We start from the raw sequence: 57,671 nt of genomic DNA, 5'->3' as shown, positions 1-57,671 counted from the left end.
ATGATTTTGCTCCCCAAGCAGCGCGAATGAACCCAGAAATAGCAGCAGCAGAATGGGGCTTACAATCTTAATTTAATCATAATAGATTAACGAGATTTTACCCCACATGAATTTTGCCCTATAATACGAGCACCGCACCGCTCTGGATCAGTGGAGATGACGAGTGTAAGACTATCGTAGGAACGCCTAGCTTAAGGAGGTCTCATGTCTTTCCGTAAACCGGGTAAGCGTTCGATTGGCTGGCTTTTGCTGCTGGTATTGATGATACCGCTACTAGCTGCCTGTGGCGCAAGTGCCACCCCAACTGCCACCGTTGCTTCAACTCCTGCTACTGGTGGCGAACCCACCGCCGCCGCAACTACCGCTCCTACAGATGACACCGCCGCAGCCACGCCAACTGAAGCCGCTGCTGCAACCGAAGCTCCAACCGCTGGTAATGCTGATGATTATTTGGTCTTTGGTGGTTCGGGCGAGCCAGATTCGCTTGATTCAATGGATACGACGACTGGCACAGCCTTGATCGTAACCCGCCAAATCCAAGAATCGTTGCTGGGCTTTAAGCCTGGCACATTAGAAGTGCAACCAGAATTGGCCACCAAATGGGAACCAAACGCCGACTCGACCGAGTGGACGTTTACCCTGCGTGAAGGGGTCAAATTCTCAGACGGCACCGACTTCAATGCTGATGCAGTTGTTTTCAACTTCCAACGCTTGTTTGTGCCCGATTTTGAGTTTGGCTTCCGCGCCGAGGGCAAGCAATACAACATCGTGCCCGACATCTTTGGCGGCTATGCTGGCGATCCTAACAGCGCCTTCAAAGAAGTTGTGGCCGTTGATCCAACCACGGTTAAGTTTGTTTTGACCCGCCCTGTGCCATTGTTGCCAAGCTATTTGGCTGCATCATACTTTGGGATTTCATCGCCAGAAGCGGTGAAAGCTGCCAAAGAAAAATATGGCTCGCCAGAAGTTGGCGGCGTTGGCACTGGCCCATTCAAATTCGAGCGCTGGGATGCTGGCCAAAGCATTACCTTGGTGCGCAACGAAGCCTATTGGGGCGATAAGGCCAAAATGCCAGGTGTGGTTGTGCGCTTTATTGCTGAAGCTCCCCAACGCTTGGCCGAGTTGGAAGCTGGCACAATTGATTTCACGATCAACTTGAACGCCGATAGCCGCGATAAAATCTCATCCAGCGCCGATTTGCAAGTTGTCGATTTGACGCCGTTCAACATCGCCTACTTGTCGTTGAACCTCAACAATAAGCCATTTGATGATGTAAAAGTTCGTCAAGCAGTGGCCTATGCAATCAACAAGCAAGAAATTCTCGATGCCTCGTATGGTGGCGTTGGCTCGATTGCCGACGACTTCTTGCCCGATGGCTTGTCGGATTATCGCCCAAGCGATTTAGAGCCATATGCCTATGATCCAGACAAAGCCAAAGCCTTGTTGGCCGAAGCTGGTTATCCAGATGGCTTTAGCACCATGGTTTTGACCGATGGCACCGAATTGCCTTTGGAATTGTGGTATATGCCGGTTTCACGGCCTTACTACCCAGATGCCAAATCGGTGGCTGAACTCTACGCCGCCCAACTTTCCGACGTTGGGATCAAAGTCGAACTCAAAACCGAAGATTGGGGCGTTTACCTCGATAACTGGGATGCTGGCCTGAAAAACGGCATGGTGATGTTGGGTTGGACGGGCGACTATGGCGACCCAAATAACTTCTTGTTCACCCACTTTGGCCCAGGCAACGCCGACGAAGCTGGTTATAGCAACGAACAAGTGTGGAAGTTGCTGGCTGACGCTGGTGCGGCAACCACACCTGCAGAATCGATTAAATTGTTCCAAGAAGCTGGCAAGTTGATTAACACCGATTTGCCACGGATTCCGATTGTTCATGCTCCCCCAGTGTTGGCCGCCAAGAAAGCGCTGCAAGGTTGGGTGCCAAACCCAACTGGTGGCGAATCCTTCGCGCCAATTTCGATCACCAAATAACCAATAGCCGAGCCTACGCCGCTTGTTAGCCCTTAACAAGCGGCGTATAGTAAGGAAGAATCCATGCTTGGGTATATTTTTCGTCGACTGCTTGGCATTATTCCCGTCCTGCTTGGCATTTCACTGCTGGTTTTTACCCTGTTGCGCACCATCCCCGGCGATCCCGCGATTATTATCTTGGGCGAACGCTCAACCCCCGAGCAACGCGCAGCTTTGCGCACCAAACTCAAGCTTGATCGGCCCTTATACCTCAATTTTGAGGGCGGCAATGTTTTTGAAAGCCAATATGTAACCTATATCACCAATTTTGCCACTGGCGATTTTGGCGATTCGATCAAAACCCGCCAAGCAATTTCCAAAGAATTAAAGGAGCGTTTTCCAGCGACAATTGAATTGGCGCTGAGCGCCTTGTTGATTGCGGTTGTGGTTGGGGTAACCACAGGTGTGGTTTCAGCGACCAAACGTGGCTCGTTGCTTGATGCTGGCAGTATGATTGTGGCGCTGCTCGGCGTTTCAATTCCCATTTTCTGGCTTGGCTTGATGATGCAATATTTGTTCTCGGTCAAGCTCAAATGGCTCGATCCTAGTTTGCGGCTTGATACCAGCTTGCATGGCACGTTTAAGCCAATTACAGGCCTCTATTTGCTTGATGGCTTGTTGCTTGGTCGATTTGACATAACCGCGAATGCCTTTAAACATTTGATTATGCCGAGCCTTGCTTTGGCAACTGTGCCGCTGGCAAGCATTGCGCGCATGACCCGTTCGGCAATGCTCGAAGTGTTGTATCAAGATTATATTCGCACCGCGCGGGCCAAAGGTTTATCAGCCCGAATTACGATTTTGCGCCACGGCTTGCGCAATGCCCTGATTCCCGTGATTACGGTGATTGGGCTGCAACTGGGCTTTTTGCTTGGCGGAGCCGTTTTGACTGAAACGGTTTTTTCGTGGCCAGGCATTGGGCGCTGGTTACTCGATGGCATTTTGGCGCGTGATTATCCGGTGGTGCAAAGCGGCGTGATGTTTGTTTCGCTGGTGTTTGTGTTGATCAATACCTTGGTTGATATTTCCTACCGCTTCTTTGACCCACGGATTCAATTTAAATAACGCTGCTCGGCGTTTTGCACTGGGCTAGTAAAGGGTGACTATGGCGACAACTGAACCAACTATCACCAATAAACCGACGAGCGATCAAGCGTTACTGTTGCGCAAGCCGCGTTCGCTCTGGAGTGACGCTCGGCGGCGGCTATTGAGTAGCACGGTTGGCCTCATGGGCATGGCGATTTGTGCCTTTTTGTTTGCGATTGCGATTATCACGCCGATTGTGCAACCACTCGACCAAACCCTCAATCGTGATACAGCTAATAAATTGCAGCCGCCATCGTGGCTGATGAGCCAGGAAGAGCGGGCCGATGCTGCGAAGAAAAGTATCGATAAAGCGCGCAAAGATACGCCGTGGGGGCGCTTTGAACGGCCATTCGGCACCGACCAACTAGGCCGCGATATTTTTATTCGGGTCTTACATGGTGCACCAATTTCGCTGACCGTTGGCACGTTTGCCGTAGTCTTGGCGGTTATTTTTGGCTCGCTGCTGGGCCTGGTTTCGGGCTTTTTTGGCGGTATTATCGATACGATCACAACATGGCTGATGGATATTTTGCTGGCGTTTCCCTCAATTCTGCTGGCAATTGCTTTGACCGCAATCAGCAATAATCGTGAATCATTTTCGTATAAATTTAGCCAACAAATTACCGAATTACCAATTTTGCAAACGATCTTTGACCCGCCGTTGTTCAATGCGATGTTGGCGGTGGCTGTGATCGAGATTCCGATTTTCGGGCGGATTGCACGGGCTGCGGTGTTGAGTGTGCGTAATCAAGAGTATATTCATGCTGCCGAGGCAGTTGGGGTCAGCAGAATGCGCATGCTGATGCGCCATATTTTGCCCAACAGCTTAACTCCAATTTTGGTACAAATGACCTTGAGCGTGGCTTCATCGATTACCAGTGTTGCGGCCTTGGGCTTTTTGGGGCTTGGCGCCCAACCACCCCGGCCTGAATGGGGTTCGATGCTGTCAACCGCCCGCGAGTATGTTGGCACTGGCCAATGGTGGTATGCGCTGTTCCCTGGCATTGCGATTATGCTGACGGTATTGGGCTTTAATTTATTGGGCGATGGTTTGCGCGATGCACTTGATCCGCGGCTGAAGCATTAATTTCGGGTTTGATGTGGATTAATTATTTAACGCAGAGGCGTAGAGGAAAGAATGACTATAGGCTTTTGGCTAGCGGAAGATTTTTCGGGTAATGTGTGGAATTGGTGGCTAAAATGCGCTCCGTGTTCTTCGCGTCCTTCGCGGTTGCTCGGTTCCCGATCTATGACAACCAATATCCAAAGCCTGTTTCGCCACCCTTCCGTCCCGCCGCCGGCGGGAGACGCAGGGGGTTTTCAGCCCCCTGCCCCCCCAAATGTTTCTTCGTGGATTGTTCTTACGCTACTTACACGCCAAAATTTTGCCTTTACGCTGTTTAACGCAGAGGCGCAGAGCAACCGAAGGATGAGGGATGAATCCAATAGCCAAGATCCAAAAGCCTATAGCCCCAGCTTCGTGTCCTTCGCGATCTTCGCGGTTGCTCGGTTCCTGTTCCCTGATCCCTAGCCACTAATCTGGCTCTTTTGGGTTATTTCTATTGTTGCTATTGGCCTTTCGTGCAATTCGTGGCTAAAATGCTCTTCGTATCCTTCGCGATCTTCGCGGTTGCTCGGTTCCCGATCCCTGACCCCCAACAACCAATCCTCAAAGCCTGTTACATCGCAAGTTGTTTTGGCAATCCAGCTGCCCAAGCCTCAATTGCTGGCCAATTGCGATAATCGCCCTCGCGCCAGCGCCGCACGAGCATTGCGCCGCGAAACAATAGTCGATAACCCACGCTGATTCTGCTCAGATCAAGCACGCCAGCAAACATACCCTCGCTCTGGGGCTGCACCAAATTGCGCACAGGTTGCAGCCATTCGTCCACTTCGGCGCTGGTTTTGGCTGGTTGCTTGGTCATTGCCAGGGCCAAACAGGTCAAAAAAGCCGCAAAGGGTTTGGTTTGCAATACAGTTTGATGCTGCTTGACGAAGGCTAAGGCCTCTGGCAACCAACGATTTTTATGAATCGCACTGCCCGCCACGACCGCCTGATAGCGATTCAAATCGCGCACTTGGTGCATTGGTACAAGCTCGACGTTCAAACCTTGTGCAGTAAGCACATTGGCGATCGTTTCGGCTACACCAATCGTGGAGCCGCCGCGACTGGCATAGGTTACGAGGATTGTGGGATTCGTCATCGCAAACTCCTTCAAATGCCCCTCACTCATCTATTAAGCGAAGGGCTGAATTATCAACCTAGCGAGTTACACTGGAAAGCTGCCAAACGCCACGGGCTGCTGCTTCACGGGCATAATTGCTGAAATCGTTGGGCTGGCGACCCAAAGCGCGTTCAACTCCATCGCTGAGGTAGGCATTGCGGCCATCGAGCACTTCGCGAAACAAAAATTCGACGAACCAAATCATGTCGGCTGGCCATTGTTGCTCGTGCAACGCCCCAATATAGGCTTCGATTGGAATTGGCTGATAATCGATTGGGCTACCATTAGCTTGGGCAATTTCGCTAATTGCTTCAGCAAAGGTCATTAAGCGCGGCCCAGTCACTTCATAGAGTTGACCAGCATGAGTTTCAACATCGCTCAAGGCTGCAACGACAACATCGGCAATATCATCTGCATCAATAAATGGCTCTTTGACCTCGCTGGCTGGCAAGAAGATTTGGCCATTGAGCAATGGTTCATGAAAAAACGATTCGCTGAAATTTTGCATAAACCAGCTAGCCCGCACGATTGTCCAAGCGATTCCTGCTGCTTGAATGACTTGCTCGCAGGCTTGCGCAGCAGCTTCACCACGCCCTGATAACAGCACCAAATGTTTGACCCCACTAGCGACTGCCAACTGGCTGAATGCGCGAATCGTGTCGATGGCGCTGGGAACTGCCAGATCTGGTTGATAGCTGATGTAGACGCTTTGGGCATCGGCCAAGGCTGCGGGCCAGGTTTGCTGATCATCCCAATCGAAGCTTGGGCTGGCTGAACGTGAGCCAACCCGCACGTTATGGCCTTGCGCTTGCAAACGCTCAACAACTCGTTTGCCAGTTTTGCCAGTGCCGCCAGTTACCAAAATCAGATTATTCGCTGTCATGGGTTTTCCTCACTAGAAAATCAAATCCATGAGCAGTCTAAATCTTCACGTAACGTTAACTGCAAGCCCTATTTTGGCCCACTCATCAGCTATTCATTTTTGAATTGGCTCGATTGGAAATTGCACTTCGGTCAGCAAATCGCTGCCATCGGAATTTTCAGGCAAGCGCAGCGAAATTTCCCGGGGTAGGGCGGTTGGTCGATAGCCATTAAGTTCGGCCCAACGGCCAATCTGCTCATAACTGGTCAGAATTTTTTCAATTGGGCCTTGAACGACGCTGGCGGCCATGAGTTCGCTGGCTGGGTGCTGATCAAAACGTAGTTGAAGTTGCTGGGAAATCTTGACCGGAGCATGGCTTGTTTGCTCAATAAAACAGCCAATTTCAAGATCCATATCAAACAGCGAGTCATTGTGGGTTTGGCAAATGCAAAAACACATGCCATAGCGTTTGCTGGTTGGCAAATGCTGGCGAATCTGTTGAATTGCCTGCAAGCCAGATTCGAAATTTTCGGCGATGATGCGGGTGCTAAGCACTGATTGGCTAGGCATTGGCTTGAGCACAACATTTAAAGGCTTATCGAAATCGTTAAGCGCATTCAGCCGCGATTCTATACGCTGAATACGTTGCATTTCTTCGCGCAGATGGGCCTCGATTTCAGCTTTTTTTTGGCGCAAGAGACGTTGCATTTGGTCAGCAGAAATCTGATCGTGGCTTAAATCGCGAATTTGTTCAAGCGAAAAGCCCAAGTCTTTGAGCACCAAAATGCGATTTAATGCAGGCAATTGCTCAGCACTGTAATAACGCCGACCATTACTATGATCAATAGTTGCTGGTGGAAATAGGCCTAATTCATCGTAGTAGCGCAAAAAACGCTTCGAAACTTGGGCAATTCTGGCGAATTCACCAACCGTAAACATGCGCAACACCTCATTTGTGGCTGAGATCAACACTGGTAATCGCTTGCTATGCATCATTAGTCCATGCTTCATTATAGTGCTTGTTGGTGCTATGGGGGATAAATTGCTCGATAGGACGAATAGCCTATAGGCAGGCGTTGGTAATAGGCGTATTGTTGTCGCTATCTCAGCGCAACAGCTTTATTTAATTCGTTTTCTCGGCACAAGCGCGTAAGCCTGCTGGCTATTTGAGTGCGCCTTTTTTCAGGGCCTTGTTTGGGTTCAATTGTAGGCTTGGTGGTATTAATAAGGGAGCTTCTATGATTCGTGAAACCAGTCGGTTTGCCCGGGCGGTTCGCCTGAGCTTAATCCTATTGTTGGGCCTTCAATTGGTAGTCCATCCCCAAACATCGTCTGCAGCTCCCAACCCTGCTGCCGCCTCGCCCGCCCAAGCCCAAGCAACTGGCTTGATTCGTGGTCAAACTGAAGCTCTCGACCCGTACTTGCAACGCGTTGCCGCTACTGATCCTGATTTGTTTCAAGAAGCTGCCTTATTGGCTGTCCAAGATGTATTTAATGGTACGTTGCCCGAAGTCGCTGGCGATAAAGCGATCGAGGAGCAAATTAGCTATTATCTTAATCGGGTAGCGTTGGGCTTGCCAATGCAACCAAGCGTTAATGATCCAGCAGTCAGCTCGGCGCTGCAAGCTGATGCCTATTTGTGGGAAAATAATCAGGCGGCGATTGGCGCAACCTGGCAGATGACTGCCCGCCCTGATACTGACCCGCAGGCCTTTGCCCAAGAATTCGATGCTCTCGCTGCTGCGCAGATGCCAGCCGTCGCTGTAAACGCGGCCCGGATTGAAACTCCAGCACTTACAGTTGTCGATCCAGCACTTGATCCGGCGGAAACGGTACTGGTGCCAGCCTTGCCAAGTAGCCCAGCTCGACCGAAAGCCCGCTTAGTTGAGCCAAGCAGCCCAGCAATGACCCAATTTTTGGCCAGCTTGCCAAGCCAACAAGCAGAAGCCGATTTTAGCGGCTTGCGAATTCAACCCCAAGTGGCGCTCAATAATCCAGTTCAAACCCCATCCGCTAAATTGGCAATTACCGCGACTGCTCCTTTAGCAACCAGTTTTGATGAGTTGATCACTTACACCGTGACGATTAGCAATACTGGTGGTCAAGCTGCCTCAGCGGTCGAAATGACTCAGCGTTTGCCTGCAAATGGTATTTTTCAAGCGCCAGTCAGTGGTTGTCTGCTCAAAGATGTTGATCAGGTGATCTGTACGGTTGGCAATTTAAATGTTAATCAAACCAAAACCTATGAAATCCCGGTAAAAATGAAGGGCAATGGTATTTTAACCAGCACCCTGACGGTCAAAGATTCATTAATTGTTAACCCTGATACCAAACTAGCCTCGATTAAAGTAACTACTGCTGTTACCTCAACCAAGCGCACCCAACAAGAGGTTGGCAAGATTGTGATTGCAGCTGAAGAGTTTACCAGCTTCTTTGGCGAGACCGAAGCTTCAGGCGCAGTCGAAATTGGCTTTAAAAAGAATGGCAAATATACCTATCACCTGCGCCTTGGGCCAGACGATAAAATCAAATGGGATGCGGTTGGGACGCCAACGATCGTGACAACCTATGGCAGTGTCTCGCAAATTGAAGAAAATTTCCCCTTGTTCAAGGGCGATTTTGAAATTGATGTCAGCAAAGATAAGCCATTTATCACGCCAAGCCCCACAATTACGCCAACGATTAAGCATTTGGCAGGCTTCCAACTTTTAGGCAGTGCCGTAATTAGTGATGTGGCGATTTTGTCTGGTGAAGCGGGCTTTATGACTGAACTCAAGGTCTCGTTGCCTGGTATTACCACCACCTCGAATTTAACCCCTACCACCAAAATCACTACTACCACCTTGCTGCAACCAAGCAGCATTCTCACTGGCACCAACCCTGTTTCAGGCACGGCGAAGCAGAATACCTTGCGCGTGACTGGGGTGATTAAGCCAGGTGGTAAGGGCGAAGCCAAAATCAACGAGTTTGAAATGTTCTTTGCGGGCTTGAAGGTCAAAGTTAAAGATGCAACCTTTAGCGGCGATAAAATCAAAGTGAAGCAAGCGCTGTTGACCATGCCCAAGCAGCTTGGTGAGCTAACTGGGATTGTCGCGCAGATTGAAGTTACTTCAAAATCAATCACCTTTGGCGGGGTTGGGGTGAAAATTCCCTTGCCCAATATTTATCCCTTTGGCAAACCAACGACGAGCACCAATCCACTAAGTTCAACCAGCCTTTTGGCCCAAACAGCTGCCTTGAGCCAAACCGGAGCGTATACCCCAGCAATTGCCTTTATCAAAAACTCCGCCACGATCATGTACGATAGCAAGGAGGGCTTTAGCCTCCAGATTGATAGCACGCTTGATTTACATGTCGCAAGTAACGATCGCAAGATTCCGGTTGAACTCAAAATCGATTGGCAAGGCAATGTCAAAGGCACAATCAAAAAACTTGAGCTTAAAATTGCTGGCCATGATCTCGAAATGAAAGATGTGGTGATTAGTAATTCGGGCTTGAAGGTCGATGAAGCCAGTTTTACGATTACCTTCCCATCGGAGAAGAAGCAAGAGCCAAACGCCTCAGCTCGGGGCGCAGCGATAGAGAGCGATAAGAAAAAAGAAGATAAGAAATTAACCATCACGGTCAAGAAGGTTTCAATCACCAAAAATGGCTTTGCGATTGGCGAAGGCGCGATTGCCAGCGATTTGCCCGATTTTGGGCTTGGCGATAGCATTCGCTTTACTAAAAATAAAGTTAAGTTTGTTGTAACCAACCCCATTACCGACCCAGCCATGGAACTAGAGCTTGAAGGCACGCTCAAAGTGCTGATCAAGAGCAGCGAAATGGAAACCAAATTCAGCGCGAAATGGGATAAAAAGGGCAAGTTCTCTGGCAAACTCAAAGAATTAACCCTGACCGTGGCAAGTTCGAAGCTCGAATTGAAAAATGTTGAATTCAATACCCAACGCTTTTCAACCAATTCAGCCAGCCTGACCTTACCAGCGTTTCTTGGCAGCACCAAAATTATTCTCACCAAAGTGGTGATTGACGAGAATGGGCTTTCGTTTGGCGATGCGGCGGTCAAAATTCCGGTCAAATTTACGATCGGCAAAGAAAATGGCGAACCAAGCCCAACTAATTCAGTCACGATTTCAGGCACGCTTGGGCTTGATTTCAAGCAAGATAAATCATATAGCTTTGTGTTTGCTGGCAAAGTTTCAATTACCCTCGCCTCGCAAACTGCCGAAGCCGAAGGTATGGTTCAGATCGATAAAGATGGCAAAGTGACTGGTAGCGTCGATAGTTTCGAGTTGACGATTGCAGGCATGAAGCTGGCAATCAAAGAAGCGAACATCGAAAACGGCACGATTAAAGCCCGCGAAGCCACATTTGCAATACCCAAGGAATGGGGCGGCTTATCGGTCTCGGTCTACAATATTGAGATTTCCAAAGAAGGCTTTTCGATTGGCGGCGGCTCGTTCAAATTGCCAGAAATTAAAGTTGGCGATATGTCGCTGAGCCTCGAAGGCACGCTCAAAAAGGAAGGCAATGGCTGGATCATCGCTGCTGGCGGTGAGTTGAAATTGCCCAATGCAAGCGGTGCTGGTTGTAGCGGTCTCGGCGTGAGCGTCGAAATTTTTGCCGGCAGCAATCAAACAGTGGCAATGCGGATTGTGCCTGCTTCGGCAGAGGCGATTAATGCCTTCCAATTGCGCAAAGTTGGTGTCGTGCTCAAATGTACGATTCCTTTGGGGACAAGCGGTTTTGACCTGACGCGGATTGAGGGTACGGTAACCCTGACTAGCAATGTGACCAAAATCGAAATGAAGGCCACAATCGAAAGCAAAATGGGGATTGGCAGCTTCCGTGCAGTCACTGCCGATGGCAATATGTCGATGGAATATGTCAAAAACCCCTATAAATTCGAAATTGGCATCGGCGCATCGATGAAGATTTTCTCGATGTTTGAAGCTGCCCGTGCAAGTGCCAAAATGCGCTTTACCGATGGCGCAGTGCCCTTCTTGTTTACCGCCGAAATGAATATCAACGCCGTAATTGCCCGTGGCAATATGAAACTGACTGCCTGGACCAAAGATGGTGCCTTCAACTTAGTTGGGCGGATCTATGGTGAGGTTGGGGTTAAACGCGGGGCCTTGGTCGATAGTTGTTGGCGGGTTTGGCTGCCATTCCGCACCCGTGAAGTCTGTTTGCGCATTCCCAGCGACGATTTCTTTATTGGCGCAGGCATGGAGTTTGGCAAGTTCAAGCGGGGCAATGGCGATACTTGGGGTTTCAAAGCCAGCGTCAATATTGCCGGAGCTAATTATGGAATTTATGTTGATACCAATGGCCGATTTAGTGTTGGCAATGTTGATGATTATCGTTTGATCGATGCTCCATCGCTGCGGCGCGCGCAATATTTGCACGATTTGAACGCCAAACAGCAACTGAATCGCGCTAGCCTAAGTGCCGAAGATGCAGCCTTGTTCAACGATTACAGTTTCAACAATCAAGAAATTATTATCAGCACGGTTGAAATGACGCGGCCTGGCGACTTGATGTTGACTATGTTGCGCTCGGTCAGCGATAGCGATTTGCAAGTCAGCTTGGTGCGGCCTGATGGTTTGCGCATTACTGGCAGCAACCCTTCTGGCAACGTGACCTTCAACGAAGTGTTTGTTGATCCACGCGATATTCGCGACCCAATCACCCAAGCACCCGACCTGACGGCACCGCCAATGATCCAAACCAGCCTCAACGTGACCAATGCTGAGCTTGGTCAGTGGAAATTGGTCTTGCAACGTGCGCCAGCCTTCGATTTTATTATCAATGTTAGCGGCACCGTTTATGGCCCACCAATTGAAAAATTGGCAGTTAGCAACCAGAACGACAGCAATAATCTTGTTGATTTGGCATGGATGCAAAGCACGCCGTACACCGCAACCGCAACAATTTATGCTAGCCAAGATACGATTACCGATACGGCGAGCTACACCAAAACCAATAACTTCTTGCGCGCCGATGGCATTATGGCCACCGAGACGATTACGGTTGATGTTGGGACGGTAACCAAGTTTGGTGGCTATCCGTTGGCAAGCTTCGATTATGCAGAAGGTAGCCAAAACGCCAGCGAAACGCTTGATCTTTCCTCGCTCAAGAGTGGCGTTTACAACCTGTGGCTCGAAGTCAACGACGGCCAAAATCCACCAAGCCGTCAATACTTTCCCAATACAGTGAGCGTGTTGCACGAATTGCAGCCGACTTGGACAAGCACCACGGTGATTACTCCAGGTTATGGCAGCTTGGATATTGCTTGGGAACCGCATCCAAACCCTGATATTGATGGCTATGAGATTCATGTTCGCAGCCAAAACGATCAATTTGATGAGGATCTCGCGATTATTGATGTTGGCGATGCTGGCACGCAAATTGTGACGGGCTTAGCTGGTGGCGAAGCCTACGACGTGATGATCGTTGGCTACGATTCAGGCACGGGCCGCACCTCGGAATCGAGCTTTGTTGCGGCAACACCACTGGTTGCGCCATTCAGTATGAGTGCCAATCCAAGTGGATTAACCTTGGATGCTGGCGTGGCAGGCACAAGCAATTTGACAATTGCTTCGAGTGTCAATCCTTATCCAGAGCAAGTATTTTTGGAAATAGCCGAATTGCCTGAAGGCTTTGCGGCCCAAATTAACACACCAATTTTGACCCCAACCTTGGTTGGAGTTCAATCGAGCGTGGTGCTAACCCCAGCCGCCAGCTTGCTTGGTGGAACCTACACCGTGACCTTGGTAGCCTTGTCGAATGGCAGCGAGCGCTATCTCAGCATTCCAGTAACGGTGCGCGAACCAGACTTTAGCCTGCGCACCAGCGTCGATAATCTGACCCTGACGAACTTCAATAGCACTAGCGTTGAGATTGATGCAACCTATCAATTTAGCGAACGCGATGAGATTTTCGTTGATGTTGTAGATATGCCTGTTGGCGTTGATTGGTCATTCACGCGCTCAAGCTTTATGCCGGGCGAAAAAACCCGTTTGATTCTGACCGATACGCTTGATCTTGAGTATGGCGATTATCCAATTACCTTGTTGGCTTTTGATAATGAACATGCTTACACCAAAACTCTCAATCTTGCAGTAACTGGCTTCTATATTGAAGTAGTTGAGGATCAAGCGGCTCGACCGCATGAAGTTGGCGCGCCCTATGTCTTGACGATCGATGGCAATGATTGGAATCAGCCAATTGAACTTACTATTGAAGAAAAAGCCGATCAGCCATTGTTCTTTGCCAGCTTATCGAGTGCTACTGCTGAAGTTGGGCAACTGGTCAATCTACAACTAAGCCCGTTGATTGATACGGCGCCTGGTAGCTATGAAGTGTTGGTGCATGCTGCGAGCGCTGGCTATACCCAAACTATCCCATTGTATATTACGGTTCAAGCCAACGAACTGACTACTGATGTGGCGATGGGCTACGAGGGTTTGACTGAAGGCTATGTAGTTGCAGGCGAAAGCTATAGCTACATCCTTGCACCGAAGAATATCAGCCTTAATCCAGCGCGTGATGTCATCGTAACTGAACGCATGCTGAATAATACATTGGTGACGCTTGCTGACGCTGATGGTTGTGGCGTGGCGACGAATGGTACGACAACAAGTTTGAGCTGTAACCTTGGCGATATTCCCGCTGGCAGCCAAAATAGCGCCAAAACGCTGACCTGGCAGGTCAAGCCCGATGTTGCTGAAGGGACGTTGATCTCGCATACCAGTGAGTTGCTGGTCAACGATACGACAATTAGCGAAACCTCTGCGATTGATAATCGTGGCGAAGTGGCCTTTACAGTCGAACGTTTATCGGATCTTGATTTGACGGTTGACTATGCAGACGTGGTGAATGCTGGCGAATTGGCCATCTTTACCGCAACAGTCACTAATCTTGGGCCTTCGGTTGCAGCAGAAACACTCGTAGAATTCTATCTCCCTGCTGGCACAAGTTTGCATACTGCCAGCGTTGGCTGTGTCCAAGAAGCTGAATTAGTTAGCTGTCAGTTGGGAAGTTTGCTTGTTGGTCAGGTCGCAACAGTTGCGGTGACGCTCAAGATTAATCCTGATCAACGGGAATATCTGGAAACCTTGGTTGCTGTTGATAGCGATTCGTATGATGAAGATTTGAACAATAACGCTGTTTACACCTTCGCTGAGGTTGCAGCTGTGGCTGATTTAGCAGTCACGATTGTGCCAAATCGGAGCGCAATCAACGAAGGCGAAGCAGTTGAATATCTGGTGACGATCATCAACCAAGGCTCGGCCACCGCCAATAATCTACAAATCGAACTTGATTTGCCAGCCGAAGCCGATATTGTTGATTTACGGATTGGCAATGTGTTGGAGATTCCTGAGGAATTGATGCTTGCGCCTGGAGCAAGTTTGACCGCAACGATCGGCATTCTCTACCCTGAGGACGACGCTGGTACGCCAATCAGCATTCAAGCAACCGCCTTGGCCGATGAAGCGAGCGCTGTAACTGCCACGAGTGCTAATCTCAGCGTGGCGAATCTGGCCCCAACAGGGCTGTTTACCAATACCATGGTTGTCAACGAAGGCGAATTTGGCGTGCTCGCAGTGATGATCGACGATGCTGGAACCAGCTACGATCCATTGAGCGTCGCGTGGGATTTGGATAACGATGGGGCGTTCGACGATTCGAACACGGCAATTACGCGCTTTGATGCACGCTCGATTGATGGAACCACAACTCGTCCAGTTGCGGTCAAGATTCTTGATGATGATGGCGGCGAAACGATTCTGAACCGCACAGTGATTGTGCGCAATGTTGCGCCAATGGTTGCTGCTGGCCCTGATCAATTCCAAATCTACAACGAGCAATTTACCCTTGATTTGGCCTTGAGTGATCCATTTGCCAACGATAGCAAGACCGCCAGCATTGATTGGGGCGATGGGGTGATTGATACGCTGCCGCTGGCTGCCCAAGTGACAGCTGCAAGCGCCAATCATACCTATGCCACGATTGGCAACTATGCCACTAAGGTTTGTGTGACTGACGATAACCAAGGTCGAGGGTGTGATGAAGTGGTGTTGTATGCCATGTGTCGCGATAATGGACTCTTAGTGCGCGTCGTTCAACAAAACACCCAGATTAGCATCATTTTGGAGAATGCGAGTGGGAACGTGGCAATTTCGGCAGGCATGCCCTTGACCTTGTATCATGGCAATACTGTTTTGCAAAGCTTTGTGCTCGATCAGCCGTTGGCGGTTGGGGCTTCGCGCACGCTCAACTATACATGGGCTGACGCCCCATTGAGCGCAACGCTGCGAGTGGCCACCGATGATAACGGCACTGGCACAAAATCGACCGATTTCTGTTCGGGTAGTGTCTACAAATGGGCGATTAACACGACGATTTATGCTCCGGTGATTATGGTTAATCGCTAAGTGCGCTGTTTGACCTCGCTCGTTCGCGTGCGAGGCCATCATTATCAAAAAACTGACTGGGGCTGGAATGCTTGCTTATTCCAGCCCCAGTCAGTTTTAAGTAGCGTGAGGTACATGTGCGCTAGCTTTACAATTCATCGCGTTCGAGCCATTTGGCAATGCTGGTTGGGGCTTTGAAATTGGTCACATCGTGGAGCACTTCATCAAGCGTTGTGCGAATTGAGATAAAGCGCCGATGTTCGGGGGCGACAAAGCCTTGGCTGACCGCAGCTTCGATAAAGGTCAGCAGCGGGTCGTAATAACCATTGACATTCCAGACCACAATTGGTTTGGCATGAATGCCAAGCTGCGCCCAAGTTAAAATCTCAAATAACTCCTCGAACGTGCCTAAACCGCCCGGAAGTGCGATAAAGGCGTTTGAACGTTCGGCCATCATAGCTTTGCGTTCGTGCATACTGCGCACAACAAAGCGTTGCGATAAACGTGGGTGGGCAACTTCTTTTAAAAACAGGCCATCGGGAATAATGCCCTCGACATAGCCACCAGCTTCCAGTGCACTATTCGCCAAAATGCCCATCAAACCATTTGAAGAGCCACCATAGACTAAACCGAACCCGCGGTGCGCGGTCGCGATTCCAAGTTCTCTTGCAGCATTGCTATAGTCGGGCTGCGCTCCATTGCGCGAACCACAGAACACACACACACTAAATCCTGGTCGTTTGGGTGTCATGCCAATCTTACTCCTTGGGTTGTTGCCTGCAGCACCCGTCATCATAGCATGGAACCGCTTACAATGGGCTAGAATATGGTATTTTTAGGATTATAAAATCGCTGTAAACTAGTGTGGAAGAATTAATTGACAAATAACGCTGGATATTCCATGCAGGAACCACGTGACCGTTGGCTGGAATGCGCTTTGTTGCATTCTAATAGCCCATCTTGTGATCGCATAATGATTATCAGAATGGGCTATTGAATAGGAAAAGCAAAGAAAATTCGCTATTGCTTTTCTGATCGGTGTAGCACCTCTTTTTACTATTCTAAGGAACCTTCTAGCTTAAGGATTTTTCATGAAAGCCAAAGAAACTGCCCTGTTTGAATTCCTCAATGGCACAAAACAATTTGTAATTCCAATCTATCAACGGACTTATAGCTGGACGCGTGAACAATGTGAACAGCTTTGGAGTGATATTGAGCGGCTAGCTCAAGATGTCTCAATCAAGGGTCACTTTATTGGATCGGTTGTCTACGTCGAAGATAATCAATATAGTAAAAGCGTGGTTCCTCAATTACTTGTCATTGATGGACAACAACGGCTTACAACGCTCTCGCTGTTATTAGCAGCTTTAGCCAACATGATTGATGAACGAACGAATGAGTCGGTCGATATAACAAGTAAGAAGCTTTATAATTATTATCTGCGGAATAACGATGAAGAGGGAGATCGTCATTATAAATTAATCTTAACCCAAAGTGATAAATCGGCATTGATTAATGTTGTCAATCGTGAAGAGTTTCATGCTAATGCTTCCTCTCGCATTCAAGAGAACTATCGCTACTTTCTTGATCGTGTTCGAAGTACGGCAAGCCTTCAAAAGATTTTCGAGGCAATCAAACGGATCATTGTTGTTGAGATATCGCTTGAACGTGATAAGGATAACCCTCAGCTTATTTTTGAAAGTTTAAATTCGACTGGTTTGAAACTAACTCAAGCTGATCTGATTCGTAATTATATTTTGATGGGCCAAAATCATACTGATCAGACCTCAATGTATACCACGTATTGGCATCCGATGGAGCAACGCTTTGGCAGCGATTATTCGGCGCGGTTTAATCGGTTTATGCGTGATTATCTGACGATTAGGCTTGGCCGTATTCCAAACATCGAAGATGTATATGATGAATTTAAGCGTTATATGACCGAGAATAGCCTCAATGTTAAAGAGGTTGTTGCCGATATTGGCGAATATTCTGGGTACTTTGCTGATCTTAATTTTGCTACAACCAATGATCAAGAACTCGATGCAGCAATCCGTGATTTACATATTTTACGAGTTGATGTTGCTTATCCATTTTTGATGCAATGTATGCGGGTCTATAAAACTCACCGCTTATCGAAGCGCGAAATGGTCTATACCATACGCTTGAGCCAAAGCTATGTGTTTCGGCGGGCTATTTGTGGTATCCCAACTAATTCGCTCAATAAAACCTTTGCCAATTTATTACGCGATATGGAAAACCCACAGTTGCTCAGCCGTTTTTCATTGAATTCCGATAGCTCATTTATGGCGCGGCTTGAGGCCGCATTATTAGATAAAGATAGCTATCGGCGCTTCCCCAATGATGAAGAATTTCGGCGTGAGTTGCTTGCCAAAGATATTAATAATTTTCGAAACCGCAATTACTTACTCTATGGGATTCATATGGGATCGCCTGAGGCGAGCCATGATCTATCAAACTTGAGTGTAACCCAAATTGTTCCCACTTCGAACCCCTTATCGGTGGAATGGCAAAATGAGTTGGGGATTGAGTGGCAAGCAATTCAAGGCAGTGTGATTAATCGGTTAATTAATCTTTCTTTAGTCCAACAACCACGCGATGAGCAGGCCAGTTTTGCCGAGAAAAAACATGCTCCTGGAGGCTTTGCTGATACCCCAGGTATGCTTAACCGTGATTTGATGAGTTTGCAAGCGTGGGATGAGCGAGCGATTCAAGATCGAGCATTTCGGCTTGCGCAAGCTGCATGTACTATCTGGGCTTATCCAACTGCCGTTGAACGCGCTCCTATTTCGATCCAAGAGCCTGAAGGTACCGCAATCGATTCGGGACTTTTACAAGGGATATGGCGTGAATGTTATGATGAACTACGCCAACGGATCCTTAATTTGAGCACAGCAATTCAAGAAGAACAAACCCGTTTATATATTGCGTTCAAATTGGAGGCTAATTTTTGTGTTGTGGAGCCACAACGAAGTCGCTTGCGGGTTGGGCTACGGATTCCGTTTGACCAATTGCATGATCCGCAACAACGGGGCCGCAATACGACAGGGATTGGAAACTGGGGGAATGCCACAGTCGAATATAGCATTACTGGGCTAGCAGATTTGGACTATGCGATGGAATTGATCCAACAAGCCTTCAATTATCACAATAATGAACTCTAGCAGATGACAAGCATTTTTGAGATAAGGAACAGACTGTGAATTTAACCGATTTGAAACCAGCCTTGATCGATCCAATCACCCTTAAGCAAAAAGCTTATACCTTTGTGATTGATCATATTGAGCCTTATAGCATTTATACGACCCTAAAAGCCCAATTTGGAATGCCCAATGCTGCGTTGAGCAAAAATAGTCAATGGAGCTATGAACTTGAAGCTCCAACGGCATTTATGCGGATCAACGATTGGAAACTCTATGGCTGTACATTAATTATTTATCCTGATGATCAACTTGCGGCGACCGCCCAAGCAATCTACGAAAGTTTGAAATCAATTTTTAACAAGGCGCGGAATACGCAGGATTCGGCAATCAAAAAAACTTCTGAGTCGAGCAACCTTATGTTGCTTCAGAATCCTTATCGCTTATATATGGATACCGGCGTAGAACTTTTAGAACTTGCGAAGGATCAGCCGTCGAGTCATCAGGGGAATACCCTTTGTCGCTCAGCCTTTTTTCAGTTTCTCTCGGCATTCGAGGGTTTATTAAATATCATCTATGATCTGTATCTTAAACCTGCGATTCGGCAAAGTAAAGATACCCGTGATACGGCGATTAAAGCACCAATCGATACAAAAATTGCGATGGCCCCTATTTACTGTATTTGCTTTAGCAGCGAACGCCTTCAAATCAATTCGACAATCTATGATCAATATAAAGCAGTCCGTGCGCTGCGGAATAATTTCGTTCATGCTAATTTGGTTGATGCAATGCGTACGAGAATTGTCAAGCTCGATACAATGACCTTTCTATTAGAACCAACCAAGACCAAAGATTATGACCTTCCGCTGGTGGTATCGAATCTTTCGATTGCGCATCTGGATTTTACGAAACAAGCTATCGAATCGATGAGCGCTGAAATCGTGAAAGCCATGCATCCCACCTATCGCCAAGACTTTGCCAAGGCACTTGAACGCGATGCAATTATTGTAGAGCGGATTGATAACGGAAGTTATGTGATCCGGAGCGAGATCTAGCTTAAAACCAGGGTTCTTGATTTATTATAGGTTCAAGAGCCTTGGTTCTAATTTAATCCTAACTCGTTTTCGGTAATAAGCATTCTAGCTTTCTTCTTCAACAAACCGGAGTATAGCTCAAAATATGGGCTTTGCGGCTAAATGCAACCCAGAAGGAATAGACATGGTTAACCCTGAGAAAGTGCTCCAAACCTTGCAGATTTTGCGCGAACGCTTTGGGCCACGGGTTTTGCATACCCAACGGGATCCACTTGATGAATTGGTTTTGACGATTCTTTCGCAAAATACCTCTGATCGCAATAGTGGGCGGGCGTTTCGCGAACTCAAAGGGCGCTATTTAAATTGGGCAGCAGTGCTCAACGCTGAATCAAGCGAGCTTGAGGAGACGATTCGGGTTGGCGGTTTGGCCAAAATCAAAGCAGCGCGCATTCAAAATACCTTGGCTGTTATTTTAGAACAACGCGGCGAATTTAGCCTCGATTTTTTGCGCGATTTGAGCCTCCACGAGGCGCGAGCTTGGCTGATGGCCTTGCCTGGAATTGGCCCCAAAACTGCTGGCTGTGTGCTCTGTTTTGCTTGCAATCAGCCAGCCATGATCGTCGATACCCATATTCATCGGGTGGCCAAACGCATTGGCATGATCGGCCCTAAAGTGTCGGCAGATGCAGCGCACGATTTGTTGGAAGCAGTTGTGCCAGACGAACAAATGTATCAGTTTCATGTCAGTGTCTTGCTGCATGGCCGCCAAATTTGCCATGCCCAACGTCCAGCCTGCGAGCGTTGCCCCTTAACCGAGATTTGCGATTTTTATCAAGCGCGGTAAATGGGGATCGGTTGTCGGGGATTGGGGATCGGGAGCTGTGCAACCGCGAAGATCGCGAAGCGTCGATAGCACAACGTTTGGCGTGCAATCAGGGCAAGAACAATCCACGAAGAAACATTTGGGGGTGCAGGTGTTGGGGACTGGTTGTCGGGGATCGGGAGCTGTGCAACCGCGAAGATCGCGAAGATCGCGAAGCGTCGATAGCACAACGTTTGGCGTGCAATCAGGGCAAGAACAATCCACGAAGAAACATTTGGGGGTGCAGGGGGCTGAAAACCCCCTGCGTCTCCCGCCTTGAGGCGGGACGGAAGGGTGGTGAAACGATTGTATGAGCCTCCCTCCGATCAATCGAATTGCCAATTGATTAGCACGAATGTGAGCAATAAAAACGATTGCGCTCAACACAAACGCTGTGCTCCAAACAGTTTGTTCGTCAATAAAACATATTCTTACAAGTGCTAGCATGATTTAATCATCTTACTTATACGATGTTGTGCAAATAGGCTGAATCTGCTAAGATACGCTCTGAAACCGGTTCCAAGCGTGGTTTTAAGCGAAATCAAGCAAAAAAAGCCCATTGCCAAGCGTCGCAACCTACCGTACAATAGCGGGCGTGGGGCAATGCGGCTAGAGTATGCAGACACTGCATGTCTGCAAGGAGTACTCCGGCATGACTCAGCGTGCTTTTCCTTCCGATTTCCTCTGGGGTTCCGCTACATCGTCGTATCAAATTGAGGGCGCTGCGTTTGCCGATGGCCGTAGCGAATCAATTTGGGATCGTTTTTGTAAACAACCTGGTGCTATTATTGATCAATCAAATGGTGATATTGCCTGCGATCATTACAATCGCTATCGTGATGATGTGGCATTGATGGCGCGTTTGGGCTTGCAAGCCTATCGTTTTTCGGTGGCTTGGCCACGCGTCTTGCCCAATGGCCGTGGTGCGGTCAATCAGGCAGGCTTGGATTTCTATCGCCGTTTGGTCGATGAACTCTTGCAACACAATATTCGGCCATTTGTAACGCTCTATCACTGGGATTTACCCCAAATTCTCGAAGATCAAGGTGGCTGGCCAGTGCGCGCCACCGCTGAAGCCTTTGTCGAATACGCCGATGCGGTTAGCCGCGCTTTGGGCGATACAGTCAAAGATTGGATTACTCATAACGAGCCATGGTGCGCTGGCTTGCTTGGCTACCAAAATGGCGAGCACGCTCCAGGCCGCAAAAATTGGAACGATGGCCTCAAGGCAAGCCACCACTTGTTGCTCTCGCACGGCTGGGCTGTCGATGTGATTCGGCGCAACGTTCCCCAAGCAAGCGTTGGGATTACCCTCAACTTTACGCCTGCCATGCCTGCTTCGCGCAGCACTGAAGATCTGAATGCCACCCGCCATTTTGATGGTTTCTTCAATCGCTGGTTTCTCGACCCAGTTTATGGCCGCGAGTATCCCGCCGATATGGTGCGCGATTACACTGAGCTTGGCTATTTGCCCAATGGCCTCGATTTCGTCCAAGATGGCGATTATAAGGCGATGGCTGCAACCACCGATTTCTTGGGCGTAAACTACTACAGTCGGGCTGTGCTTCACGATCCCAAAACTGGCACCGCGCCCAAACTCGATTCTGAATACACCGATATTGGCTGGGAAGTCTATCCGCAAGGCTTAGGCGATTTGCTTAAGCGCTTGGCATTTGCTTACAACCCAGGCAAAATCTATGTGACTGAAAATGGCGCTAGCTACAACGATGGCCCTGATGCCAATGGCGAGGTCAACGACACTCGCCGCACTCAGTATTTGCACGATCATTTGAGCGTTTGCTCGGATGCAATTGCCGCTGGCGTGCCCTTGGCTGGCTACTTCGTTTGGTCGTTGATGGATAACTTTGAATGGGCCAAGGGCTATAGCCAACGCTTCGGCGTGGTTTGGGTCAATTACGAAACCCAAGAACGGATTCCCAAGGCCAGCGCCCACTGGTATAGCCGCGTGGTCAAAGCCAATGCAGTACAACCATTGGAAGTTTTAGCCTAATTTAGGTTGTGGGAGTGGCGGATTTGTGCTTGGTGCAGATCCGCCGTTTTTATGATCGAGCGTGAATCGGCCAATCTAGCGTGATTCACGAAGCGCACGAAGATTCAGTTTTTCGCCACAGATTGCACTGATGTATTTGATTCTTATTCCCAAAAGCCCAAAGCCCGTAGTCATCCTTTCCTCTACGTTAAATAACCTAGCCCCCGATCCCAGACCCCTCATTCCTTCCTAGCTCCATTTTCTCGCCACTTGACGAAGTGCGAGCCATCGTTTACAATCTTTTTCTGTAAGCGTTTGCATAAATAAAAACCGAAACCAACCTCTCTAGGTGCAAAACCCCACAACGTTTCTGTAAGTGCTTACAATCACAATCTGGTTCGCAGATGCAAAGGCGCACAACGCAATGAGCAAGAAACTCGATCAAGCAACCCAAACCCTCAAACCACCCCGTGGCCGACGCACCAATGGCACTGGCTTGAGCAGCACCACGATTATGGATGTGGCGCGCGAAGCAGGGGTATCGTATGCAACAGTTTCACGGGTCGTCAACAACAAAGAATATGTGAAATCGGATACCCGTGAACGTGTGTTGAAAGCGATTACAAGTTTGGGCTATGTCGTCAACCAGCAGGCCAGAAGTTTGGCTGGCGGGCGTTCATATGCAGTAGGGTTGTTGGTGCGTGATCTTGGCTCAAGCTATATGGGCGAAATCGTCAAAGGGATTGATGACGCACTGAGTGCAGCGCAATACAATTTGATGCTCTATACCACCCATCGCCGCAAAATCAAAGAACGGATTTACGTCAACAATTTGATCCAAGGGATGACCGATGGGCTGCTGTTGGTTTTACCAGAAAACCTCGAAGCCTACTTAGAAACCCTTGATCAAACCCACTTTCCCTATGTTCTGATCGATCATCAAGGGCTTGATGAGCGCACGCCAGTGGTCATTACCACCAATTGGCAAGGTGGCTACGATGCCACGCGCTACCTGATTGAGCTTGGTCATCGACGGATTGGCTTTATCACAGGCATGATGGACATGCTTAGCTCGCAAGATCGCCTGAATGGCTATCAAGCAGCCTTACGTGACCATGGCTTGCCTGTCGATCCGCAATTGGTTTATGAAGGGACGTTCTATCAACCAGGAGGCTATAGTGGAGCGCAAAGCCTGTTGCAGCTACCAGAACCGCCAACAGCAATTTTTGCCTCCAACGATGTTATGGCCTTTGGGGTGATGGAAGCAGTTCGCGATGCTGGATTGCGGATTCCAAGTGACATCTCGGTGATTGGCTTTGATAACATTTCCCAAGCCTCGCAGGTAGCACCGCCACTGACGACGGTTGCCCAGCCATTAGAACAACTAGGGCGCGAAGCTGTGCGAATGTTGCTTATGCGGATGAATAATCCTGAGCAACCAATTGAGCGTAGCATTTTGCCAACCACCTTGATTATTCGTCAATCGTGCGACGTTCCTCGGAACGTGTAACGCGACAAAGTTGTCGCCCGCCTGGAAAGTAGGGCCCACCGACCAGCGCGGGTGTGTGGATAGAACGATCTATCGCATACAGAAAGGGTATCCACCATGAAGCTACGGTTTCCTGCGTTGATGATGCTGGTTATTATTTTTATCAGCATGTTGGCCGCATGTGGTGATGCGTCAACCCTCACGCCACAAGCAACTCAAGGACAAAGCACAACCGCTCCAGCCGCTACTGCAACAGAAGCTCCTGCCACTGGCAGCACCGATGCAACCGCCGAACCAACTGCTGCGGCAACCACAGATACCGGTTCCACGAGCAGCGACGGCAAAGTATTTTTGACGGTTTCTGACCAACAACAATCAACTTGGGTGCGCAACTTCAATCCATTTGCAAGCGATAACCGCTGGCCAACCGCCGCCGGGATTTACGAGCCAATGTTTATTTATAACATTGCAACCGGCAAAATTGAGCCATGGCTCGCCACCGAATGGGCTTGGAATAGCGATAACACCGAGTTGACCTTCACCATCCGTGATGGCGTGAAATGGTCAGACGGCGAAGCATTCAGCTCAAAAGACGTTGCCTATACCCTCAACTTGATGAAAGATAACGAAAAGCTGCAAGGCAATGGCCGCGCTGCAATGCGTTTCATCGATACGGTTACCGCTGATGGCAATAAAGTCGTTGTGAAGTTCAAAGAAGTTTCAACCATCGCCTTGTATGATATTGGCCATCAAATGATTGTGCCAGAACATATTTGGAGCAAGATTGCTGATCCCGTTACCTTCACCAACGAAACTCCTATTGCAACCGGCCCATTCACCGAAATCATCCGCTTCCAAGACCAAATCTGGGAACTTGGCAAGAATCCAAACTACTGGCAAGCTGGCAAGCCCTACATCGATGGCATTCGCCAACCTGCCTACCCAAGCAACGATGCTGCCAACTTGGCAACGATCAATGGCGAAAACGACTTGGCCAGTAACTTCATCCCTGATGTTGAAAAAACCTACGTCGCCAAAGATCCAGAAAACAATCACTACTGGTTCCCACCAGTCAACGCCCCAGTGATGTTGCTGTTGAACACCACCAAGGCTCCATTCAACGATCCAAACGTGCGCAAAGCTATCAGCATGGGCTTTGATCGCCAACAAATTACCGAAATCGCAACCTACAGCTACAACTCACCATCTGACGCAACTGGTTTGCCTGAATCATTTGCCGATTGGAAGAACCCAGAAGCTGTCGCCGCTGGCGATTGGGTTAAATTCGATGTTGAAAAAGCCAACGCTATGCTTGATGCTGCTGGCTTAACCCGTGGCCCTGATGGCATTCGTGTCTTGCCAGATGGCAAACCAATGACCTACGACATCAACGTGGTTTCCGGTTGGACCGACTGGGTAACCACCGATGAAATCATCGCTGAAAGCTTGAAGGAAATTGGCATCAACGCAACCACCCGCACCTACGACTTTAGCGCTTGGTTCGATAAAGTCCAAAAGGGCGAGTTCGATATGTCGATTGGCTGGAGCAATAACGCCCCAACGCCATTGCAATTCTATCGTGGCTTGATGTCGGGCGAAACCGCCGATACCCCAATTGGCGAAGCTAACGGCGACAACTGGCACCGCTACGGCAATCCAAAGGTCGATGAATTGTACTCACAATTTGTCAAAACCTCAGACCCAGCCGAGCAAAAGAAAATCATGAACGAAATTCAGATGATCTTCGTTCAAGAAGCTCCAGCTATCCCAATTATGCCAAACATCTATTGGGGCGAGTACAACACCAAACGCTTTACCAACTTCCCCAACGAAGAAAATCCATATGTCTTGCTTTCATCGTTCGCTCAACCAGACCGCTTGATCCTCTTGACCAACATCAAACCAAAATAAGCAGTGTCTGGTTTGGTCGTGTGCTGGAGCCAATACGGCTCCAGCACTAACCCGACCCAGGCGCGAAACCCTGAAAGGAAGAACCATGCGTTTCTTGTTGCGACGGCTGGGCTTTTACGCGGTCGCGGCTTGGGTCTCGCTTACCGTCAATTTCTACCTACCACGGCTTATGCCTGGTGACCCAGCCTCGGCTATCTTCGCCCGTTTTCAAGGCAAACTCCGCCCTGAAGAAATCGATTCGCTGCGCAAAGCTTATGGCCTAAGCGATGCCCCCTTGCTTGAACAATATGGTACCTATTTGAAGAGTTTGAGTCGCGGAGAATTTGGCATCTCAATCAATTTCTTTCCTGCCCCAGTCACAACCGTTATTTCGACTGGCTTTATGTGGACAATCTTGCTGGCTGGCTTAGCCACCGTGATTAGCTTTTTCCTTGGCAATGTCTTGGGGATTATCGGCGCTTGGCGGCGCAATGGCATCCTCGATTCAGTGGCTCCACCGTTACTTACCTTCATCGGCGCATTTCCCTACTTCTTTTTAGCGATGATTGCGCTGTATTTCCTTGCCTTTCAAGCAGGCTGGTTCCCATTGCGCCACGCCTATAGCGATGCGTTATCGGTCAATTGGGGCAGCCTCACCTTTATAAAGAGTGTTGTTTCTCACATGATTCTGCCAGCTGGCTGTATTGTGCTGGCTTCAATTGGCGGTTGGATGCTTGGCATGCGCAATACAATGGTCGGGATTCTCTCCGAGGATTACATTACCATGGCGCAGGCCAAAGGCTTATCGCAAAAACGGATCATGTTTAGTTATGCAGCCCGCAACGCCTTATTGCCCAACGTCACATCGTTTGGGATGGCGCTTGGCTTTGTGCTCAGCGGCTCCTTGCTGACCGAAATCATCTTTGCCTATCCAGGCTTGGGCTATTTGCTGTTGCAAGCAGTGCGCAACTTGGATTATCCATTGATGCAGGGCTTGTTTTTGATGATTACCTTTGCGGTGCTCGGGGCCAATTTGTTGGTTGACATTTTGTATGTGTGGCTCGACCCACGCACTCGACGTTAGGAGTAGTGCCATGCAAGCAACCCCTGAAAAAACCTTGGTCTCGAAATCCAGTGAAACGACTAAAACTGCTCGGCCTTGGCTAGCGCGCTGGCCCTTACTGCGGGCCTTTTTGCGCAATCGCAAAGCCATGCTTGGCGTAAGCATTTTGTTTTTCTTCATTATGGTGGCCTTGTTGGCCCCATGGATTGCCCCCGGCAACCCGAAGAAGATGGAAAGCCGCGCCCACTTAGCTCCTGCTTGGATCGCTGACACTCCAGCGCCTGGCGGCAAAACCTTCTTGCTTGGCACAACTGGTCAAGGCCAAGATGTCTTTCGCCAGCTCGTTTGGGGCGCCCGTTTATCACTCAGCGTTGGCCTCAGCGTGGGCATTGCCTCGACAATTGTAGGCACAATCATTGGCTTAACTGCTGGTTATTTAGGCGGCTGGGTCGATGATATTCTTTCGTTGCTGACGAATGTGATGCTGATTATCCCCGGCATGCCGTTGCTGGTTATTCTGGCGGCGTTTCTCAAGCCGGGGCCGGTAACGGTGGTCATGGTTTTGACGCTGACTGGTTGGGCATGGCCTGCCCGCGTGATGCGTTCGCAAGTGCTTTCGCTGCGGGCCAAAGATTTTATCGCGGCCTCAGTTGTCAGCGGCGAGCGCACGCCGCGAATTTTGTTTAGCGAAGTCTTGCCAAATATGTCCTCGGTGTTTGTTGGGAGCATGGTTGGTTCGACGGTCTATGCGATTGGCGCTGATGTTGGCTTGGCCTTCCTTGGCTTGACCAATGTTGGCACCACCAGCTGGGGCACGATGCTTTACTGGGCGCAAAATAATGCAGGCATTTTGACCGGAGCTTGGTGGACATTCGTGCCAACTGGGATCTGTATTGCCTTGTGTGCCTTTGCCTTGACCATGCTCAACTATGCCCTCGACGAAATTACCAACCCTCGCTTACGTGCCGAAAAGGAGACTACTCATGGCAAGCGCAACCGTGGCAACGTCCTTGTCACCCCAGTCATCCGCAAGTAGTGCGGCAGAGCCGTTGCTCGATGTTCAGGATCTTTCGGTCGAATACCAGACCTTGCGCGGGCCTGTCCAAGCGGTTTCGCACGTTTCGTTCAGCATTGGCCAAGGCGAAGTGTTTGGCCTCGCTGGCGAGTCGGGCAGCGGTAAATCGACCATCGCCCACGCCATTATGCGGATTTTGCATTCGCCCGCAGTTATTACTGGCGGCAATGTACTGTTCGATGGCGACGATGTGCTTGAAATGGATGTGGATGGCCTCGAAGCCTTCCGTTGGCGTGATGTTTCGATGGTGTTTCAGAGTGCCATGAACGCCCTCAACCCCGTCTTGACTGTGGGCGAACAGATTGCCGATGTGATTCAGCGTCATCAACCTACAACCACCAAACAGCAAGCCAAAGATCGGGCTGCGGAATTGCTCGACATTGTAGGGATTGATCGCAATCGGGTTGATGATTATCCACACCAGCTTTCTGGTGGCATGCGCCAACGGGTGGTGATTGCGATTGCCCTTGCGCTTAAACCACAGTTAATGATCATGGACGAACCAACTACCGCGCTCGATGTGGTCGTCCAAAAAGATATTATGCAGCAAATCGAGTATCTCAAAAAAGAGCTTGGCTTCTCGATTTTGTTTATCACCCACGACTTATCGCTGATGGTCGAGTTTTCAGACCGCATCGGCGTGATGTACGCAGGCGAGATTGTTGAAACCACCAATGCCCATGAGCTTTTCAATAAGCCGCTGCATCCCTATACTCAAGGCTTGATGGCCTCGTTTCCAGCCTTGGTCGGCCCCAAGGAAACCCTGACTGGGATTCCTGGCTCGCCGCCAAACATGCTTGAGCCACCAAGCGGTTGCCGCTTTCACCCACGCTGTTCCAAGGCCTTTGCCCCATGTCCACTGCAACAGCCAAGCCTACGCGAAGTTGAACCAGGCCATTTTGTGGCTTGTCACTTGTATTGAGGTGCGTCATGACCAAAACTGTGTTAACTGCTGAACAGTGGAAATTAGCCGAATCTCCCGACCCTGTGGTGCTTGAGGTGCGCAACTTAACCAAGCATTTTCCGGTTGGCGGCCTCTTTCGCAGCAAACATGTGCATGCATTAACCAATGTGTCGTTTGCAATTCGGCGGGGTGAAGTGTTGGCGGTCGTGGGCGAATCGGGCAGCGGCAAAAGCACAACCGCGCGTTTGATTGCCCGCTTGATGGAGCCAACTAGCGGCGAGATTTTATTTCGCGGCCAAAACGTCTTGCAAACTGAAAAACGCGGTGCTTCGCTCAGCTACCGTAGCGGCGTGCAGATGATCTTCCAAGATCCGTTTGGCTCGATGAATCCGACCCACTCAGTTGCCCACCACATTATGCGCCCCTTGCAAATTCACCATAAAGTTGAGCGGCGCAGCGATTTGTTGCCGCGGGTGCACGAGTTGTTGGCGACGGTGGGCCTTAATCCGCCAGCAGATATTGCCAACAAATATCCCCACGAGCTTTCTGGTGGCCAACGCCAACGGGTGGCAATTGCCCGCGCTTTGGCGGTCGATCCCGAAATTGTGCTGGCCGATGAGCCAATCTCGATGCTCGATGTCTCGATTCGGATTGGCGTGCTCAACCTGATGGCCAAACTCAAAAAAGAAATTGGCATCGGCTACCTTTACATCACCCACGATATTGCTAGCGCCCGCTATTTTGCCGACCGGATTATGGTATTGTATGCGGGCCAAATGATGGAAGGTGCCGATAGCGATGAATTGATCGGCAATCCGGCCCATCCCTATACTAAACTCTTGCTTTCAGCGGTGCCGAATCCTGAGATTGCACTTGGGCAGCGTGAAGTTGTGGCCCGTGGTGAGCCACCTTCGTTGATCGACCCGCCGCCTGGTTGTCCGTTTGCGGCGCGTTGCCCCCAAGTTATGGATGTTTGTCGCAAGGTTATGCCTGAGGTGCAGACGATTGCGCCAAATCACTGGGTTCGTTGCCATTTATATGGTGAGGGTAGCGGAGGAACTGCGGCATGAGCGTAACGCTAACTGCTAATGGTCTCGCAGTCAATGGTCAGGAGGTGCCGGTCTATTCCGGCACTATCCACTATTGGCGCTTAGAGCGCGACCGCTGGGAATATATTCTCGACCAAGCTAAGGCGCTTGGTTTTTCCATGGTCGAAACCTATATTCCTTGGGGCGTGCATGAAACCGCTCCCGGCGAATACGATTGGGGCCAAATCGATCCACGTAAGGATCTCGCGGCCTTTATTCGGCTGTGCCATGAACGCGCAATCTGGTTAATTGTCCGGCCTGGTCCGTTGATCAACGCCGAATTGACCGACTTTGGCTTTCCCCAATGGATTTTGGACGATCCGGCGATGCAGGCGCGCACGGCACTGGATACCATGCATATGAGTTTGGCAGCGGGTTTGCATCCGCCGCATCAATTTCCCGTGCCATCGTATACCAGCCCCGAATATGTGGCCGCAGTTGGCGTGTGGTTCGACCACATGTGCCAAGTGATTGTACCGCAGCTTGCGCCTCATGGGCCAATTGTCGCAGTGCAAAGCGATAATGAAACCTGCTACATGTTTCATGAACAAGCCTACGCCACCGATTATAGCCCCTCGTCGCTGGCGTTGTATCAAGCAATGTTGGCTGAGCAATATGGCGCAATCGAGGAATTGAATCATGCCTATGCTACCAACTATGCCAGCTTTGAGGCTGTGGTTGCGCCCCGCGATGCAGACATTGCCAACCGCCCCGATTTGATTGCTCACCTCGATTGGGTGCGCTACAAGGAAGTGCATGTTAATTGGATTGTGGCAACCATGGCCGATATGCTGCGTGAGCGCGGCGTGGTTGATGTGCCGTTATTCCACGATGTGGCGTTTCAATATCGCACGCCGCTCGATATCAATGCCATGGAATCCAACGGCCATATCGATTGGGTCGGAATTAATTACTATCGCCAACCGCAGGGTTTTGATGGCGCGACCACCTTGGTGCGCTATATGGCTGGCACAACCCGCTTGCCCTTCATCCCTGAGTTTGGCAGCGGCCTGTGGATTCACCACGCCATGACTCCGCTCCCCGAGGAAACCGAGTTTGTGAGCTTGGCGGCTTTGATGTATGGCGTCAAAGCCTTTAATTTCTATATGTTGGTCGAGCGTGATCGCTGGCTGGCCTGCCCAATCACCCGTCATGGCGATTATCGACCTGAATATGCCCAATTTTTCGAGCGTTTGCTGGGCTTTTTGCAGCAACAGCAATGGTGGAACTTTCAGCGCAAGCCAGAGGTCTTGGTGCTGATGAGCTACGATCTTGGTCGCTACCGAGCAGCAACCTCGACCTTGCACTATGGCCATGTTGATCTTTTGAATCTGCCGCCAGCGCTCTATCGGGTCGAGTTGGATTTGGGTTTTAGCAGCGATCTTGAAGCTGAAAGCGACGATTTTGATTCCCAAAGTTGGTATGGCTCGTTGCGACGCACGCTTGAAGCCAATCATATCGATTACGATTTGAGCGATAGCCATTTGCGCAGCCAGCGAATGGCCGACTATAAATTGGTGTTTGCCCAAAGCATCGATTGGATGAGCAACGCCGATCAACAACGCTTGTTGCAGGCTGCCGAAGCTGGGGCGACGATTTGGCTTGGCCCGACTTTGCCAACCCTTGATGAATATTTTCAACCTTGTACGATCTTGGCTGATCAATTGGCAGGCAAGCGTCAAGTTGCCCTGGGCAATGGCTATTTAGGCTTGCTTAGTCAGGCCGAATTGGCTGCGTTTTGCGCCGAGCTAGCTGCTGGGTTGCCTGTACGCCCACAGCATCAACAATTGGCGGTTACCAGCCATCGCTACCAAGGCCGCGAGATGTTGTTTGTCGCCAACCCAACCGCCGAAGCAATCAACTCACGCTTGGATTTTGCCCAGCCAGTGCGCTTAACCAGCATCTGGGGAGCATTCGAAGGCGCTGCATTGCAACCACAGCACCCAATTAGCCTAGCAGCCTACACGATAGCGATTGTTGAGGTGCAGCATGATTGATCGTTTCTGGCAGGTGTTAGATCTTGATCCAATCACATGGCGCAATATTGGGCGCTTTATCGAAGTTGGTAAATACTTCCAGGCAGCACGGCCTGGCGAACATGGCCTGTATGTGCTCCACGATGGCCACCAGATTTTACGCGCGGTGGATAGCAACAATCAGATTGAGCGCGAAATCACGGGCCAGCTGGCAACCACGCCCCAAGCTTTAGCCGAAGAATTGGCCAGCGAAGGCCGTTGGGATCGGGTACATGTCATCAGCAAGCAGCATTTGGCCGAAGTTGCCCGCCAAGCGCAACAGCCGGAACAACGTGGCCTGAGCATGCCCGCCTACTATCATCTGGTATATTCGCTGTTGTGGGGCGACGGCCAAGGCTATGTGACCGTACCGCCGCCAGCAGGCCATTGGAACCATTGGACTTATGCTGGGATCGAGCACTTTTTGGCGCAACTTGGCGCAGAGGCTGGGCTTGCATTGTGTGTGTTTGATGCTGATGCATTGGCGATTGGCCTGCTTGCGGAAGTGCATAATGGTCAAATAGCCTATGTGACGACCTTCGATGCCTATGCGGCTGAGGCCAAGCCCGAATTGAATGCGCATGGTTTAGAGCATGTGCTGAAATTGCTTGAACAGCGCGGCGTGCCAGCGGGAGCGGCGTTGCTCTGTAGCCGAGCAGCCTTCGAAGATTGGCTGGTTGCGCCCGACAAACTTGCTAGCCTGCAACACGCGGCGGTGGCTAATGAAGCCTGGTGGTGGCTGCGCGAGCCATTGTAGCAATTAAAAACACCACGCAAGAGTTGCATCAATTGCCATGAGCCACTATGATGCATGCAACGAATTTTTAATCATTACACTGCGTGGCAAGCATGAAGCATGCAACAACTTTAGCAGCCTTACATGCTGCATTGGCCGAAATTCATAACCCAATGCAGCATGTCGATGTGCTGAACCGATTAGTTGCCGAATTGCGTTTAGTTGACCATGAACAGGCTTGGTCGCTCAACCATCAGGCTGAGGGCTTGGCGCGCATGGCTGGCGACGATGGCAAGCCCTACACCCAAGGCTTGATCGATTGTTTTTACTGGCGCTCCAAGCTGCTATTTAGCGAACAATCATATCATCAGGCCTTGACCTATCTTTTTCGGGCCAGCAAACTTTGCCAGCTCACCACGCCACGCCAGCCTGATCCCCATTGGCTCGATATTTTGGATACCAGTTTTCAATCGGCATCGCTTGGCACCGAAGATAGCGATGCTTTTTTGGCAAGTGGCATTCATAGCGCAGCTGTCCATAATGCGTTAGGTGTGTTGTTGATTGTGCTGGGCAATTACACCGAGGCGCTGCAATATTTGCTGCGAGCCAAGCGCGATGCGATCCAATTAAATGATCAATGGTATGAAGCCTTGATTTGCAATAATCTGGGCTTTTTGCATTGCGAATTACAAAGCCCAGAAATTGCGCTTGATGAGTTGGCTCATGGCTTGCGCTTGCTCGAAGCAATGACCCAATTTCCAGCTCACGTGCGTATGCGCGCTGAAATTCTCGATAACAGCGGGCGCGCAGCCTGCGCTCTGCGCCAATTTGAGCAGGCTGTTGGCTATGGCGAACAAGCGCTGGCGCTGTATCACGAAATCGATTGGCAACAAGGCCAAGCTGAGTGTCATAATAATTTGGGTTTGGCCTATGCTGGGCTAGTACAACCAAATCAAGCCATTGAGCATTTTACCCATGCTTATGAATTAGCATGTGGCTCAAATAATAGCCCTGAAGCGATTGAAGCATTAATTCGCCATGGTGTGTTGCTCAATCAAACGAAGCACTATCAAACTGCCCGAGTAATTCTTGAGCAAGCGTTGATTTCAGTCAATCCAAGCACCAATCAACAAAAAGTCTATCGTATTCATCAAGCCTTGGCTGATACCTATGAAGCTTTAGGCGATTTTAAAACTTCGCTAAAACATTATAAACATTATTATGAATTAAAAGATACAGTGTTCAATGAGCAATCGGTGCGTCGGATGCAAGTATTGCAAACAATGTATCGTTTAGATGAAGCACGCAATCAAGCTGCGCTCTATCATTTGCAAAATGATGATTTGCATCAGCAATTAGCCGATATTCAACAAATTAATTTGCAACTGACCGAATGGGCCAAAACTGATTCGCTGACCGAGATTCTCAATCGGCGTGGCCTCTATGAGCAAATTGAGCAAGCCTTGCAACATCAACCTGCCGATCATCAAGGCTGGGCTTGTATTATGTTTGATATTGACTTTTTCAAAACGATTAACGACACGTATGGCCACGATAGCGGCGACGAAGTGTTACGTGGCATTGCCCAACGCGCACGTTTGGTACTGCGCCATAGCGATGTATTTGGGCGCTACGGTGGCGAAGAGTTTTTGGTCTTTTTGCCGCATACCTCAATCCAAGAGGCAATCGTGATTGCCGAGCGCTTGCGCACCGCGATTGCCAACACGCCGTATGTGCTCAAACAAACCGCTGTCACTGTTACGATTAGCCTTGGGATTGCTTGGACCGAGACAATTAATGAGGCTGAGCGCCTGACCCAAACCGCCGATCAAGCCTTGTATCGCTCGAAAGCAGCAGGCCGCAATTGCTATACGGTCGAGCGCTTCGATCCTGCAATTAGCCAACTGTCAGTGTAATTCGTTGCGCAGCTGAAATTGCTAAAGTGTTGGCGAGAGTGAGCAAATGCTCGTTAATATAGGCCCGATCATAAGGATCGCTAATCCCTTTATCAGCGCCACGCGCGATGATGCAAGCTTGCTCCCAGAGCATTGCGCGTCGCTCTTGGTCGTTGCTCGCTAAGGCAACTTCATTCAACAACACCAACAAGCGCGCAGTTACTGCAATTTCGCTTTTGGCATATTGCCGAATTTGGTTGATTGCAGTGCCCAACATTTGACGAAACGTAATTGTGTTTGCAACCACCCGTAGCTGATCAAATTCATCGTAGCGACATGGCGATTGCTCAGGGCGACGAATGGCCTGGGCTAGCACATCGCTCAACAAATCGATCGCATTAATGGCCGTGCTTGGGTCATTGACCGCAGGCGAAATCGCTTTGAGCGCAATATCAACCAGCTGGCGAATGCCAAACAAGACATCATCAAACAACGTGCGTTCTAAGCCAAACTCAAATACATCTTGAAATTCAGCGATTGCATCGCGATTCAGCTCACGCTGCGGGAACATATGCAACAATGGATTCCCAGTTGGCACAAAATCGCCAACCGCACGATCCATATAAACGACGACATCGAAACGCTGGGCCAACTCCAACAACGGCACTGGATCGATCGCCTGAATATAGCCACCCTTAGAATTGTAAATCGTGGTTGAGGGTTCGTTAGGGATTGGCGGCGCTGGGATGTGCTCCATTGCATGGCCCAAGCTTTCTGGGAAGCGTCGATCTAAGACATCGATTGTGCGTTCAGCTGCGCGAGCAATCAAGACGCTAGCTTGAATTGTTTCAGCGATGTGGTGCACAAAATAAATAAAAGCCACAATACTCAAAAGGGTTAGCAGAATGCTCGTGGCAAGTGAGAGAATTGGCACAAAAATTAATGCTGCTTGATCATTAATCTGGCCTAACACCAGCAAACTATAGATAAATGTACCAATAAATGTGCCTAAAACATACTGCGAAGGCGTATCGCGCATCACATTACGAATAATTCGTGGCGAAAATTGTTGCGAGGCTAATACTAACGCTACCATAATGATCGAAAATGTAACTGTTGTTACAGTCAGCATCGAACTCGTGACCGATGAAAGAATCGCCCGCGCATCGTCGATTCCAGCCCGCAAAAAAACCACCCGCTCAAAATCGAAAACGCGATCAAGCTCGACGGTGATAAACGCTAAAATAGCTGAACCAATTGCGATCAGCGTTGGTCGAAACCATAACGATGAATCCAGCTTATGATACTGATTTTCAAGTTCGCGGGTTATGCGCATAAAGCCTCTCGTTTTTGGAATAAACAGCGTGCGGCTGAGCCTTGGGCCGTGCTGATCTTGCAGCAAATTGTGGGTTTTGGCAAGTTTTGTAGCTATTATTAACCACAAAAGGGGATGCGAGCATGCTCGCATCCCCTTGCCTAACATTTTTTAATTAGTTAAGTTGATTCACCGCCCAAATTTCAGCATCGGCGGGAGTTTGAAACATTCTGGTTGGGCGGCCACTACCACGACTAATCGTCATATACAAGTTACCGGTAATCCGACTTGTTGCCGATTCGACCACGATTGCTAAGCCCCGCGAGGGAAACTTAGCATCGCTGTTGGTATAAATATGGCGAGCTTCGCGATCGATCGCTTCTAAGGCCCGCATATCGAGAATAACCGCACTGTTTGGCCGATTGGCCAAGAGCCGTTGCATGACTGCTACATTTTCAGTCGCGTCAGCAGGCGTTTCTTGGGCTGCAGGGAGCGAGATGATCCATAAGATCCCACGTGGATCTAAGGAGAATTGCGCAGTACGGGTCTGCGCATCAATCTGGCGTGAGTACATTGTCATGCGAAAAGGCTCCGAACTAGGGACTGTCAAGCGAATACGATGGCAAAAACGGGGCCATCAGTTGCAGCATTCGCTGATCACGGGTAGGATAAGCGCGGTTCATTGGTTCGAGGTTGACGATGCCAGATCATAGCGCTGCGGTGCGCGCATTTCACGAGGCGATTGGAATGGAGTTGCCAGATAGTCCTCAACTCCCTCCTATCGCTGTGCAAGCGTTGCGCCAAACATTACTTCAGGAAGAATATAGCGAGCTCCAGGCGGCCCTTGCCGCTGGCGATCTCGTGGCTATTGCTCAAGAAGCCGCTGATTTACTGTATGTTACCTATGGCCTATGCCTTGCCTATGGCATCGAGCTTAATCCAGTGTTTGCCGAAGTGCATCGGGCAAATTTAGCCAAAACCACCGGCCCGCGCCGTGCCGATGGCAAACAGCTAAAACCTGCCGATTGGCAGCCACCTGATGTTGCAAGCGTCTTGGTGCAACAATCCAAAGCGTCGTTTGATGTCTAGGGCTCAGCAGCTATGAACCGTTGCTAATCCTAGCCTACTTCGTAGCTGGCGATAACCCCTCTAAGCAGGATTAACCCGCAGGATGTTTGCTCCCACACTGATTGGCGCTCTGCTTGCTTGGAGTGTGATAGCAGCACGATAATGTGGTATAGACCATAGGAAAGATTGTTGTGTATGGCTCACATGCGCCAGTTTGATCGGGTGCTGGCTTTGCTCGTCGTTGGCCTGTGTCTCTGGACATTGCTTTTGCCAATGCCAGCTTTATCGAATGCCAATGCTCCTGCTGCATTATTGCAAGCGAGCTTGACGACGCTCAATCAGCAGGCAGAACAACGCCAAATTGCGGTTGAGGCGGCAGAAGTGCTTGATGGCGAGCGCGGTGATTTCGAGCGCCGTGGCGTGCAATTAGCCCAACTAAGCCCCGTTCAACAAGCCCAAGCGCGGCAAGCCTTGGCCGATGATGTGAATTTGCTGGCGCAGGCCTCGTTGGCTGCTGAGCAAGAACGCCAAGCTTTGCAGGCCTACGATGCTGCCTTGATGGGTCAAACCCGCGATTTAGGCGCATTGGCCGAGCAGTTGCGTTCTGCCACCTGGCCAATCGTCGAGCAGCTTAAATTGTATCCGCCGCCGCTTGGCACGCGTGGCGATTGGCTGGCTCCAAGCAGCGCATATTTTCAAACTCGTGCAATTACAATCAGTACAGGCACATTCGATCAAGCCACCGAAGCGGCGATTGAGGTTGGGCGGGCAAGTTATAGCCAGCGCCAACTGCGCGAACTCGACCAAACCTATCGCCAAGTACTTGATCAATATGCCCAAACCTTGCAACAAACCAGCGCCAGCCAAGCAACGCAGCGCCCATGGTGGCGTTGGGTTTTGGCCACAAGCTTGGCCTTGGGTTTAGCTGGTGTCTTGTGGTGGGTCTTGCGCAAAGTGCTGGTCGCCGATTGGCTGCTTTTAGCTGCTGGTTTGGCCTTCGCTGCTTGGTTTGGCCTACCATGGCCGTTGGCAGCGCTTGGTTTGTTGGCATTAGTTGGCCTGATTATGCTGCGCCCAAGTTTGGCCGCATGCTTGCCGCTGCTGGCGATTCCGCTCTATTATCGGGCGCGCTTGGTTGACAATCTCAGCTTTCCGCTCAACGAAACCTTGTTTGGCATCAGCAGTGCAGGGCTTAGTTTGCACGTAGTTTGGCGCTGGTTTCAAGGCAAGCGCCCGCAATTAACTTGGCTCAAAGCGCGCTGGCATTGGCCAGTTGTTGCGCTTGGGCTGGGCTTGGTGCTGGCTGCTGGGCTTAGTTTTAGCTCAAGCGGCTTGGTTGAACGCGCCACCGCCTTGCGTGAATTGCGCCGCACCATTGTCGAGCCAGCATTGTGGGCCTTGCTGGCGCTTGGTTTATTGGCGACGCAACGGGTCAAGCCACAGAGCATGCTCTGGAGCTACAGCATAATGGCAGCTTGGGTCGCAGGCGATGGCTTGGTGCGCTTTGCCTTGGGCGAAGGCGTTTGGGCCACTACTGGCGTACCGCGCTTAATCGGCCTATTGCCCAGCTCGACCGCGCTCGGCGTGTATTTGGGCGCTGGTTTGGCTGGCAGTTTGGCCTTGGCCTTGAGCGCTGAATCCCTGCAACAGCGCCAAGCAGCGTGGCTGTTGAGTATTCCACTAAGCTGCGGCGTATTGTTGACCTTTACGCGCGGCGCATGGCTGGGTGTCATTGGGGCAGTTGCACTGGTTTTAGTGCTACAACGGCGTTGGCGTTTGCTGCTTGGGGCTGGTGGTGTGGCGCTTGTTGGCTTACTTGGCTTTGGTTTGATTCAGCCAAGCTTATTGGCGCGGGTGCTACGGCTTGGTGAAGGCACTGGCTCAGCCCGCCAAGAAATTTGGGCCTCCGCCTGGCGCGCCGTGCAGGATCAACCAATCCTTGGCTTTGGCTTAGATCAATTTGCCCACCTTGAGCCAAGCAGCTATGGAATTCCGCAAATTCGATTTCTGACCTTGGCGCATCCGCATAATCTACTGCTTGATGTGTGGCTGCAACTTGGTTTGTTGGGTTTGCTAGTGGTTTTGACCATGCTTGGTTGGCAATTCTGGCATTGGTTGCGTAGCAGCGCAGCCTTGCGCTACGTTGCTTTGGCGATGCTAGCAGATTTAGTGATTCATGGCATGCTTGACCAAACCATGCTCGGCGGTGATATGATATATCTCTGGTGGAGCTTGCTCCTTATCAGTGTATGGCGGCCAGCCGCAACGGAGGAATCATGAGCGACGGTTTCTTTACTTTGCCCTGTCGAGTTATCTTACCTGCCGAACAACGGGATCGGTTGGAGCGGTTGTGTCGTGCGCGTTCGATGGAAGTCAGCGACTTGGTTAGCGAGTTAGTGGTGCAATATTTGGATGAAGTGCCCGATGCAGCCTTGGCTGAGCCAAATCCCGAGCCATATGCACCGTCGCTGAGCGAGCAATTGCGCCAAAACGAGCGCGAATTGCGCCGCTTGCGCATGCGCCAAAATCAATTGGGCGCGTCGGCTCCTGGCTGGCTCGATAATTACGTGGCCGATATTGAGCGCGAAATTGCTGCCTTGCGCCAGAAATTGGCAGGGTAGGAACTGGGGATTGGTTATTGGGGTTTGGGGGTTGGTTATTAATCACAACTGATGATTTGATGACTCTAAACCCTCAACCCCGATCCTCGACCCCCGATTACCAACCCCCACATAGAATAAGGACTTTCAATGAACATCTTATATATCTTACACGATCGGCTGCAAATTGCCTTTATGCTCTTTATGATCATTATTGGCATTTGGGGTTGTTTTATCTTTTTTACTGGGCGCTCGATAACAGGTGATTTTTGGGGCGCGTTGGTCATTGGCGAAGGCCTTGTGATCGTTGAGGCAATTGTGGGGATTTTGCTCTACATTGGGGGCGCTCGCCCGCAGCGTGATCTGTTTCATATTTTGTATGCAGCAGTCGCGGTTATTTCGATTCCGGCCACCTTTGCCTTCACCCGTGGCCGTGATAATCGCTTTGAAGCATTAATTTATGGCTTGCTCGGCTTCTTTTTGATGGGAATTGCCTTGCGCACCCGCACCACCGCCTTGTTGGCCCTCTAAACTACCGCCAACCAACTACCATTGCCCGCGTGCTCCACTAAGCGATTTAGTGGAGCACGTGTTTTTTTAGGTCAATGCGCGTAATTCAGCCGCTTGGTTTGGCCAAGTTCATGGCTTAAGCGACATTTGACTAGTTTTTTCAACTACGTTGAGGATATTCAATCAATAGGCAATGAGTGTGGAATGAAGTCGAACACGATGTTGTATGTTTTGCAACATTAGATCGGTATCTTGAAATTATCACTTAGTAACTGTAATTTCAGGAGGAACGATCAATGTTTCGACGCTATCCAGATTCGAAGACCCGTGAAACTGCTATTATCACCTTACTCAACCAATCCCCTAATGGATTAACTCAGGCAGAAATAGCCCGATTACTCGACTATCCAGCAAAAATGGTTATGGAAGATCTTCAACGGCTTGAAGATAAGGGCTTCTTGCTTTGGCAGGATGAGCGAAATCGATTAGCAATCTTTAAAATTGCCCCTCATTAAATTACTGTTTTTTTGCTATTGCTGTGCTAAGCTATCGTCGTTGTAGTAGGAGACTAAACAGATGCCTAAGAAAAACCATGATTATACCAAGATCATGGGGGTTCGTCAGTTAGAGCGGTTCCTTCTTGAACGTCGAACTCCTATTCGTCAATCAGAATTGGCTACTATTTTTAATTGTAATCGGTCTACAATTCGGCTATGGTTGGTAGAATTAGAGCTTGATGATGTGCCAATTCGGCGAACTAAAGATCGTCAAGTATACATTGACCGCGCTAGCTATTTGATGTATGTTCGTTTATCGCGTGATGAAAGCCTTATTACCATGATTGCCCTACGTTTGATGCAACAGCATCTTCAACAATCAAACTTACATGGGCTTGAAGTAATGCATAAGTTGGGTCTGACTCTTAGCCGAGGAGTTGCTAGCCTTGCAGGGGATCATATCCTACAACAAACCGCGCACCAGCGTACAAGATTACCGTCACTGAAAAGTAAGGCCCAACGGGCCTTAGAAAAAATTGGTGAGGCTTGGTTATCAGGGCGAAAAATAAGTTGGCGTTATCAGCCATTACAGGGTATACAAGCCTTCAACGAAGTATTTCATCCTTATATGATAGAACCAATTGCACTTGGTGGTTCAACATATGTGGTGGGATTTTCTGAACAAGCTCAATCGCTTCGTGCGCGTAAAATCGAACGGATTATTTCTGTTCCTGTTATCGAAGATGAACATTTTGATGTTCATTCGACATTCGATCCGATTCAACTATTTGAGGGAGCTTGGGGAATTTGGTTCTCTCAAGATGAGCAGCCGATAACGATTAGCGTTCGATTCCAACGCCATGTGCGCCAACGGGTTCTTGAGACCCGTTGGCATCCTTCGCAGACAATTCATGAAGATGCGTCTGGTAATCTTATTTGGCAGGCCGTGATCCGCATAGAGGATACTGAAACAACGCCGCGTTGGTTGTCGCCATCGACCTTGCAAGTTATTTCAATTATTCGATCCGCATAGAGGATACTGAAACTCCGCTGATCAAAATAACTAGAAAATATTTACGGTTATTTCAATTATTCGATCCGCATAGAGGATACTGAAACAGGTCGCTATCCGCTGCGCGAGCCGGCGCGACCAGATTTCAATTATTCGATCCGCATAGAGGATACTGAAACTGGCCTACAACGACAGCGGCGAGATCAGTTTATCAAATTTCAATTATTCGATCCGCAGAGAGGATACTGAAACACATCATTGAAACAATCGCGCGATCCAGTTTGTCAATTTCAATTATTCGATCCGCATAGAGGATACTGAAACATGGCTTGGCGGGTTTCGCGTGGTTTATTGTGGATTTCAATTATTCGATCCGCATAGAGGATACTGAAACTTCATCGCCAAAATGGCGATTGTTTTCGTCGTTTTGGATTTCAATTAATCGATCCGCAGAGAGGATACTGAAACAACACAGCAGCATTAACGCTATTCTTCATCGCATATTTCAATTAATCGATCCGCATAGAGGATACTGAAACCGCCTTAGCCAAGTCCATGGGCATTGATGCCAACAATTTCAATTAATCGATCCGCAGAGAGGATACTGAAACACAGGTCGCCAAAATTCAAAAACAACACCCGCAATTTCAATTAATCGATCCGCATAGAGGATACTGAAACTTCTAGGTCGTCTGTCGGTTGATCTGAGTTATTTATATTTCAATTAATCGATCCGCAGAGAGGATACTGAAACGTGGCTACACCAGTGCTAGCGAAGCCTTGCATGCATTTCAATTAATCGATCCGCAGAGAGGATACTGAAACAAATCGGATCAGCGGTGGTGTATTGGCTATCGATCAATTTCAATTAATCGATCCGCAGAGAGGATACTGAAACAGTTATATCCTCAGGATGAAGCTCCAAAAGACGGTCATTTCAATTAATCGATCCGCAGAGAGGATACTGAAACAGACCATGGCGATGCGCGTTTCTGCAAAGCCACGCAATTTCAATTAATCGATCCGCAGAGAGGATACTGAAACCTGTTGAAACTAAGCCTGCTAATCCTGCGCCTGCGTATTTCAATTAATCGATCCGCAGAGAGGATACTGAAACCATCTTTAATTGGCTGTACAACCTGACCTGCTTTTTCATTTCAATTAATCGATCCGCAGAGAGGATACTGAAACGTTCATTTGATTCAGTCGGGCTGTCATCGACTGGATATTTCAATTAATCGATCCGCAGAGAGGATACTGAAACGCTAATAGGTCTGCTACTTTCGTTGCTTCAGAACCTATTTCAATTAATCGATCCGCATAGAGGATACTGAAACTCAGCTACTTGATCATGCCAAGCCCATCGTGTTATTTCAATTAATCGATCCGCATAGAGGATACTGAAACACCAGTATTTCGTGGTGCCACGCTCGATGCGGGTGATTTCAATTAATCGATCCGCATAGAGGATACTGAAACATTCCGGTGGGTGATGCGCACGCGCCATGACGCAGCAATTTCAATTAATCGATCCGCAGAGAGGATACTGAAACGCACCCAAAGGTTTGGCCGACCGTGGGGGCTGTTATATTTCAATTAATCGATCCGCATAGAGGATACTGAAACGTTCCTCGGTAAACGGCCAGTCGATTTCTTCAAATTTCAATTAATCGATCCGCAGAGAGGATACTGAAACTGCTCGGCTTTGGCCATGGCGATGATAAGGTAAAGCTTTCAATTAATCGATCCGCAGAGAGGATACTGAAACTATGACATGGGCTTTGTGATGGATGAAAACAAACTCTTTCAATTAATCGATCCGCAGAGAGGATACTGAAACATGCTTTTCAAGATAACAATACGATGAATCGAACCTTTCAATTAATCGATCCGCAGAGAGGATACTGAAACCTGTTACGCCACGGTGAATGGTTTGCATCGCATCAATGCTTTCAATTAATCGATCCGCAGAGAGGATACTGAAACAACTTGGTAAACAACACACGACTGAAGATTGACCAACTTTCAATTAATCGATCCGCAGAGAGGATACTGAAACGAATTTGATTTTTGTGATGACCTCATGCAAGATACTCTTTCAATTAATCGATCCGCAGAGAGGATACTGAAACTACGGCAGCGCTACCGACATCGGCGCATTCATCAACCTTTCAATTAATCGATCCGCAGAGAGGATACTGAAACGTACTTCACGCTGAAGCTTCTCGGAAAGCTTGGTTCTTTCAATTAATCGATCCGCAGAGAGGATACTGAAACATCAATATTCGCATGATGAAGCGCCGTTACTTAAAACTTTCAATTAATCGATCCGCAGAGAGGATACTGAAACATTTGCGAAGTATCCAATGCCTTCGCTGATATTCAACTTTCAATTAATCGATCCGCATAGAGGATACTGAAACAGGCCATTTTCGTTACACCATACGGCGGGTCAGTAAATTTCAATTATTCGATCCGCAGAGAGGATACTGAAACGCCCAAGGCCATCGGTTGCACGCCTTAGTGCAAATTTCAATTATTCGATCCGCATAGAGGATACTGAAACCCGGTGGTGTGCCACCCGCTTCAAAGAAGCTACTAAATTTCAATTATTCGATCCGCATAGAGGATACTGAAACGATTGTAATATTCCACTCGCTGCGGTGGACTCAGTTATTTCAATTATTCGATCCGCAGAGAGGATACTGAAACGCCGGATGGGCCAAGGCAGCGGTCAGAACCTACTAATTTCAATTATTCGATCCGCAGAGAGGATACTGAAACCTGTCAACTAGCCTTTTTGGGCTGGTTGGCCGTAGCTTTCAATTAATCGATCCGCAGAGAGGATACTGAAACAACGAATTAGCTTTTCGTTTCTCTTATGACTATAGCGCTTTCAATTAATCGATCCGCAGAGAGGATACTGAAACTCTAGGCGCAACGTGCGATAGACAGCATGATGATCTTTCAATTAATCGATCCGCAGAGAGGATACTGAAACGTTGGATGGGCGGGGTTGGTACTGGAAAGTGATTGGCTTTCAATTAATCGATCCGCAGAGAGGATACTGAAACATTGTTGGGCCAAGGGATGGGTTGGGGCAAATTCTCTTTCAATTAATCGATCCGCAGAGAGGATACTGAAACCGACGAACTCGCCGATCTCTTGATTGAATCGATTCCCTTTCAATTAATCGATCCGCAGAGAGGATACTGAAACTTCGCAAGCGGGGCGTTGCTGCAAGTTTTGAGGATGGCTTTCAATTAATCGATCCGCAGAGAGGATACTGAAACCATGGCTGATGCCATCGCCGATCTGCAACGCGATCCTTTCAATTAATCGATCCGCAGAGAGGATACTGAAACTGTCACCGCCAAAAATAAGCGATTCCTGCGCATTGTCTTTCAATTAATCGATCCGCAGAGAGGATACTGAAACACCATAATCGCCTGGTCGCTGGTGTGGATTGAACTTTCAATTAATCGATCCGCAGAGAGGATACTGAAACAATAACTCCTGAATCTGCCGCGATCGCGAGTGTGGCCTTTCAATTAATCGATCCGCAGAGAGGATACTGAAACTTGATCGCACTGCCAGCGCGGCATAGACGGCCATTCTTTCAATTAATCGATCCGCAGAGAGGATACTGAAACTCTATTTCGATTTTTTCCCTTGATTTCTGATTCATCGGCTTTCAATTAATCGATCCGCAGAGAGGATACTGAAACTTAGGAGTGCAATGAGAGGCCTATCATGGTGTAGCTTTCAATTAATCGATCCGCAGAGAGGATACTGAAACACGCTCATGGTGAGTGTGACCGTTGGGCCAACTGACTTTCAATTAATCGATCCGCAGAGAGGATACTGAAACCTGATCGGTGTACCACAGTTCGAGCGCAATCCGCCGCTTTCAATTAATCGATCCGCAGAGAGGATACTGAAACCTACCGCATCGAGCGGGTTGACCTCGGGATACCAGGATTTCAATTAATCGATCCGCAGAGAGGATACTGAAACTTTTTTCTTCCGAGCGGATCGGATGGGTTGCGATATTTCAATTATTCGATCCGCAGAGAGGATACTGAAACGTTTTAAACAAAGAAGCGGCGCTCATCCACTAAGGAATTTCAATTAATCGATCCGCAGAGAGGATACTGAAACGCGCTTGATCTAAATCAATGCGTGGTGGCGTGCTGGGTATTTCAATTATTCGATCCGCAGAGAGGATACTGAAACACTTCAAGGTCGAATTTGTAGGCTGGCGAACGAATGCCATTTCAATTATTCGATCCGCAGAGAGGATACTGAAACAACCACGGCATTGCAGCGTGGCTTGAATGCCTTCGTTATTTCAATTAATCGATCCGCAGAGAGGATACTGAAACCGCAGAACCATGGGAACGGTCGAATTGGTTCAAAGGATTTCAATTAATCGATCCGCAGAGAGGATACTGAAACATGCAAGATTAGTTGTGCCATAGGGCGGATCGGTCATTTCAATTAATCGATCCGCAGAGAGGATACTGAAACACGTTGGGCGAAACAGCGAATCAGCATAGCCATTCAATTTCAATTATTCGATCCGCAGAGAGGATACTGAAACGACGATCAGCCGCTTGATGACGTGCGCGGGCAAATTTCAATTATTCGATCCGCAGAGAGGATACTGAAACAATTGTGTTTCATAGTGCAAATCAGGCTGAAGGTAATTTCAATTATTCGATCCGCAGAGAGGATACTGAAACGCGCATCGCCCCAACCTTGCCCCCAACCGTGGCAAATTTCAATTATTCGATCCGCAGAGAGGATACTGAAACGAAATGTAAACAAATCCGGTTGGTTCATCTTCAGGTAAATTCAATTATTCGATCCGCAGAGAGGATACTGAAACTAGTTCGGCTAGGCGGCGTTGATCTTCGGCGCGATATTTCAATTATTCGATCCGCAGAGAGGTACTGAAACTGTGGACAAATTGAAATCTATAAACATCGGCGGCGATTTCAATTATTCGATCCGCAGAGAGGATACTGAAACATCATTTATACCAACAACGAAGGATTTGCTGATCAAATTTCAATTATTCGATCCGCAGAGAGGATACTGAAACTTGGAACAATTCATATGAGTCAAGGGGAACATGATACATTTCAATTATTCGATCCGCAGAGAGAATACTGAAACATTTGGCAAATCGCACTGGCGAGCTACTGTATGTATTTCAATTAATCGATCCGCAGAGAGGATACTGAAACTTCAGCAAAGCATCAACGGAATCAGAACGAGTATGATTTCAATTATTCGATCCGCAGAGAGGATACTGAAACGTGGCCGCCTCGCTGACCTTGCGCACGATGCCATCATTTCAATTAATCGATCCGCAGAGAGGATACTGAAACGCTGGATGGTCGTCGGCTGCGGGGCGGCGGGTTGGGGATTTCAATTATTCGATCCGCAGAGAGGATACTGAAACCGTCGCAGGCAGGGACGGGGCTAACTAGGAGAAAAATTTCAATTAATCGATCCGCAGAGAGGATACTGAAACCAGACGCGCTTATGACAGCGATTCAGTGGCGCGAATATTTCAATTAATCGATCCGCAGAGAGGATACTGAAACTATTCTGTGTTGTTTGCCAAGAATCAATAAAGCGAGATTTCAATTAATCGATCCGCAGAGAGGATACTGAAACATACAGCACCTCACTTTCGTTGAATTGCCAATGATATTTCAATTAATCGATCCGCAGAGAGGATACTGAAACGATTGACCAAGCGAAGCAAGCGCAATAATCGATCCGCAGAGAGGATTTAAACAGCATCCGCAGGTGGCACGAGAGCTTTTTGCCACTTATTCGCTCGTTTCTTGTGCTGAGCTTGGGGCTAGGTAGGATTTACCGCTCCAATCTCGCTATAAGTGCTGATTAAACCAAATGAGCCATGGCAAATCCACGGCTCGTTTGCTTGCTGGAAGCGATCAATTTTCTGTAGGTTTAGGGAATTTGGGTGCCTGGAGGAACGTCGCTATCGTCGCAGCCAGTGCCCGAATAGCCATTAATTGGGGCCAAACAGCCAACAATATCGTTGATTTCAGCAGCTTCTTCTTCAAGGTAGGTCAGGCCGAAGATCATGGGTGTTTCATCGGTTTGGGTGGTTTCAAATTCCATGAATTGCACTCCTTTACACACAAATGTCGTTAGTTAAAGCTGCATTGGCCTATGGAATCGCATCAGTATCATCACAACCAGTTGAGCTATAGCCATCAATTGGCATCAAGCAGCCAACAATATCGTTGATTTCAGCAGCTTCTTCTTCAAGGTAGGTCAGGCCGAAAATAACTGGCAGTTCTTCGCTGGTGTTCGTTTCGAATTCCATTGAATGCTCCTCTTTTACACAAACGCGCCGCACGACTATATCGAAGTCGATTAAGGAATCAGTTCGCCTGGGTTGCCGCCATCACTATCGTCGCAACCTGTGACGGTGTAGCCATCGCTGCCAATTGGCATCAAACATCCGACAACATCTTGAATTTCAGCAGCTTCTTCTTCGAGATAGGTCAAGCCGAAAATGATGACTTCTTCGCTTTTTGTTTCCAGCATTGTTTGTTTTTGCATGATCGTTCCTCTTCTAATAACCGAAATTAATGGCGATGTTTGGTATATTTTTGTTCGTTCCAGCAATGATTATGATTATAGAAATAATTTGGTTAATGTCAATAGTAATAGAAATAGATTTTGAATTTTATAATGAATTTAATAAGTATGAAATTATATTGAGTATTAAATAGGTTTATCCAAAAATAGCAATTTTAGATGATTTTTGCTATTTATTGGTACATATAGGTGATATTTCAGGGTAAAAATACTTGCGCGTGATTATTCTATCAGCTTAGCGGATTGATAGAACGCTCGATGTTGCCCCAACCTTTCTTGACGATCGTTTGTAAATCCGAGGGACAATTCCCTGCTGTTTCAGCAGGGAATTGGATTTTAGGCTGTCAGTTGATTCAAATTGGGTGCGGCTATATGCTCCACTGGCTCGCTGAGCGGCTTGGTAAGCTGACCCTTGATCAAATTGTAGTAGTGGCCAGCTTGGGCTAACAATTGCTCATGGCTGCCCGATTCGATAATTTCGCCTGCATCCATCACCAAAATACGGTCGGCCCGTAAAATTGTGCTCAGCCTATGGGCAATAACCACCGTTGTGCGGCCAGCGCGATTTTCTTCGAGCGCTTGTAAAAAGCCTTGTTCAGTCGCGCTATCTAAGTTGCTCGTGGCCTCGTCGAGAATCAAAATTGGTGCGTTTTTGAGCAATGCCCGCGCAAGCGTGATTCGCTGGCCTTGGCCTGAGGAGAAATTATCGCCGCCGCGCGCTACTTGCGATTCATAGCCATACATCTGGCCTGTAATAAATTCATCTGCTTGAGCAATTTTTGCTGCATTCCGAATTAATTCTATGTCAGAATCGCGCATTAATGTGATGTTGTCGCGAATCGATTGCTGCATCAAGCGCGTATTTTGGAAAACAGCACTAATTGCGTTACGTAATTCATCAGGTTTAATCTGGCGCGTACTAATTCCATCAATTAATACATCGCCGTGAGTTGGCAAATAAAATCCTGCAATCAAATTTGCCAATGATGTTTTACCGGAGCCAGTTTCACCCACAATTGCTACTGTTTCGCCAGGTTTAATTTCAAAATTAAGTTTCTTCAGCACCATTTTGTTGCGCAGATAGGCAAAATGTACATCGTTGAATTTAATCTCACCTTTGACTTCTGGTAAAGCAACGACATCATTGGCCCGTGATTCTTCATCAGGCAAGGTCATAATTTCATCCATACGCTCAATGCCCAATAATGCTGTGCGCAGATTGAGAATTGTCGCTGGCAAGCGTTGAATTGGTTGTAAATAGAAGGCTACCATTCCAAATAACACCACCAGTTCGCCTGGTGTCATGCTGCCTGCAAATACTTGGCTACTGCCATACCATAAAATCGAAGCTGTAATTAACGAGGTTGCCAAGACGCTCCATGCGCTAGGCAAAGCAATATTGATCCGACTATCCATGCGTGATTTGGTGAAATTGGCTAATTTCTCGTTAAGCAAGGCTTTGTATTGTTCTTCTGCTCCAAAAACTTTAATTGTGCGTACACAATCAAATACATCAACCATATGCGAAGTGAATTCTTCCATATGAATGATCGAAGATAATTGAACGTTATAAACGCGATCATTCAGCGAGAAGAGCACAAACCAGACTAATGGCAGAGCCACAGCAGCAATTGATGCAGCAACTGGATTATAGAAGGCAATAATGCCTAATGCAGTTACAAACATCACCGTATCAGCTAAAATTGTAATTAAGCCTTCGGAGAGTGCCAATTGAATTCCATCAGCCTGCGTTACGCGTAAAACAAGCCCAGGAATACAGCGCACATCAAAGACTTTCATCGGTAAGCGTAACAGGCGATCAATATACTGTGCTGAATAACGTTGATGCACTTGTTGACCAACCCGCGCACTGAGCCATAAACGGCCAAATTGCAGCGCCGATTGAAAGACACTAACTAAAATCAAGCCTACGCCTAAAGCAAAAAGCAACGCCTGATCACGATTTGGAATAATCGAGTCGATCAAGATTTGCATAAAAAACGAGGTTATCCAGCCTAAAGAGGTTGCGAGCAGCGCAAAAAACAGCACAATGCCCAAAATAAGCTTATGTTGGCGCGCAAGTTGGAGCAAGGTTTTGAGCGGCTTAACTTCAAGTTCGCGCGGTTTGAGGGCTGCGGTTGGCTTGAATTCAACCAAATAGCCACTCCACATGGCTTCAAATTCGGTTTTGCTGAGCGTGCGCAAGCCTCTACTGGGATCGAGCACAACCACTGATGTTGGCGACCATTTGTAAATCACCACATAATGGCCTTCGCCCCCTTTGAGGTGGGCGATCGCTGGCAGTTGCACATGTTGCAGGGCGCTATAAATGGCTTGGGCTGGCCGCGATTCAAGCCCGATTGCCCGCCCGCCATCGCGTAAACCGGCCAAACTTGTGCCATTGCGATCCGCGCCAACCAAATTGCGTGCTTGCTCCAAGGTAATGCGGTGTTTGTAGAAATGCGCTACCGATGCAAAGACCGAGGGGCCGCAATCTCGCCCTTCTGAGGCGCGAATCCATGGTAAGCGGCGATAAATTAACGTCTTATTGAGCATTAACAGCCTCCTGAGCCAAAGGAATCGGATAATCGATGCTGGCAGCTTGCAACATTGCTGCAAAATGTTCATAAATTGGCATCCCAGTCAGGCGAGCAATCCAATCGAATTGGCCATTGGGATTGATTTCGAGGAAAATATGCTCGCCTTCAGGTGTGACAATCATGTCGATGCTGCCAAATACCAGCTGCAAACGATCCATATAGTTGCGCACTTTGGCGGCTAAATCATCAGGCAAGGTATATACTTGATGCGGCGTGTTGGGAATATCGTAACGTCGCCAATCTTCGCGTGCGCGGTCACTGCTTTGCGAGTGAATCGAGCAGGCAAAAATCTCACGGCCAACCACTACAATCCGCAGTTCAAAGGCTTTATCGACATAAGGTTGGAAAATACCAGGCGTAGGAACTGCATTACGTGCATTACTAAAGTGTTGCTTCGAGACTCGATTAGTTAATAACTTAGCAATTTTGCTTGGTTCTTCATCTTTTGCAGGAATCATCTTGAAAAATGGGCGAAACGGCTTATAAATAATTGAATCAGAGTGTTGCTCATAGAAATCTTGGGCATAGGGCAGGTGGGCGGTAAAAAGTGTATCGGGGATATTAAACCCTACATCAGCGGCAACCCATAACTGCGCACATTTTTCTTCAAAGGCATCGTGAAATGGTGGCGGATTGATGCAGAAAATATTATGACATTTGAGTGCTAAGACAATACCTTTATATAACGCACCCCATTCGCCAGAAAAGAAATTCCATTCGTCGTGTTGTTTGGCTAATTGCTGATAGCGTTCAAGTAATGGTTCTGGTCGCCAGCTACGCCAAATCCATGCAGCACTCACATCAGTTGCAAAATTAATTTCACGTTCAGCTAAGCGTAAAATTGCTTGAGCTGTACCATCTGCTGCCCGATTAATCCGAAATGAGGCGTTTTGCTCCATAATTTCTTGGCTTAATACCACAACTTCTTGACCCTGCGCCTCCAAAAGCTCACGGACACTAACCACCGTTGTATCGGTTAAAAGCTTGGTAATGATTAAGATCACTGCGAACTCCTTGCTATGTGTAGCGTCACATGAATTTTATAGGGCAATCAATATTTTTGGGTATAGCAAAGCTACGCTTGGCACAGCAGTTGGATCAATTAAGCGATATACTTAATTTTAGCCAAGCTTAACGATGCTGCGTGCTCAATGAGCATGCAGGTTGGGTATTGCGACGAATAGCGCTAAAAAGCGTTGATCAAGGCTTAAATAAAACCTTGAAACGTGTGGTAATAACCTGATTAAATACATCTGAATCAATGCCAATTCAGAGCATTTAATCAGCTACCTATCCGAACATCCAGCCAAGTTATTGATTAAGGGTTGTGTGATTGAGCAAGATTTGCCGAGATTTTACTGGTCGGTTTAGGAACATGCGGAAGGGGAGCAAGAAGATTCCTAAATCACGAACAGGGTGAATTTTTCGATTATAACAACCACATAATGCCTTTGGGAAAGCAAAAACAACCGATGGGAGTGCCCATACGTTTGCCAATGGTTTATCTGTTACGATCGAGTTGGGATAACCGCGTAGGGGAATATGGTATGGGTAGAATTGCGGTATGCGAGCCATCATAACAATAACTTGAAATACTGTCAACTTTTGGCCTAAAAAAACCGTATAGCTGGCTACTACAAGCGCTTTTTAATCTTTTGTTGATTACTTTAAGAAAGATTGGTAAATAAAGCATTAAAAATTGGCTACTTAAACAAATCTGCCATGCACATTAAGTTATTGGGCATGGCACTAGGCGATTAAATGTTCAACGTTAACGAATCTCCGCGCCGGCTGCATATTCGCTGCTAAGACCAGCTGCGCTTCTTTTATTCAGGTTTGTATTGGGCGTTTAACCAGACTGTTTAGCGCTTGGCTTCAGCATCAAAGAAGGGTTTTAGCACGTCGCCATAGCTGAGTAAATAGACTTCGAGGGTGGTAAGCGTTGGCATTGTTGTCCAATCGGCGGCCATAATATGGGCATGAATCGCTTCGATAGCTTCAATTGCTTCTTTGCGCTCAAATCTTGGTAAGGGTTCTTGACCAAGGTAGGTGCGCTTGGCTCCGTCCATGTGGGCATAGCCAAGGGTGACTTTATAGTCAGCAATGCCATACGGCGTGGCGGTGTAGGGTAGTTCTGCATGCAGCCATGTTTGTACTGCATCAGCGATGTGCTGGCGAGGTTCGAAGGCTAGCGTTGGCGTTACGTCCCAGCCTTTGGCACTGAAGCCCCGATGATTATTGATGGTAGCCTTGGCACTCTGTTCAATCCGCCGCAAAAACCACCATTGCTTAAGCTTGCGCAGCATAGGTTTCTCCTGCTCAATCCTAGGCGAATTTGTTTGCTCTCAGTATAGTGGTCTGCATAGGCTAATGCATCAATCAAATGGTGGAATTGGGGCCATAAATTAGGCTGTAATCTCAGATCAATTGGGCTATGCGAATTTTTACATCTGCGGTAGACTAGGGCTACGCAGCGTCGCGCCGATCATCTTTTTACCAGCGTAGGGTATCGCTATGCCGATGACCAATCAATCAATTGCCGCCCGCCGTTCACCAGTCGTAGCCAAAGCAACCAGCCAACATCCATTGGGGCTTTTATTCAATTTATATCGCGAAGATTGGGGTAAATTGGCGCTAGCCAGCCTGATCTATATTGTCAAGCATAGTCCGGTTTGGATTATGCCTTTAATTACCGCCGACATTATTAATATTATTTCGAGCCAAGGCCAAATTGGCTTGGGGCGTTTATGGTTCGATGGCTTCTTATTGTTAATCGTGTTGCTGCAAAATATTCCAACCCAATATATGTATATTCGCTTGCTGAGTTTGGCAATTCGACGTATGGAAAGCAAATTGCGTTCAATGTTGGCCCAACAACTACAATTAATGTCGATTGGTTTTTACAATCAACGCAGCAGCGGGGTTTTGCAAGCCAAAGTGCTGCGCGATGTGGAAATTATCGAGCAATTAACCCGCAATGTATTCCAGAGTTTTCCGGCTGCCCTATTAAACTTGCTGGCAGCGATTATTGTGGTGGCCTTTCGCTCGCCATGGTTCTTGGTGTTTTTTGTGGCAACTGTGCCCTTGGCGGCAATTGTGTTGCGCACGACACGCAATCCAATTCAATCAAGCAATAGCGCCTTTCGGCATCAAGTTGAACGCTTGGCCGCGCGCCTAAGCGAAATGATCCAGCTGATTCCCATCACCCGTGCCCATGCCGCTGAAGAAGAAGAAATGCTCAAGCTCGACCGCCGCTTGGTGCAGTTTCAAAATGCTGGCTTGCGGCTTGATGCAGTTAATTCGCTGTTTGGTGCAGCTTCGTGGGTCAGTTTTAACCTCTTTAATGGTTTGTGTTTGATTGTAGCAGCGTGGGCTTGCTATACCCAATTTTTGCCCTTGGCGATTGGCGATGTGGTGCTGATGACCAGTTATTTCTCAATTTTAACTGGGGCCGTGATGGAGTTGGCCAATCTTGCGCCGCAAATTACCAAAGGCTTAGAATCGGTGCATTCGGTCGGCGAAATTCTCGATAACGAAGATATTGAGGATAATGAGGGCAAACAACGGCTTGATCAAGTCGCAGGCCGCTTTCAGTTTCAGCATGTGCATTTTAGCTATCCCGACACCCAGCGCTCATCGTTATATGATTTGACGCTTGAGGTGCAGCCAGGTGAGACCATCGCCTTCGTTGGCCCATCTGGTTCGGGCAAATCGACCTTGCTTAACTTGGTGATTGGCTTTTTGCAGCCAACTGCTGGCACAATTTTGCTTGATGGCCATGATTTGCAACGGATTGATTTGCGCAGCTATCGCCGCCATATTTCGGTGGTTTCGCAAGAAACTCTGCTGTTTGATGGCTCGGTGCGCGATAATATTTGCTATGGCTTGAATAATGTTAGCGAAGCGACAATTGAGCAAGCTTTGCGCGATGCCAACGCCTTGGAATTTGTGCTCGATATGCCTGATGGCCTCGATACGATTATCGGCGAGCGCGGCACGCGGCTTTCTGGCGGGCAACGCCAGCGCTTGGCCATTGCCCGCGCGCTCATTCGCAACCCACGGGTGCTGATTTTGGATGAAGCCACTTCGGCCCTCGATAGCATCTCGGAAGGCTTGATTCAAGAGGCTTTAGAACGCTTGATGCAAGGTCGCACAACCTTTGTGGTTGCCCACCGACTTTCGACCGTGCGCAATGCTGACCGCATTGTCGTGATTGAGCATGGCCAAATTATCGAGGTCGGCAATCATCAAAGTTTGGTTGAGCAACACGGAGCCTACGCCCAGTTGCAAGCCTTGCAAGCCTAATTGATTCGCAGATCGGTCAATTGAGCGAGCTTCAATGTTTGCAAATCAATGGCTTGAACAGCGTTAAAAACCAACGGCGTAGCTCGCCTAAACCTTAGGATTGCTACGCCATATGTTTCCACGCCCGTGGAGTTAGTTCTTTCTAATCTCTGCTGAAAGAACCCCTATTCATCGCTCAATTAAGAGTATAAAGCGCCCAAATGGATGTAAATTGTACATTTCGGGTGATTAATTGCTGATGAATAGCCCAAACGCCACTAAAATCTGTTCAATTGTACTTTCAAGCTTGCGTCGCCCAAGCGCCTCTTGGGCGGCGATGCGCTCCTGCGAAACGCCTTGCAAAATCCGATTAAGAATTTTCAGCTCAAACGTTGAGAGCTGTGGATTGCTCAAAAAATTGCGCATCGAGCGTTGGAGCTGAATCAAGCCCCCAGCGCGCTCAAGAATTTGCTCACGTTGCTGTTGCAAATGGCGTGGGCAGTAAATTGAATTGGTCAGAAAACTCAATAAAACCCGTAATTCATCGAGCGACCACGCCGCAGTATTCGCCGGAATTGCCTGGTTTTGATAGGCTGCAATCACGGTGTGCATAATATCTAAATGTTGCTTGCGAATAATTTCAACCGCGATTTGATCAACGCCATCGATTGCTGGTGGGCTGGGCTTGCCCAAATACTGCTGCAACTGCTGAAAATGTTCAGGCCGCAAGGGCTTTTCAAAAAGTTGGTAGCAGCCTGCAATCCGTGCTTCCCATTCGCGATGCACGGTTTTATCGGTGGTCATACCAAAAATTGGCACTGTTTGCAAGCGTTGTTCGTGCATGGCATGGCTCAGCCAAGTAGCCAAAACCGAGCCTTCCAAATGGCGATAAGCAGGGTCGGGCATTTTCATATCGAGCATAATCACACAATTAAGCGCTGGTTGCTCACGATCTAACATACTGACACAATATTGCCACATAGCAAACAGACTTTTGAGCCAAACAACCTGCCAGCCACAACGTTGCGCAATCACCTGCACAATCGTGGCATCGGTCTGGGCATCTTCGGCAAACAGCAAAATCGGCTCAGCATTGGCCAACATAACAATTAAATCTCCCAGACAGCTTCGCCAGCCAAAATGCGCTGGATCTGTAACGGAAAATATTTGGTATTAATCGGTTTGCCGATCATACCATCAAAGCCAATTTGTTGATAGACTACAACCCGTTGCGGCACTACATCTGCTGTCCAGGCAATGATTTTGGTATGGGGCAAGGCTTTACGCACTGTTTGATAGAGTTTAATCCCGCTCTCCTTGGGCATGTGAATATCCAATAATAAAATGTCTAAGTCAATATTGGAATGCGCGCTATGCCAAGCAAAGAAACTAGTGCCTGAGTTCCAACCGCCTTGATACTGAGCGTGCAGTTGATGAATCAAACAGACCCGCGCAATTTCTAGGTTTTGCGGGTTATCTTCAATCACTCCTGCAGAAATCTGGGTCGTCGATGGATGCATTATTCCTCCTAAGGTGATCGGTTGCACCGCGTTATGGGATTGTTGCGATTTGCCGCTGCTGCTGAGCAGTTGTCACAGTTTGTTGCAACACTGGCTCTAACGTGTGCGGCCATGGCCGACTGATATGCGGCCAGCTTTCCAAGCCAAGGCTATACTCATTGGTTGGTGCGACGATCACAATTGCCTGATCAGGATTAATCGCCAACATTTCGTCAATTAGGCTATGGGCGCTAACAAAGGCTAAAGTTGCATCAAGCACAACCAAGCTTGGTTGCTCGTGGCGGTAAATTGCTAAAGCTTCGCGGCTATCTAAGCAGCCAATGATGCGCCAATCGCTGGCCGCTAGCTGGGTGCCAAATTCTTCAACCGTATTTGGGTTGTCATCAACGATCACCAGCGTTTGCTTGCTCTCAACTTGGGCATATTTACTGTGGCGTTGCTGCCAGGCTGCTTTGGTTGGCAAGCAAACCCGAAATTGGGTGCCGCGATTGATCTCGCTTTCGACCGTAATGTCGCCACCGTGTAAATCGACCAGCTGCTTGGTGATGCTCATGCCCAAGCCAGTGCCTTCGTACTCGCGATCGTCGCTGCTTTGAATTTGGCGAAACGATTCCCAGATAAATTGCTGCTGTTCGAGCGCGATGCCAATGCCTGTATCGTGAATCAACACCATAACTGTGTCTGCTGTACTCTCAAGAGCTACGCTAATGCGGCCAGTTTCGGTAAATTTAATTGCATTCGACAAAAGATTGAGCACAATTTGCTTGATCGCTTTACTATCAGCCCAAGCCC

38 protein-coding genes, 1 pseudogene and 2 CRISPR repeat arrays (1 of these 41 only partly in view) are annotated in these 57,671 nt (G+C 48.5%); of the genes and pseudogenes, 24 read left to right on the top strand and 15 right to left on the bottom strand.

What is annotated here, in order from left to right:
• The first annotated feature begins 204 nt into the window (after window positions 1-204).
• From SE18_RS01615 to SE18_RS01605, 3 genes are all read left to right on the top strand, one after another.
• Window positions 205-1,992 (top strand): ABC transporter substrate-binding protein, encoded by a 1,788-nt coding sequence (locus SE18_RS01615; protein ID WP_054532669.1) that lies wholly within the window; start codon window positions 205-207, stop codon window positions 1,990-1,992.
• A gap of 63 nt (window positions 1,993-2,055) precedes the next feature.
• Complete coding sequence (locus SE18_RS01610; protein WP_054532668.1) at window positions 2,056-3,096, top strand: ABC transporter permease; 1,041 nt, start codon at window positions 2,056-2,058, stop codon at window positions 3,094-3,096.
• 40 nt (window positions 3,097-3,136) lie between these two features.
• Window positions 3,137-4,204, top strand: coding sequence for an ABC transporter permease (locus SE18_RS01605; protein WP_054532667.1), 1,068 nt, complete (start codon window positions 3,137-3,139; stop codon window positions 4,202-4,204).
• A gap of 592 nt (window positions 4,205-4,796) precedes the next feature.
• Here SE18_RS01605 and SE18_RS01600 read toward each other — a convergent pair.
• From SE18_RS01600 to SE18_RS01590, 3 genes are all read right to left on the bottom strand, one after another.
• Window positions 4,797-5,321, bottom strand: coding sequence for a flavodoxin domain-containing protein (locus SE18_RS01600; protein ID WP_054532666.1), 525 nt, complete (start codon window positions 5,319-5,321; stop codon window positions 4,797-4,799).
• 58 nt (window positions 5,322-5,379) lie between these two features.
• Complete coding sequence (locus tag SE18_RS01595; protein ID WP_054532665.1) at window positions 5,380-6,225, bottom strand: NmrA family NAD(P)-binding protein; 846 nt, start codon at window positions 6,223-6,225, stop codon at window positions 5,380-5,382.
• A 93-nt stretch (window positions 6,226-6,318) separates the two neighbouring features.
• A complete protein-coding gene (locus tag SE18_RS01590; RefSeq protein WP_160319456.1) occupies window positions 6,319-7,197 on the bottom strand; it encodes a MerR family transcriptional regulator in 879 nt (292 codons plus the stop codon).
• Window positions 7,198-7,442: 245 nt separating this feature from the next.
• On the opposite strand from SE18_RS01590, the gene SE18_RS01585 reads away from it, so the two are divergent.
• Entirely contained in the window at window positions 7,443-15,644 is an 8,202-nt protein-coding gene (locus SE18_RS01585) for a PKD domain-containing protein (protein WP_054532663.1), read from the top strand.
• 127 nt (window positions 15,645-15,771) lie between these two features.
• On the opposite strand, the gene SE18_RS01580 is transcribed toward SE18_RS01585, so the two are convergent.
• Complete coding sequence (locus SE18_RS01580) at window positions 15,772-16,374, bottom strand: LOG family protein (protein WP_054532662.1); 603 nt, start codon at window positions 16,372-16,374, stop codon at window positions 15,772-15,774.
• Window positions 16,375-16,714: 340 nt separating this feature from the next.
• Here SE18_RS01580 and SE18_RS01575 point away from each other — a divergent pair, with 340 nt between their 5' ends.
• From SE18_RS01575 to SE18_RS01515, 13 genes are all read left to right on the top strand, one after another.
• Window positions 16,715-18,808 carry a GmrSD restriction endonuclease domain-containing protein gene (locus tag SE18_RS01575; RefSeq protein ID WP_054532661.1) on the top strand — a complete coding sequence of 698 codons (2,094 nt, stop codon included), beginning with the start codon at window positions 16,715-16,717 and terminating at the stop codon, window positions 18,806-18,808.
• Window positions 18,809-18,870: 62 nt separating this feature from the next.
• Complete coding sequence (locus tag SE18_RS01570; RefSeq protein ID WP_152976522.1) at window positions 18,871-19,839, top strand: hypothetical protein; 969 nt, start codon at window positions 18,871-18,873, stop codon at window positions 19,837-19,839.
• 163 nt (window positions 19,840-20,002) lie between these two features.
• Window positions 20,003-20,662 carry an endonuclease III domain-containing protein gene (locus SE18_RS01565; protein ID WP_160319455.1) on the top strand — a complete coding sequence of 220 codons (660 nt, stop codon included), beginning with the start codon at window positions 20,003-20,005 and terminating at the stop codon, window positions 20,660-20,662.
• A 670-nt stretch (window positions 20,663-21,332) separates the two neighbouring features.
• The gene (locus tag SE18_RS01560) at window positions 21,333-22,691 is read left to right on the top strand and encodes a GH1 family beta-glucosidase (protein WP_054532658.1); all 1,359 of its coding nucleotides are present in this window, start codon (window positions 21,333-21,335) and stop codon (window positions 22,689-22,691) included.
• Between the two features lie 403 nt (window positions 22,692-23,094).
• A complete protein-coding gene (locus SE18_RS01555) occupies window positions 23,095-24,180 on the top strand; it encodes a LacI family DNA-binding transcriptional regulator (RefSeq protein ID WP_083469655.1) in 1,086 nt (361 codons plus the stop codon).
• 96 nt (window positions 24,181-24,276) lie between these two features.
• A complete protein-coding gene (locus tag SE18_RS01550; RefSeq protein ID WP_054532657.1) occupies window positions 24,277-26,070 on the top strand; it encodes an ABC transporter substrate-binding protein in 1,794 nt (597 codons plus the stop codon).
• A gap of 85 nt (window positions 26,071-26,155) precedes the next feature.
• Window positions 26,156-27,133: an ABC transporter permease gene (locus SE18_RS01545; RefSeq protein WP_054532656.1), complete on the top strand. Its 978-nt coding sequence runs from the start codon at window positions 26,156-26,158 to the stop codon at window positions 27,131-27,133.
• Window positions 27,134-27,143: 10 nt separating this feature from the next.
• Complete coding sequence (locus SE18_RS01540; RefSeq protein ID WP_054532655.1) at window positions 27,144-28,148, top strand: ABC transporter permease; 1,005 nt, start codon at window positions 27,144-27,146, stop codon at window positions 28,146-28,148.
• Window positions 28,096-29,109 (top strand): ABC transporter ATP-binding protein, encoded by a 1,014-nt coding sequence (locus tag SE18_RS01535; RefSeq protein ID WP_054532654.1) that lies wholly within the window; start codon window positions 28,096-28,098, stop codon window positions 29,107-29,109. Before SE18_RS01540 ends, SE18_RS01535 begins: the two co-directional genes overlap by 53 nt.
• Before the next feature lie 8 nt (window positions 29,110-29,117).
• Window positions 29,118-30,161: an ABC transporter ATP-binding protein gene (locus SE18_RS01530; protein ID WP_054532653.1), complete on the top strand. Its 1,044-nt coding sequence runs from the start codon at window positions 29,118-29,120 to the stop codon at window positions 30,159-30,161.
• Window positions 30,158-32,176 carry a beta-galactosidase gene (locus tag SE18_RS01525; RefSeq protein ID WP_054532652.1) on the top strand — a complete coding sequence of 673 codons (2,019 nt, stop codon included), beginning with the start codon at window positions 30,158-30,160 and terminating at the stop codon, window positions 32,174-32,176. The genes SE18_RS01530 and SE18_RS01525 overlap by 4 nt, the downstream gene beginning before the upstream one ends.
• Window positions 32,169-32,951 (top strand): hypothetical protein, encoded by a 783-nt coding sequence (locus SE18_RS01520; RefSeq protein ID WP_054532651.1) that lies wholly within the window; start codon window positions 32,169-32,171, stop codon window positions 32,949-32,951. Before SE18_RS01525 ends, SE18_RS01520 begins: the two co-directional genes overlap by 8 nt.
• Window positions 32,952-33,043: 92 nt before the next feature.
• The gene (locus SE18_RS01515; RefSeq protein ID WP_054532650.1) at window positions 33,044-34,846 is read left to right on the top strand and encodes a sensor domain-containing diguanylate cyclase; all 1,803 of its coding nucleotides are present in this window, start codon (window positions 33,044-33,046) and stop codon (window positions 34,844-34,846) included.
• On the opposite strand, the gene SE18_RS01510 is transcribed toward SE18_RS01515, so the two are convergent.
• Window positions 34,827-36,161: a DUF2254 domain-containing protein gene (locus SE18_RS01510; RefSeq protein ID WP_054532649.1), complete on the bottom strand. Its 1,335-nt coding sequence runs from the start codon at window positions 36,159-36,161 to the stop codon at window positions 34,827-34,829. The two genes, SE18_RS01515 and SE18_RS01510, sit on opposite strands and share 20 nt — an antisense overlap.
• A gap of 154 nt (window positions 36,162-36,315) precedes the next feature.
• The gene (locus tag SE18_RS01505) at window positions 36,316-36,720 is read right to left on the bottom strand and encodes a DUF7793 family protein (RefSeq protein WP_054532648.1); all 405 of its coding nucleotides are present in this window, start codon (window positions 36,718-36,720) and stop codon (window positions 36,316-36,318) included.
• A gap of 119 nt (window positions 36,721-36,839) precedes the next feature.
• Between SE18_RS01505 and SE18_RS01500 the strand changes: the two genes are divergently transcribed.
• The 6 genes and pseudogenes from SE18_RS01500 to SE18_RS28300 form a co-directional block, all read left to right on the top strand.
• Complete coding sequence (locus SE18_RS01500; protein ID WP_054532647.1) at window positions 36,840-37,229, top strand: pyrophosphohydrolase domain-containing protein; 390 nt, start codon at window positions 36,840-36,842, stop codon at window positions 37,227-37,229.
• A 174-nt stretch (window positions 37,230-37,403) separates the two neighbouring features.
• On the top strand, window positions 37,404-39,488 hold the full coding sequence (locus tag SE18_RS01495) for an O-antigen ligase family protein (protein WP_054532646.1): 2,085 nt from the start codon (window positions 37,404-37,406) through the stop codon (window positions 39,486-39,488).
• Window positions 39,485-39,829, top strand: a complete 345-nt coding sequence (locus SE18_RS01490; protein WP_054532645.1) for a hypothetical protein — start codon at window positions 39,485-39,487, stop codon at window positions 39,827-39,829. Before SE18_RS01495 ends, SE18_RS01490 begins: the two co-directional genes overlap by 4 nt.
• A 129-nt stretch (window positions 39,830-39,958) precedes the next feature.
• Entirely contained in the window at window positions 39,959-40,339 is a 381-nt protein-coding gene (locus tag SE18_RS01485) for a hypothetical protein (RefSeq protein ID WP_054532644.1), read from the top strand.
• A gap of 275 nt (window positions 40,340-40,614) precedes the next feature.
• Window positions 40,615-40,833, top strand: a complete 219-nt coding sequence (locus SE18_RS01480) for a helix-turn-helix domain-containing protein (RefSeq protein ID WP_054532643.1) — start codon at window positions 40,615-40,617, stop codon at window positions 40,831-40,833.
• Between the two features lie 61 nt (window positions 40,834-40,894).
• Window positions 40,895-41,533, top strand: a pseudogene (locus SE18_RS28300) (WYL domain-containing protein); the annotation flags it as partial.
• Between the two features lie 291 nt (window positions 41,534-41,824).
• Window positions 41,825-46,718: a CRISPR direct-repeat array (repeat unit 37 nt; unit sequence CTTTCAATTAATCGATCCGCAGAGAGGATACTGAAAC).
• 105 nt (window positions 46,719-46,823) lie between these two features.
• Window positions 46,824-47,587: direct repeats of the CRISPR family, unit length 37 nt.
• 228 nt (window positions 47,588-47,815) lie between these two features.
• Here SE18_RS28300 and SE18_RS26640 read toward each other — a convergent pair.
• From SE18_RS26640 to SE18_RS01460, 6 genes are all read right to left on the bottom strand, one after another.
• Window positions 47,816-47,989, bottom strand: coding sequence for a herpeto-tandem family RiPP (locus SE18_RS26640; protein ID WP_083469653.1), 174 nt, complete (start codon window positions 47,987-47,989; stop codon window positions 47,816-47,818).
• A 49-nt stretch (window positions 47,990-48,038) separates the two neighbouring features.
• On the bottom strand, window positions 48,039-48,197 hold the full coding sequence (locus tag SE18_RS26635) for a herpeto-tandem family RiPP (RefSeq protein WP_083469652.1): 159 nt from the start codon (window positions 48,195-48,197) through the stop codon (window positions 48,039-48,041).
• Window positions 48,198-48,247: 50 nt separating this feature from the next.
• On the bottom strand, window positions 48,248-48,436 hold the full coding sequence (locus SE18_RS01475; protein WP_054532642.1) for a herpeto-tandem family RiPP: 189 nt from the start codon (window positions 48,434-48,436) through the stop codon (window positions 48,248-48,250).
• 375 nt (window positions 48,437-48,811) lie between these two features.
• Complete coding sequence (locus tag SE18_RS01470; RefSeq protein WP_054532641.1) at window positions 48,812-51,031, bottom strand: peptidase domain-containing ABC transporter; 2,220 nt, start codon at window positions 51,029-51,031, stop codon at window positions 48,812-48,814.
• Window positions 51,021-52,079: a hypothetical protein gene (locus tag SE18_RS01465; protein WP_054532640.1), complete on the bottom strand. Its 1,059-nt coding sequence runs from the start codon at window positions 52,077-52,079 to the stop codon at window positions 51,021-51,023. The genes SE18_RS01470 and SE18_RS01465 overlap by 11 nt, the downstream gene beginning before the upstream one ends.
• Window positions 52,080-52,937: 858 nt before the next feature.
• The gene (locus tag SE18_RS01460; protein ID WP_054532639.1) at window positions 52,938-53,381 is read right to left on the bottom strand and encodes a hypothetical protein; all 444 of its coding nucleotides are present in this window, start codon (window positions 53,379-53,381) and stop codon (window positions 52,938-52,940) included.
• A 208-nt stretch (window positions 53,382-53,589) separates the two neighbouring features.
• On the opposite strand from SE18_RS01460, the gene SE18_RS01455 reads away from it, so the two are divergent.
• Window positions 53,590-55,380, top strand: a complete 1,791-nt coding sequence (locus SE18_RS01455; protein WP_083469650.1) for an ABC transporter ATP-binding protein — start codon at window positions 53,590-53,592, stop codon at window positions 55,378-55,380.
• A 228-nt stretch (window positions 55,381-55,608) separates the two neighbouring features.
• Here the strand turns inward: SE18_RS01455 and SE18_RS01450 are convergent, their stop codons facing one another.
• The 3 genes in view from SE18_RS01450 to SE18_RS01440 are tightly spaced (at most 31 nt apart) and all read right to left on the bottom strand, a layout consistent with a single transcriptional unit that may run on beyond the window.
• Window positions 55,609-56,463, bottom strand: a complete 855-nt coding sequence (locus tag SE18_RS01450) for a response regulator (protein ID WP_054532638.1) — start codon at window positions 56,461-56,463, stop codon at window positions 55,609-55,611.
• A gap of 5 nt (window positions 56,464-56,468) precedes the next feature.
• Window positions 56,469-56,879, bottom strand: a complete 411-nt coding sequence (locus tag SE18_RS01445) for a response regulator (protein WP_054532637.1) — start codon at window positions 56,877-56,879, stop codon at window positions 56,469-56,471.
• Between the two features lie 31 nt (window positions 56,880-56,910).
• Window positions 56,911-57,671, bottom strand: partial view of a hybrid sensor histidine kinase/response regulator gene (locus SE18_RS01440; RefSeq protein WP_160319454.1) — the 3' portion only. Its footprint extends 493 nt past the window's final position; only the last 761 of its 1,254 coding nucleotides appear in the window; the start codon falls outside the window, past its right edge — the gene reads right to left on this strand; its stop codon occupies window positions 56,911-56,913.

The organism is Herpetosiphon geysericola (assembly GCF_001306135.1).
Lineage (GTDB): Bacteria > Chloroflexota > Chloroflexia > Chloroflexales > Herpetosiphonaceae > Herpetosiphon > Herpetosiphon geysericola.
Note: the sequence above shows the minus strand (reverse complement) of the source record. Positions and strands in the feature narration are given on the sequence as shown.

Excerpts from the sequence above, each read along its gene's own strand:
- SE18_RS01615 (WP_054532669.1), top strand. The coding sequence starts at position 205 with ATGTCTTTCCGTAAACCGGGTAAGCGTTCGATTGGCTGGCTTTTGCTG.
- SE18_RS01610 (WP_054532668.1), top strand. The coding sequence starts at position 2,056 with ATGCTTGGGTATATTTTTCGTCGACTGCTTGGCATTATTCCCGTCCTG.
- SE18_RS01605 (WP_054532667.1), top strand. The coding sequence starts at position 3,137 with ATGGCGACAACTGAACCAACTATCACCAATAAACCGACGAGCGATCAA.
- SE18_RS01600 (WP_054532666.1), bottom strand. The coding sequence starts at position 5,321 with ATGACGAATCCCACAATCCTCGTAACCTATGCCAGTCGCGGCGGCTCC.
- SE18_RS01595 (WP_054532665.1), bottom strand. The coding sequence starts at position 6,225 with ATGACAGCGAATAATCTGATTTTGGTAACTGGCGGCACTGGCAAAACT.
- SE18_RS01590 (WP_160319456.1), bottom strand. The coding sequence starts at position 7,197 with ATGCATAGCAAGCGATTACCAGTGTTGATCTCAGCCACAAATGAGGTG.
- SE18_RS01585 (WP_054532663.1), top strand. The coding sequence starts at position 7,443 with ATGATTCGTGAAACCAGTCGGTTTGCCCGGGCGGTTCGCCTGAGCTTA.
- SE18_RS01580 (WP_054532662.1), bottom strand. The coding sequence starts at position 16,374 with ATGACACCCAAACGACCAGGATTTAGTGTGTGTGTGTTCTGTGGTTCG.
- SE18_RS01575 (WP_054532661.1), top strand. The coding sequence starts at position 16,715 with ATGAAAGCCAAAGAAACTGCCCTGTTTGAATTCCTCAATGGCACAAAA.
- SE18_RS01565 (WP_160319455.1), top strand. The coding sequence starts at position 20,003 with ATGGTTAACCCTGAGAAAGTGCTCCAAACCTTGCAGATTTTGCGCGAA.
- SE18_RS01560 (WP_054532658.1), top strand. The coding sequence starts at position 21,333 with ATGACTCAGCGTGCTTTTCCTTCCGATTTCCTCTGGGGTTCCGCTACA.
- SE18_RS01555 (WP_083469655.1), top strand. The coding sequence starts at position 23,095 with ATGAGCAAGAAACTCGATCAAGCAACCCAAACCCTCAAACCACCCCGT.
- SE18_RS01550 (WP_054532657.1), top strand. The coding sequence starts at position 24,277 with ATGAAGCTACGGTTTCCTGCGTTGATGATGCTGGTTATTATTTTTATC.
- SE18_RS01545 (WP_054532656.1), top strand. The coding sequence starts at position 26,156 with ATGCGTTTCTTGTTGCGACGGCTGGGCTTTTACGCGGTCGCGGCTTGG.
- SE18_RS01540 (WP_054532655.1), top strand. The coding sequence starts at position 27,144 with ATGCAAGCAACCCCTGAAAAAACCTTGGTCTCGAAATCCAGTGAAACG.
- SE18_RS01535 (WP_054532654.1), top strand. The coding sequence starts at position 28,096 with ATGGCAAGCGCAACCGTGGCAACGTCCTTGTCACCCCAGTCATCCGCA.
- SE18_RS01530 (WP_054532653.1), top strand. The coding sequence starts at position 29,118 with ATGACCAAAACTGTGTTAACTGCTGAACAGTGGAAATTAGCCGAATCT.
- SE18_RS01525 (WP_054532652.1), top strand. The coding sequence starts at position 30,158 with ATGAGCGTAACGCTAACTGCTAATGGTCTCGCAGTCAATGGTCAGGAG.
- SE18_RS01520 (WP_054532651.1), top strand. The coding sequence starts at position 32,169 with ATGATTGATCGTTTCTGGCAGGTGTTAGATCTTGATCCAATCACATGG.
- SE18_RS01515 (WP_054532650.1), top strand. The coding sequence starts at position 33,044 with ATGAAGCATGCAACAACTTTAGCAGCCTTACATGCTGCATTGGCCGAA.
- SE18_RS01510 (WP_054532649.1), bottom strand. The coding sequence starts at position 36,161 with ATGCGCATAACCCGCGAACTTGAAAATCAGTATCATAAGCTGGATTCA.
- SE18_RS01505 (WP_054532648.1), bottom strand. The coding sequence starts at position 36,720 with ATGACAATGTACTCACGCCAGATTGATGCGCAGACCCGTACTGCGCAA.
- SE18_RS01500 (WP_054532647.1), top strand. The coding sequence starts at position 36,840 with ATGCCAGATCATAGCGCTGCGGTGCGCGCATTTCACGAGGCGATTGGA.
- SE18_RS01495 (WP_054532646.1), top strand. The coding sequence starts at position 37,404 with ATGGCTCACATGCGCCAGTTTGATCGGGTGCTGGCTTTGCTCGTCGTT.
- SE18_RS01490 (WP_054532645.1), top strand. The coding sequence starts at position 39,485 with ATGAGCGACGGTTTCTTTACTTTGCCCTGTCGAGTTATCTTACCTGCC.
- SE18_RS01485 (WP_054532644.1), top strand. The coding sequence starts at position 39,959 with ATGAACATCTTATATATCTTACACGATCGGCTGCAAATTGCCTTTATG.
- SE18_RS01480 (WP_054532643.1), top strand. The coding sequence starts at position 40,615 with ATGTTTCGACGCTATCCAGATTCGAAGACCCGTGAAACTGCTATTATC.
- SE18_RS26640 (WP_083469653.1), bottom strand. The coding sequence starts at position 47,989 with ATGGAATTTGAAACCACCCAAACCGATGAAACACCCATGATCTTCGGC.
- SE18_RS26635 (WP_083469652.1), bottom strand. The coding sequence starts at position 48,197 with ATGGAATTCGAAACGAACACCAGCGAAGAACTGCCAGTTATTTTCGGC.
- SE18_RS01475 (WP_054532642.1), bottom strand. The coding sequence starts at position 48,436 with ATGCAAAAACAAACAATGCTGGAAACAAAAAGCGAAGAAGTCATCATT.
- SE18_RS01470 (WP_054532641.1), bottom strand. The coding sequence starts at position 51,031 with ATGCTCAATAAGACGTTAATTTATCGCCGCTTACCATGGATTCGCGCC.
- SE18_RS01460 (WP_054532639.1), bottom strand. The coding sequence starts at position 53,381 with ATGCTGCGCAAGCTTAAGCAATGGTGGTTTTTGCGGCGGATTGAACAG.
- SE18_RS01455 (WP_083469650.1), top strand. The coding sequence starts at position 53,590 with ATGCCGATGACCAATCAATCAATTGCCGCCCGCCGTTCACCAGTCGTA.
- SE18_RS01450 (WP_054532638.1), bottom strand. The coding sequence starts at position 56,463 with ATGTTGGCCAATGCTGAGCCGATTTTGCTGTTTGCCGAAGATGCCCAG.
- SE18_RS01445 (WP_054532637.1), bottom strand. The coding sequence starts at position 56,879 with ATGCATCCATCGACGACCCAGATTTCTGCAGGAGTGATTGAAGATAAC.